49 protein-coding genes and 1 tRNA gene (2 of these 50 running past the window's edge) are annotated in these 57,671 nt (G+C 46.9%); 16 read left to right on the top strand and 34 right to left on the bottom strand.

Annotation, left to right across the window (positions count from 1 at the left end; genetic code table 11):
- The 4 genes from ACZ5KY_RS04030 to ACZ5KY_RS04015 form a co-directional block, all read right to left on the bottom strand.
- Positions 1-212, bottom strand: the beginning of a protein-coding gene (locus ACZ5KY_RS04030; RefSeq protein WP_464242618.1) for an aldehyde dehydrogenase family protein. 1,285 nt of this gene lie to the left of the window's left edge; 212 of the gene's 1,497 nt are visible here — the first part of the coding sequence; it begins with the start codon at positions 210-212; the stop codon falls past the left edge of the window.
- An 80-nt stretch (positions 213-292) separates the two neighbouring features.
- Positions 293-916, bottom strand: coding sequence for a BMC domain-containing protein (locus ACZ5KY_RS04025; RefSeq protein ID WP_464242617.1), 624 nt, complete (start codon positions 914-916; stop codon positions 293-295).
- Between the two features lie 452 nt (positions 917-1,368).
- Entirely contained in the window at positions 1,369-1,635 is a 267-nt protein-coding gene (locus ACZ5KY_RS04020) for a hypothetical protein (protein ID WP_464242616.1), read from the bottom strand.
- Between the two features lies 1 nt (position 1,636).
- A complete protein-coding gene (locus tag ACZ5KY_RS04015; RefSeq protein WP_464242615.1) occupies positions 1,637-2,725 on the bottom strand; it encodes a hypothetical protein in 1,089 nt (362 codons plus the stop codon).
- A gap of 676 nt (positions 2,726-3,401) precedes the next feature.
- On the opposite strand from ACZ5KY_RS04015, the gene ACZ5KY_RS04010 reads away from it, so the two are divergent.
- Entirely contained in the window at positions 3,402-4,247 is an 846-nt protein-coding gene (locus ACZ5KY_RS04010; protein WP_464242614.1) for a MerR family transcriptional regulator, read from the top strand.
- Between the two features lie 781 nt (positions 4,248-5,028).
- Here the strand turns inward: ACZ5KY_RS04010 and ACZ5KY_RS04005 are convergent.
- The 25 genes from ACZ5KY_RS04005 to ACZ5KY_RS03885 form a co-directional block, all read right to left on the bottom strand.
- Positions 5,029-5,616, bottom strand: a complete 588-nt coding sequence (locus ACZ5KY_RS04005) for a TetR/AcrR family transcriptional regulator (RefSeq protein WP_464242613.1) — start codon at positions 5,614-5,616, stop codon at positions 5,029-5,031.
- A 960-nt stretch (positions 5,617-6,576) separates the two neighbouring features.
- Positions 6,577-6,653: transfer RNA gene (locus tag ACZ5KY_RS04000), tRNA-Met, on the bottom strand.
- 91 nt (positions 6,654-6,744) lie between these two features.
- Positions 6,745-8,499: an RNA polymerase sigma factor RpoD gene (rpoD, locus tag ACZ5KY_RS03995; protein ID WP_464242612.1), complete on the bottom strand. Its 1,755-nt coding sequence runs from the start codon at positions 8,497-8,499 to the stop codon at positions 6,745-6,747.
- A 49-nt stretch (positions 8,500-8,548) separates the two neighbouring features.
- Positions 8,549-10,450: a DNA primase gene (gene dnaG, locus ACZ5KY_RS03990; protein ID WP_464242611.1), complete on the bottom strand. Its 1,902-nt coding sequence runs from the start codon at positions 10,448-10,450 to the stop codon at positions 8,549-8,551.
- Between the two features lie 36 nt (positions 10,451-10,486).
- On the bottom strand, positions 10,487-12,856 hold the full coding sequence (locus ACZ5KY_RS03985; protein ID WP_464242610.1) for an endonuclease MutS2: 2,370 nt from the start codon (positions 12,854-12,856) through the stop codon (positions 10,487-10,489).
- A gap of 33 nt (positions 12,857-12,889) precedes the next feature.
- A complete protein-coding gene (locus ACZ5KY_RS03980; protein WP_464242609.1) occupies positions 12,890-13,381 on the bottom strand; it encodes a CvpA family protein in 492 nt (163 codons plus the stop codon).
- A 23-nt stretch (positions 13,382-13,404) separates the two neighbouring features.
- On the bottom strand, positions 13,405-13,848 hold the full coding sequence (locus ACZ5KY_RS03975; RefSeq protein ID WP_464242608.1) for a GatB/YqeY domain-containing protein: 444 nt from the start codon (positions 13,846-13,848) through the stop codon (positions 13,405-13,407).
- Between the two features lie 54 nt (positions 13,849-13,902).
- A complete protein-coding gene (hisIE, locus tag ACZ5KY_RS03970) occupies positions 13,903-14,595 on the bottom strand; it encodes a bifunctional phosphoribosyl-AMP cyclohydrolase/phosphoribosyl-ATP diphosphatase HisIE (protein ID WP_464242607.1) in 693 nt (230 codons plus the stop codon).
- Between the two features lie 143 nt (positions 14,596-14,738).
- Positions 14,739-15,506: an imidazole glycerol phosphate synthase subunit HisF gene (gene hisF / locus ACZ5KY_RS03965; RefSeq protein ID WP_464242606.1), complete on the bottom strand. Its 768-nt coding sequence runs from the start codon at positions 15,504-15,506 to the stop codon at positions 14,739-14,741.
- Positions 15,507-15,508: 2 nt separating this feature from the next.
- The gene (gene hisA, locus ACZ5KY_RS03960) at positions 15,509-16,240 is read right to left on the bottom strand and encodes a 1-(5-phosphoribosyl)-5-[(5-phosphoribosylamino)methylideneamino]imidazole-4-carboxamide isomerase (protein ID WP_464242605.1); all 732 of its coding nucleotides are present in this window, start codon (positions 16,238-16,240) and stop codon (positions 15,509-15,511) included.
- Entirely contained in the window at positions 16,241-16,870 is a 630-nt protein-coding gene (gene hisH / locus ACZ5KY_RS03955) for an imidazole glycerol phosphate synthase subunit HisH (RefSeq protein ID WP_464242604.1), read from the bottom strand.
- Positions 16,871-16,873: 3 nt separating this feature from the next.
- Positions 16,874-17,464: an imidazoleglycerol-phosphate dehydratase HisB gene (gene hisB, locus ACZ5KY_RS03950; RefSeq protein WP_464242603.1), complete on the bottom strand. Its 591-nt coding sequence runs from the start codon at positions 17,462-17,464 to the stop codon at positions 16,874-16,876.
- Between the two features lie 45 nt (positions 17,465-17,509).
- Positions 17,510-18,802, bottom strand: a complete 1,293-nt coding sequence (hisD, locus tag ACZ5KY_RS03945) for a histidinol dehydrogenase (protein ID WP_464244626.1) — start codon at positions 18,800-18,802, stop codon at positions 17,510-17,512.
- A 14-nt stretch (positions 18,803-18,816) separates the two neighbouring features.
- A complete protein-coding gene (hisG, locus tag ACZ5KY_RS03940; RefSeq protein ID WP_464242602.1) occupies positions 18,817-19,479 on the bottom strand; it encodes an ATP phosphoribosyltransferase in 663 nt (220 codons plus the stop codon).
- 78 nt (positions 19,480-19,557) lie between these two features.
- The gene (gene murA, locus ACZ5KY_RS03935; RefSeq protein WP_464242601.1) at positions 19,558-20,811 is read right to left on the bottom strand and encodes a UDP-N-acetylglucosamine 1-carboxyvinyltransferase; all 1,254 of its coding nucleotides are present in this window, start codon (positions 20,809-20,811) and stop codon (positions 19,558-19,560) included.
- A gap of 11 nt (positions 20,812-20,822) precedes the next feature.
- Positions 20,823-21,728 (bottom strand): peptide chain release factor N(5)-glutamine methyltransferase, encoded by a 906-nt coding sequence (prmC, locus tag ACZ5KY_RS03930; RefSeq protein WP_464242600.1) that lies wholly within the window; start codon positions 21,726-21,728, stop codon positions 20,823-20,825.
- Complete coding sequence (prfA, locus tag ACZ5KY_RS03925) at positions 21,725-22,795, bottom strand: peptide chain release factor 1 (protein WP_464244625.1); 1,071 nt, start codon at positions 22,793-22,795, stop codon at positions 21,725-21,727. Before prfA ends, prmC begins: the two co-directional genes overlap by 4 nt.
- A gap of 124 nt (positions 22,796-22,919) precedes the next feature.
- Positions 22,920-23,603, bottom strand: coding sequence for an FAD-dependent thymidylate synthase (thyX, locus tag ACZ5KY_RS03920; protein WP_464244624.1), 684 nt, complete (start codon positions 23,601-23,603; stop codon positions 22,920-22,922).
- Between the two features lie 161 nt (positions 23,604-23,764).
- Positions 23,765-23,974, bottom strand: a complete 210-nt coding sequence (gene rpmE / locus ACZ5KY_RS03915; protein ID WP_464242599.1) for a 50S ribosomal protein L31 — start codon at positions 23,972-23,974, stop codon at positions 23,765-23,767.
- A gap of 129 nt (positions 23,975-24,103) precedes the next feature.
- The gene (rho, locus tag ACZ5KY_RS03910) at positions 24,104-25,351 is read right to left on the bottom strand and encodes a transcription termination factor Rho (RefSeq protein WP_464244623.1); all 1,248 of its coding nucleotides are present in this window, start codon (positions 25,349-25,351) and stop codon (positions 24,104-24,106) included.
- Between the two features lie 660 nt (positions 25,352-26,011).
- Positions 26,012-26,674, bottom strand: a complete 663-nt coding sequence (phoU, locus tag ACZ5KY_RS03905; protein WP_464242598.1) for a phosphate signaling complex protein PhoU — start codon at positions 26,672-26,674, stop codon at positions 26,012-26,014.
- 62 nt (positions 26,675-26,736) lie between these two features.
- Entirely contained in the window at positions 26,737-27,549 is an 813-nt protein-coding gene (gene pstB, locus ACZ5KY_RS03900) for a phosphate ABC transporter ATP-binding protein PstB (protein WP_464242597.1), read from the bottom strand.
- 21 nt (positions 27,550-27,570) lie between these two features.
- Positions 27,571-29,169, bottom strand: coding sequence for a phosphate ABC transporter permease PstA (gene pstA / locus ACZ5KY_RS03895; RefSeq protein WP_464242596.1), 1,599 nt, complete (start codon positions 29,167-29,169; stop codon positions 27,571-27,573).
- 84 nt (positions 29,170-29,253) lie between these two features.
- Positions 29,254-31,485: an ABC transporter permease subunit gene (locus tag ACZ5KY_RS03890; protein WP_464242595.1), complete on the bottom strand. Its 2,232-nt coding sequence runs from the start codon at positions 31,483-31,485 to the stop codon at positions 29,254-29,256.
- 124 nt (positions 31,486-31,609) lie between these two features.
- Positions 31,610-32,611 (bottom strand): PstS family phosphate ABC transporter substrate-binding protein, encoded by a 1,002-nt coding sequence (locus tag ACZ5KY_RS03885; RefSeq protein ID WP_464242594.1) that lies wholly within the window; start codon positions 32,609-32,611, stop codon positions 31,610-31,612.
- Between the two features lie 307 nt (positions 32,612-32,918).
- Between ACZ5KY_RS03885 and ACZ5KY_RS03880 the strand changes: the two genes are divergently transcribed.
- The 6 genes from ACZ5KY_RS03880 (at position 32,919) to ACZ5KY_RS03855 (ending at position 43,463) form a co-directional block, all read left to right on the top strand.
- Positions 32,919-33,482 carry an elongation factor P gene (locus ACZ5KY_RS03880; RefSeq protein ID WP_464242593.1) on the top strand — a complete coding sequence of 188 codons (564 nt, stop codon included), beginning with the start codon at positions 32,919-32,921 and terminating at the stop codon, positions 33,480-33,482.
- A 77-nt stretch (positions 33,483-33,559) separates the two neighbouring features.
- Complete coding sequence (locus tag ACZ5KY_RS03875) at positions 33,560-36,052, top strand: ATP-binding protein (protein ID WP_464242592.1); 2,493 nt, start codon at positions 33,560-33,562, stop codon at positions 36,050-36,052.
- Positions 36,053-36,064: 12 nt separating this feature from the next.
- Positions 36,065-37,456 (top strand): sigma-54-dependent transcriptional regulator, encoded by a 1,392-nt coding sequence (locus ACZ5KY_RS03870; protein WP_464242591.1) that lies wholly within the window; start codon positions 36,065-36,067, stop codon positions 37,454-37,456.
- Positions 37,457-37,802: 346 nt separating this feature from the next.
- Complete coding sequence (locus ACZ5KY_RS03865) at positions 37,803-39,557, top strand: SLC13 family permease (protein WP_464242590.1); 1,755 nt, start codon at positions 37,803-37,805, stop codon at positions 39,555-39,557.
- A gap of 311 nt (positions 39,558-39,868) precedes the next feature.
- Positions 39,869-41,932, top strand: a complete 2,064-nt coding sequence (locus tag ACZ5KY_RS03860) for a diguanylate cyclase domain-containing protein (protein WP_464242589.1) — start codon at positions 39,869-39,871, stop codon at positions 41,930-41,932.
- A 157-nt stretch (positions 41,933-42,089) separates the two neighbouring features.
- Positions 42,090-43,463 (top strand): MFS transporter, encoded by a 1,374-nt coding sequence (locus tag ACZ5KY_RS03855; protein WP_464242588.1) that lies wholly within the window; start codon positions 42,090-42,092, stop codon positions 43,461-43,463.
- Between the two features lie 64 nt (positions 43,464-43,527).
- On the opposite strand, the gene ACZ5KY_RS03850 is transcribed toward ACZ5KY_RS03855, so the two are convergent.
- The 5 genes from ACZ5KY_RS03850 to ACZ5KY_RS03830 all read right to left on the bottom strand — a co-directional run bounded on the left by ACZ5KY_RS03850 (position 43,528) and on the right by ACZ5KY_RS03830 (position 48,592).
- Positions 43,528-44,430, bottom strand: a complete 903-nt coding sequence (locus tag ACZ5KY_RS03850; RefSeq protein WP_464242587.1) for a TIGR01777 family oxidoreductase — start codon at positions 44,428-44,430, stop codon at positions 43,528-43,530.
- 57 nt (positions 44,431-44,487) lie between these two features.
- Positions 44,488-45,462, bottom strand: a complete 975-nt coding sequence (locus ACZ5KY_RS03845; protein ID WP_464242586.1) for a thiamine biosynthesis protein — start codon at positions 45,460-45,462, stop codon at positions 44,488-44,490.
- 113 nt (positions 45,463-45,575) lie between these two features.
- On the bottom strand, positions 45,576-45,899 hold the full coding sequence (locus ACZ5KY_RS03840; protein WP_464242585.1) for a c(7)-type cytochrome triheme domain-containing protein: 324 nt from the start codon (positions 45,897-45,899) through the stop codon (positions 45,576-45,578).
- A gap of 18 nt (positions 45,900-45,917) precedes the next feature.
- Positions 45,918-47,174 carry a (Fe-S)-binding protein gene (locus tag ACZ5KY_RS03835; RefSeq protein ID WP_464242584.1) on the bottom strand — a complete coding sequence of 419 codons (1,257 nt, stop codon included), beginning with the start codon at positions 47,172-47,174 and terminating at the stop codon, positions 45,918-45,920.
- An 8-nt stretch (positions 47,175-47,182) separates the two neighbouring features.
- The gene (locus ACZ5KY_RS03830; RefSeq protein ID WP_464242583.1) at positions 47,183-48,592 is read right to left on the bottom strand and encodes an FAD-binding oxidoreductase; all 1,410 of its coding nucleotides are present in this window, start codon (positions 48,590-48,592) and stop codon (positions 47,183-47,185) included.
- Positions 48,593-48,859: 267 nt separating this feature from the next.
- On the opposite strand from ACZ5KY_RS03830, the gene radA reads away from it, so the two are divergent.
- From radA to ACZ5KY_RS03785, 9 genes are all read left to right on the top strand, one after another.
- Complete coding sequence (radA, locus tag ACZ5KY_RS03825; protein ID WP_464242582.1) at positions 48,860-50,227, top strand: DNA repair protein RadA; 1,368 nt, start codon at positions 48,860-48,862, stop codon at positions 50,225-50,227.
- A 124-nt stretch (positions 50,228-50,351) separates the two neighbouring features.
- The gene (locus ACZ5KY_RS03820; protein WP_464242581.1) at positions 50,352-50,864 is read left to right on the top strand and encodes a hypothetical protein; all 513 of its coding nucleotides are present in this window, start codon (positions 50,352-50,354) and stop codon (positions 50,862-50,864) included.
- 37 nt (positions 50,865-50,901) lie between these two features.
- Positions 50,902-51,585, top strand: a complete 684-nt coding sequence (gene radC / locus ACZ5KY_RS03815; protein ID WP_464244622.1) for a RadC family protein — start codon at positions 50,902-50,904, stop codon at positions 51,583-51,585.
- Positions 51,586-51,590: 5 nt separating this feature from the next.
- On the top strand, positions 51,591-53,123 hold the full coding sequence (locus ACZ5KY_RS03810; protein WP_464242580.1) for a sensor histidine kinase: 1,533 nt from the start codon (positions 51,591-51,593) through the stop codon (positions 53,121-53,123).
- A complete protein-coding gene (locus tag ACZ5KY_RS03805) occupies positions 53,120-54,511 on the top strand; it encodes a sigma-54-dependent transcriptional regulator (RefSeq protein WP_464242579.1) in 1,392 nt (463 codons plus the stop codon). The genes ACZ5KY_RS03810 and ACZ5KY_RS03805 overlap by 4 nt, the downstream gene beginning before the upstream one ends.
- A gap of 805 nt (positions 54,512-55,316) precedes the next feature.
- Complete coding sequence (locus ACZ5KY_RS03800; RefSeq protein WP_464242578.1) at positions 55,317-55,853, top strand: GspH/FimT family pseudopilin; 537 nt, start codon at positions 55,317-55,319, stop codon at positions 55,851-55,853.
- A gap of 3 nt (positions 55,854-55,856) precedes the next feature.
- The gene (locus tag ACZ5KY_RS03795) at positions 55,857-56,624 is read left to right on the top strand and encodes a PilW family protein (RefSeq protein ID WP_464242577.1); all 768 of its coding nucleotides are present in this window, start codon (positions 55,857-55,859) and stop codon (positions 56,622-56,624) included.
- A 3-nt stretch (positions 56,625-56,627) separates the two neighbouring features.
- Positions 56,628-57,095: a prepilin-type N-terminal cleavage/methylation domain-containing protein gene (locus ACZ5KY_RS03790; RefSeq protein ID WP_464242576.1), complete on the top strand. Its 468-nt coding sequence runs from the start codon at positions 56,628-56,630 to the stop codon at positions 57,093-57,095.
- Positions 57,096-57,178: 83 nt separating this feature from the next.
- On the top strand, positions 57,179-57,671 hold the 5' portion of the coding sequence (locus ACZ5KY_RS03785) for a pilus assembly PilX family protein (RefSeq protein WP_464242575.1). It continues 122 nt past the right edge of the window; 493 of the gene's 615 nt are visible here — the first part of the coding sequence; the start codon lies at positions 57,179-57,181; its stop codon lies beyond the right edge, outside the window.

Below are 57,671 nucleotides of genomic sequence, written 5' to 3'. Positions count from 1 at the left end.
TATTTGTCCTGCCATTTGCCGTATTCCGTCTCTTCATGAGACATCACAGCAAGGGACTGGATATGCGTTTCAACAACATCCGCTACAGATTCGACAATTTCATCCAACTTTTCCTGCGCAAACGTTGCCAGTCGTTTCTGTGCTTCGAAAGCATTTTCAGCAAGAATTCGAGCTTCTTGGATGGAGAGCAAATCATTGTCAATAATCGTCATCTGTATCTCTCCTTGCCTTTGGAATGCGTTGCGTTGTCGTTACGTTTCCTAATTGCTCAGTCATCATGTCTACCAACCGGTTATGGCAGCAGATTATCGATGGCATAGATACTGGTTATTTTGGCGAGATCTGGATGAGGTGTCGGGATAACAACCGAGGCATGGACTTCAGCGCCCATCTCCTCAACAGCCCTAACACCGGACTCAACGGCTGCCTGAACAGCACCGACATCACCTTGAACCAATACGGAAATGTAGCCTGAAGCGGTATTCTCATAGCCGAGCAGTTCAACGTCCGCCGCTTTCATCATGGCGTCTGCACCTTCAAGGACAAATACGATGCCAAAGGTTTCGATCATACCCAGAGCTTTTGGTCTTCCTTGAGGCTCTTGGCACTCACCACCGCCAACAACATCAACGTCATGAACCGAAACAATGTCGCCAACGCCTTTGATAGGTCGGGGCATAACATTCTGCGCGGTCAGTGTTCCAACTTCCTGAGCTGCTGCGGCGCCCGCTTCTACTGCTGCCTCAACAGCGGCAACATCGCCTTTGACAAAAATCGTCACAAGAGTTGAGCCAATATTCTCGTAAGAAATCAAATCAACGTTTGCTGCTTTCAACATCTGATCTGCTCCGGTTATTGCCGGAATCATTCCCAATGTCTCAATAAGTCCTAGTGCCTCTTCTCCTTGATATCGCATCCAAATCCCTTCCCTACTCTGTCGTTAGTTTAAAGAATTCAACCTCTACTGAGTTCCAACCTAATGCTTACCCCAAAGGGGAGAGTCAATACTTTTCTGCACTCAGTACCCCACTTGGTCGCTCAATAAACAGATGACTACCCAACAACAGATAAGCAAACGATATCATTAAATAAAACAGATTCCATCCTTGGTCAAAAGGTGATTAAAAACCAAATTTTCCCCACTGAGTAAGATTATATTTAAGCAATGTTTGCTTAGTTGATCTCCTAAGAAGTAAAACTAAGTGACAGAATTAAAATCTGAAGAAGCGGGAGGAGCAGGGGAAGTAAACATGAACCTAAGTGAGAAGCTTAAAACAACAAAAAGGCCCTGTCTCATTATCTGAGACAGGGCCTTTTTAGGCAGATAGCCGGGTAGTGCAGTTCTGAGCGCAGTAACTTAAGGCTGCTTTAGCCCTTAATGTACTGGTTAATCGTTGCTGCACCTTCTTCGTGAGCGTGATAATAAACTCTCAATTCATTGTTGTCGTCCATATCAAACCTAGCTTCCTCAAGGAGACCATTTGCCTCAGCAGTCATGATCGCCGCAACAAGGTCATGCTTATTGAAAGCTTTGAAGTGACTGTACTCACCCTTTAGAGCGGCCATTACATCATCGGCGCAGGCTTCTTTTACGGTGGTGAAATATTTTAATACTGCATAATTAAGGGGTTTCATATTACACCGCCTCCTTTTTCTTCAACAGGTCCAATGGATTCAACGCGATAACAAAGATACCGACCACCATCACAACTGCGGCAACCCACGCGATTGGCGCAATAGCCCAGCCATCGATGCCGAATGCCACACCGAGGATGAGCCAGCAACAGAAGGGTCCCCAGAAGGAGAAGGTACCATTGCACGACATTCCAAGAGCAGCACCGCACATGCTGTTGCCTTTATACCAGAACATGAAGGCACCATAAGCAGAAATACCGGCTAAAACAAAGAAGATCAGTGAAGGGCCATCAGTAAAGGACTGAGTGATCAGGCCAAAGGTATCGACATCACCAGCAATCATGCCAAAGACAGGAACAAGAATAATCAGGTTAGAAAGACCAGAGGTCACCTGACGGATGGTAATGCCAACTTCTGAGTCAATCATGGATGTGCCGTAACCACAGACACACCCTTCAAAACCCCAGCCCAAAGCAGCGAGGAAACCAAAGCAAATCCCCATCAACATGCCTTCAGGAGCATCGCCACCAAGAGTCGGATAGGCAATCATGAAGCTGGCGCCAAAGCAGATGGCAATACCGAGCATCATGCGGGAATTAAGCTCCTGTTTAAACCAGATCCTGGCCAGAATCGCACCAATAGCAGGGCATAGGGCGGCGATAGGCACAACAATGGAACCCGCCTTCATAAGACCAACAACATAAGCGGTACTGGCAAGGGGACCGCCGATCAAGGCACCAACAACCATAACAAGGCCTGGCTTAGTTTTAATACACCTGAAAAAATCGCCCAGTTTGCCCCTGACGATAGCGAGCATCACGGCCCAAATGGCACTGAAGATGTCTGTTGTCGCTGCTCCGAGCGCGCCCAACAGAAAAGTGATAACAAATGGTGACAAGCCGGCGGTGTTTGCGCCATACCAGTCGGCCCAGACCCCTTTCGACATCCCTAAGGTCATAAATGCCGTGTAGAATCCATAACAAAGACCCGAGAACAAGGCGACAAGAATCCCTTTTCTCTTAAAGCTGGCAGCCAACTTATTTTTGGCAGCTATAGCTGCCAAACTTTCCGTACCCGATTCCTTCAACATAAATAAACTTTCCTCCCATGAACCTGCTATTCCTGTTAGAAAATGCCAAACGCCTATTGATCCACAGTGGCCACAGCATTTGACCTTAGGGAAAAGCTACATGTTACCCTTAAGGGGAAGGTCAATATAAATTTTCACCCACATCACAACAAGATGAAAGATCGTTCGATCTATTCTATTCTAATTAGCTAAAAACACTTAGTTTAATTGATTAACCTGCAACATACTGAAATATCGAAAAAAATTATGACAGCCAAAATAGCGTTTGATTCATGACGAGCAAACAAGTCCACTTCGGCTAAGACGCAATCGTTGACGAAAACATTGTCCTAACTAGCAGCCCCTCAGTTATTCGTTGGTGCACCAAATTGGTACCCCTGTCCCATTATGATCGTCTCCTGTCACCTCTTTTTGCAACCATATGGCTTCTATCAGTCTTTAAGTGGCTGATATTGTTTTGTCTTTCATGTGGATGGCGTTTTTTATCCAAATTGGCCGCAACATTGCAGCAACTACTAACGTGGCCGTATACGATTGAATTAGACTTTACCAAAGCGAATTTCATTATGTGTAAAAATATATATCGTAGCAATAGTGTTCGCCTGCGCTAAAATAACAAGAAGAGAAGTTAGCCAGACACCTGACAAGTCATCAGCATGATACGAACGGGACGTTTATGAAATACAAAAATCAATATTCAATCGGTGAAGTCAGCAAAATCTGCAATATATCGACAAAGGCACTTCGCTACTACGACAAGCTCGGCCTCATAACCTCCGAAAGAGACGATATCAACAACTATCGATATTACTCAAAGGAAGCGATTTTAGCCGTACCGGTAATTAAATACTACAAACAGATGGGATTTACCCTAGATGAAATGAGATGCTTCCTTGAGGGTAAAGTTGACGTTGAACGTTCCATTTATAATACCGTTAAGAGATCATTTAACTCAAAGATTGAACATCTACAAAAAATACAAGAAGAGACACAGCGGCAGTTGACCTCAGTCAGAGACTGGTTCGACCTCATCACCGAAGCAGAGATGGTCATCGACAACAACATTAATGAGGTGTCCGTTAAATTTATTGAACCATCAACCTATCTGTATCAGGAACAACAGTTCAAGAATGACATTAAAGCATCAGTTATCAATATTAAATTCACAAATTATGTTGAAGAGATAAACAATGAAATTACTGGACCAGTCATAATAAACTTTTCATCTTTTAAAGATCGGATGGAAAACAAAGATCAGCCCATAAAGGTTCTGCAGAGAACATTAAGAAAATGCAAAGAAAGTGAGACCATCGCGTTTGGTAAACACATCATGGTTTCGTGTTATCACATCGGCTCGCATGACAACATCAATGATACATACGAAAAAATATCTTATTGGACTTGCAAGCACGGGTATATTCTCGGTGAAGAATCATTCGAAAGGTATGTTACCGATTACTGGACGACAAGTAACAAGGCCCTGTATGTCACAGAGGTGCTGATGAATGCTTCAAGGAAATAACCTGCGGATGATTGTTACCATTAAACCAGCACCTCGATTGCCGTGACCCCAACCGCCGGAGTATTTGCACAGAACCCTTTGTAAGTTCAAACTTACATCACTAAAACAACAAAAGCCGATTCGCTAAGTAAGCGAATCGGCTTTTATTTTATTGGTTGCTCAGAATGTGTGATGGACCTTAAACATGACGAATTGCTGCAGTTAAGAAAAGAGTCAATCATGACTATCTCTAATTTAGCTTGAGGCCGTTTGTTGTTCCAAGATCTCTCTTTGTTTCTTGAAGGACATCTCCGTTATATAATCCTTATATCCTTGAACATTTGTCGTTTCTAGTGGTGGTGATGAATATGGTTACCTAATCACCATTTCCGAAAATACGAAACTCGAACTGATTTAAGCCGTTAAAATACTCTGCAATCACCTGTTTACCCCTAAGGCCCCAACCCTACTGATACTAGCCATGACATATAATGAATTTGGTCACTATAAAAAGTGATTGTTGCTTTATTGCAGCCAATAATTCTAGAGATCTCAGTTAGCGCATGATCTGCTGATTTTTGCGTAAATCTGCTATCTTTCTTCTCGGATAAGCTGCGTGCAGTAACTCATCATGCTCCTCTAACTTTGGCTTAAAGAGTTTGAGCTGCACTTGTGAGTTGAATTCAAGATTCTTGAATTTTATCTAAAGTACTTTTATCCATTAAACATTACCTAACATTTTCTAAACACAGCAATCAAAAATACTGGTTAGCATTCGAGCATTGCTATATCTAACGTTACGTTATTGATAAACCGTGTTCCACGCACACTGAACCACTTGCTCTTTTAGTTTCCTGTCATCATGTGAGCCAATGAGTCCGTTAAGAAAAGCTTGAATGGAATTGATGATTACGCCCAAATAGGCGACTGACTTGATTAATGGATCTCCAGGACAAAGATCCCCATCAATAATCCCTTCATCAACAATCTGATAGAGCAAACACTTGGAAGAATTTGCCAACACAGGACGATAGTCCTCGAAGAAGTCCTGATGGCGAGTTAGGAATAAAAATTCAACGAAAGTTGAATCTTCATCCGCCAAAGTCATCAACAGTTCTGTCACAGCTTTTAAGCGATTGTAGCTGCCAACCTGATACTCTAAGCGATCAGACAATAATTGATAAAGCTGATGTGATGACTCATCATATAAACTCTGAGCAAGGCCTACCTTACTACCATAATAGTTATAAATTGATCCTGTGCTGACCCCTGAATCGGCGACAATATCCGGTATTGTTACGCCATGAAAGCCACGGTCGACAAATAATCGGCGAGCTGAATAGGCGACTTTTGCTCTTTTCTTTGCAATATTTTCCCTTTGCTTTTTCATTGAATTCTCCCTAGAACTGCCCTAGTTGCCGTGAATAAGTCACCAGAACTCGATCCGAAAGGTCAACATCAGTTATATACATAAGTTTTATTCCTCAAAATTCAAAAAAATGAATATTTCTTCTTTATTTGCTGCTCTTTGAAATTTGATACCAACTATCTGTTTCAGTTTTGCTGTAATGAGTTTCGCAACCGTGGCCTGAAGGCGTTTGACCATCGCAATCGTAACAAGGCACCCATCTACCAGCCATGATCGACCCTTAATCACCACAAGATTCAGCTGACAACATCGCCCAGTTGGAGTTCCAGTGACAACTAACCAGAACAGAGACGATATTCAGAAACTACCCTATAGCCACAATTACTAGAAACTACCTACGATCGTGGATTACTTTGAATCGACAGCAGTTCATCCTAAAAATACGCTAAATAGTTGCCATACCCCTGACCAAATTGTCACCAGAGTACTTGATAGACAGCGGAGGAACTATCGGGGAAATCCTTAAATTTCGGGAGAAAACCCGCATAAATTTGAAAAATAACACGCTATGGAGGGAATACATGGTCGGTGAAAAAGAATAATCCTGAACAACAAGCACAACACACGCTTGTTGTTCAGGGTATGGTGATTTATCACAGTTGAACTACAATAAAGCTAAACTAAAAGCGTTTCATCCTTTATTGTCACTGGTTATACTATTGTTGCGGCAGCAACTATGGCAGTACTTAACCATGCACAGTATTCTTGATGGCATAAAAAAAAATTTGAACAAACTTTAAAAAAAAGAGGCTGATGGCAGTAAAATAGGATGAGTCCATCAAAGATCCTTTGCTTCTTTACAGACAGCTAGAATTCATACAATTTTTTATAAATTTGTCACACGTACGGCACAGGAAAAATTTAAGGGATTAAAACGACAAAAGCCGATTCGCTAAGTAAGCGAATCGGCTTTTATTTTATTGGTTGCGGGGGAAGGATTTGAACCTCCGACCTTCGGGTTATGAGCCCGACGAGCTACCAAACTGCTCCACCCCGCGTCATGTTGTAATGTGCGCTCTCTCAAGCGGCCCTATGTTTACCAAATAGGGGATCGCCTGTCAAGGACTCATATCAATAATTTCAACTTAATTACGGTGTGTCGACAAAACTCTTCAAACGCTTGGCGCGACTTGGATGACGAAGCTTGCGTAATGCCTTGGCTTCAATCTGACGAATCCGCTCACGGGTTACGCTGAAATCTTGACCAACCTCTTCGAGAGTATGATCCGATTTTTCACCGATACCAAAGCGCATGCGCAACACTTTCTCTTCGCGCTCGCTAAGTGTCGATAACACATCGGCAGTTTGATCGGAAAGATTGCTTTTAATCACCGCTTCAAGAGGTGAAACAGCTCCTTTATCTTCAATGAAATCACCGAGAGAAGAGTCTTCCTCTTCACCGATGGGGGTTTCAAGGCTGATGGGCTCTTTAGCGATCTTCAATACCCGACGCACTTTTTCTAGAGGAAGATCCATCCGATCAGCGATCTCTTCAGGGATCGGTTCACGGCCAAGCTCTTGTACCAACTGACGGCTGGTGCGGATCAACTTGTTAATGGTTTCGATCATGTGAACAGGAATACGGATGGTACGCGCCTGATCGGCAATCGCCCGAGTGATCGCCTGACGAATCCACCATGTTGCATAGGTGGAAAACTTATAGCCACGCTGGTACTCAAATTTATCGACCGCTTTCATCAGGCCAATGTTGCCTTCTTGAATGAGATCAAGAAATTGCAGCCCACGATTGGTGTATTTTTTAGCGATTGAAACAACCAGACGTAAGTTGGCTTCCACCAGTTCGGTTTTAGCCACTTTAGCGCGCCATTCACCACGGTGAACCTCTTTAAGAGAGTCAACCAGGTATTCGGTTGTGAAACCAGTCTCCTCTTCAACACGCTTGAATTTACGCTGCGCTCCCTTGAGACGTTTTTCGACCACCAACAGTTCATCAGCCGTTTTACCCAGCTCTTTACAAACAGCGGCAGCTTCGGTTTCCCCTTTATGAAATTTGCGCAGTTGACTGCGAATTTTCTTATGGGAGCAGCCCATCTCTTTTTCACAGGCGGCAACTTCGCTCATCCCTTTTTTAACTTGATCGGTCAGTTCTTTCAAACGTACCGCAAACTTAGAAACGATCTGATCTTTCAAGCGCAATTTACCCATTAGATCGCAGATCTCTGTTTTAAGCTCATCGACTCGAATCGTCGCTTGCTCTTTTTCTTTCGCACTACCTGATGTTTCGAGAGCGCCTTGCTCTTCTAACAGCACACTTTTTTCACGGATTTCAGTGATGATATCGAGAACGCGTCTGTACTGGCGTTCTTCCGCCGCAGCACCCTCTTCCTCATCGTAATCCTTGGTTAAATCAGTGATACCAATATTGCCTTCGCTCAACTCATCGCCAAGAGCAAGAACCTCTTCCAACGCGATAGGTGTACGCAGAACAACTTGATTGATGAGGCCCTCTCCCTCCTCAATCCGCTTGGCAATCTCGACTTCGCCTTCACGAGTTAACAGGGACACTTGGCCCATCTCACGCAAGTACATCCGTACAGGATCACTGGTTCGACCAATGACACCTGCTTCAAAACTTGGGCTATTCTCTTTGGTTGATCTTGAAGAAGGCTCTTTTGTCACCGGAGCCTGGTCATCATCTTTGTCGTTGCCATCAACAATCTCAATATCGAGATCACCGAACATGGTCATCACCTCTTCGAGTTGACTCGGTGACACCATATCTTCGGGAAGCGCATCACTTACCTCTTCGAAAGTCAGGGAACCTTTTTCTTTCCCTTTTTCGATGAGTTGTTGAAAATCTTCCTCTTTTGTTTTCTTTGCCATAAAAATGTTCTCCTGTAGGCTGCGTTAACAGCTGTACTTTTATGCGGTATTAGCCTATCCGGCTTTTAAGTTGGCGGTTAATTTGAGTCAGTTCCTGTAAGCAGACTGTTTGGCGGTCCGAATCACCACTGTGTTCGGCCTCACGCATCAGCGCATGCAGCTCTGCCCTACGTTGTTTTAGCTGACCCTTGGCCACTGCCAACTGGCAATCACCGAAAATCTCCTCTATATTTTCATTGGGTAACTCCTTACCCTGAATCAAAATCTGTGTCATTAGTGCTTGGTGTTCAGGCTGCTCACACTGGTCAAGCAACCATTCTCCGGGCTGTTTCCTCTGTTGCCATGCTTGTCTAATGAGATCGGCAAGGTAGCGACAAGAGGGATCATCAAAAAGTGTTTCAAGCCCTTTTTCTATAACGGTGAGGCTCACGTTCTCATCTACCATCATCAAACTTAGGAGCCATTTTTGTGTCTTGCTATCCGTCATTAACTGGGCCGCACGTTGACGCTGTGGTGCGTCGTCATACGCGTTCACTGCCGAATGAGGCGGTTGGTCCTGCCCCGCATAATCGTCATCCCCATGCGCGGGTGGCTGCTCCTGCTGTAAAGCAGGCGAAACCGGCACCGGTGCTTTACGCACAACCTCCTTCGGAATCACCGTACGCTCTAATTGTCGCCGGAGTAAGTCGGTTTGAACTCCGCTAGCGCTAGCCAGCGATGGCAAATGCACATCTTGCTCAATTTCACCGGGGACATGACGAATCATCACCAAAATTTCATTGACTGCTTTGGCCCGTGCTTCAGCGTTATCTCCTGCTTCGCTGAGTTTCACCTCCATATAGTAATCGACGGCTGAACGTGCTTTATCAAGTCGCTGATTAAACTGATCAGCCCCTTCGCGATTAACACAGGTATCAGGGTCATCGCCATCGGGCAGTTCCAATGTCAACACCTGCAACCCCGCCTGCAAAAGGATCGGCATCGCCCGAAAGCAAGCTTTCTGCCCTGCTTTATCTTGATCAAAGAGTAATACCACTTGTTCCACGTAACGTTTCAATACTCGACCGTGCTCTGTAGTGAGAGCCGTACCGCAGGTGGCAACGACATTCTCAATCCCCGCTTGCACCAAAGCTAAGTGATCAAAGTATCCTTCGACCACCACTACATTGCGTTGGCGGCGCATCTCGTCCTTTGCCTGAAACAGGCCGTATAAAACACGGCTTTTGTGGTACAACGCCGATTCCGACGAGTTGATATATTTGGGTAAACTGTCGTCGAGTACTCGGCCACCAAATGCCACCACATGACCAAACATATCGCCGATGGGAAACAGTAACCGCTGGCGGAACATATCGTAATCGGGTCGCCCCTCTTTACCGCTACGGATCAAACCAAGTTCTTTGGCCTGATCGGCATCAACACCTTGCTGTTTAAAATGCTTCGCCAGTGCATCCCATCCATCGGGCGCATAGCCTAAGCGAAAGCGACGGACCGCTTCACTATCAAAGCCACGCCGACGGATATAACCACGAGCATGCGCAGCGCGTGGATCATTGAGCAAAAGCTGATGATAAAAGTCGGTGGCAACCTCGTAAATTTTATTGAGGCGCTCCATCTCTTGGCGGCGCTGCACTTCAAACGCATTCGGCTCATCTTTGGGAATATCAATTCCCACTTGCTCTGCAAGTCGACGTACCGCCTGCGGAAAGGCAATGCCATCCATCCGCATTAAAAAGCTAAAAACATTGCCACCAACACCGCAGCCAAAACAGTGAAAAATTTGGCGGGTGCTATTAACATTGAATGATGGGGTCTTTTCGTTATGGAACGGGCACAATCCCAAGTGGTTTGCGCCAGAATGTTTCAACGACACATAACCTGTAACCAGATCGACGATGTCAACCTGCTCACGTACTTGCATGATAATGTCGTCCGGAATTCTTCCGGCCATCAGTTCCCCCCATGAATAATTTTATCTGCCCTCCAATTAATTGCCGAGCTCGATTTCTGTAATGGCGTTGCCACCTTGTGCATTGTCAGCGGCATGAAATGCCGTCACCGCACGATGTTGAGCCAGTAAATCACGAATCGCCTGACGCAATGCGCCCGTACCACGACCGTGCACCACACTAATATTTTTCCAACTGTGCAACAACGCGTCATCAATCAACTGTTCAACCAGTGGCAATGCATCTTCAACCCGCAAACCCACCACTTCGAGGCGTGGATTAAAGTGTGGCCGTTCGATGTGGCTGCTCGCGCCAGTGGTTTGCTTTTTCGCGACAGCAAAACGGCGCGGCTCATATGCTTCTAATGCCGACAACGAAACGCGCATCACCTTGCCTTTTAACGACAACTCAATGTTTGAACCTGAAATACGTTGAACGGCAGCCTCAGCATCGAGAGCGACCACCCGCACCAGTTCACCCACACTAAGCTGTGCTGGAGCCTGACTGCGGCGACGCTCTTGCATCGGCTGATGGTGCAACTGCTCTTTGGTTTCACGCACTTGACGCATCAGATCTGCTTGTTCGCGACCATCACCCACAGTTTGTTGCCGTGCTTGCTTCAACAATTGACGCATTTGACTCTGCGTTTCGCTAACAATCTGCTCAGCACGTCGACGTGACTTGTCTAATAATTGATCACGCTGAGTCTCAAACTCATTCAGTAGCTTTTTCCGTTTTTCTCGCTCTTTTTCGGCTTCTTCACGTAGCTGTTGTGCCTCACGCAAATCACGCTCTAACTCAGTACGCAACTGATTAAGCTGCTCCACCATCGCCAAGCCATCGCGCTGTTCACGACCGAGATAACTTTCGGCTTGAGCAACAACTTTCTCTGGCACGCCCATCATTTTAGCGATGGTAAACGCGCTACTGGCTCCCGGAACCCCGTAGTGGAGGCGATAGCTGGGTGCAAAGGTCTTGGGATCAAATTCAACCGCCGCATTCTCGACCCGATCATGCAGGTAAGCGTAACTTTTAATCATGTTCAGATGAGTCGTCACCACCGTTCGTGCGCCAACTGCGCGCAACCGATCCATCACCGCCAGAGCTAAGGCACCCCCTTCAGCAGGGTCAGTTCCCGTTCCAGCTTCGTCGAGCAACACCAATGAATTGCCATCGACCTGTTTTAAAATTCGCCGAATTCGCAACAAATGGCCCGAAAACGTCGATAAATTCTCTTCAATACTCTGTTCATCGCCAATATCGGCAAAAATTTTACTAAACAGATACAACCGACTTTTCGGATCACAGGGGATTGGTAGCCCCGCCGAAACCATCAAAAATAGTAAACCAACTGTTTTTAGCGCAACGGTTTTCCCGCCGGTGTTCGGCCCACTGATGATCAGCGTGTCGTGTTTTTTTCCTAAGCGTAAATCAATAGCCGTCACGGGTTGGTTACGCTCACAACCCTCTTGATCGACCAACAGCAAGGGATGACGTACTTGAAGCAGCTCCAGTTGACGCTTCGCTGTCAATTGTGGTGCGCGTGCTTCAGTGATCCGTGCAAAACGCGCCGCCGCCGAAAAGTAATCCAAGCGCGACAAAATCATTTGATTGCTTTGCAATGCTGTGCGCGATTCTCCCACTTGCGCCGCAAGCTGGAGTAAAATCAGTTCAATTTCGCGCTGCTCTTCACGTAACATTGATTGCAACGTGTTATTTCGTTCCAAAACCGAAGCAGGCTCGATAAATAATGTTTGTCCACTCGATGATTCATCGTGAACAAAGCCTTTTACTCGGCCGCGGTAATCTGCCTTAACAGGGACAACATACCGTCCACTGCGCTCAGTAATGATATGATCTTGAAACACGTTGTCGAAATGGCTATCACGCAACATCGATTCAAGCATTGATCGGATTCGCACCCGCAATACTTTACTCTGGCTACGCAGATCTGAAAGCTTCCACGATGCGCCATCAAGAACTTCACCACCATTACCAATACTGTGGCGAATTTGCTCACGTAACTCCGAGCACAATTGCAGTTGGCCAACCTCAGCGGTTAGACAAGGTGCCATCAACTCAGAACCAAAATAACTTTGGCAAAGCCGTGCCGCATCCAGACTACTGACCACTTCAAGGAGTGCCGTCGCCGACAGCCAAGCTCCTTCGGTTCGAACGCGCTCTAACGTCTTGCGCAGGTCAAAACTACCACCCAAAGGCGGTGAACCTTTATCATCCAGTAGTGCTTGTGCCTCAGAGATCCGAACAAGCGAAGCTGTAACCGACTCGACATCTTGCAATGGTTGCAATGCCAGTGCGCGCTCTTTACCGGGTTGCGTGACGGTAAACAACGCAATCAAGGCAACAACTTTATTGAATTCTAAAACATCTAACGTCGCTGTAAGCATTCAAGTTCCATGATTCAGTAAATTAAACCTTAGTCAGGAGAACTGATCCAACAATCGAACGCTATGTTTCACGATTGCTTCACCAAGCTGCACAAACGGCGGTTGTAACTCTGATTTAGTCATTAACGGTTTGACTGAGCTGGGCAAGCTTGCCAACGACAAACCATACAGCACCAATGCCAAAACTAAGATCCCTTGAACTAAGCTAAACAGTGCACCAAAAACACGATTTAACCCGCCCAGAAATAAAAGCTTAACAAATCGTGACAAAACCACACCCGATACTGAAAAAATAATCATGGTGCCGAGAAATAAAGCCACCATCGTAATCATCACGCACAACTGAGAAGGCAAGGAACTGGCCTGTTCAAGTTGTTGCGCTAAGGGAATATAGAATCGAAACGATACGGCTGACGCCACAACAAGACCAACAAGGGTACTCACCTCTTTAATCAACCCCAATATCGCACCCTTGGCGATAAACAGAGTCAGAATTACCAATATGCCAATATCGAGTGCATTCATAGCAGGTCCTTGTTATCGCAACGTTAGCCTAAACAGCTTTTAACCAATTCACTGACGACGCGACCATCAGCACGGCCAACGGTTTGTGCGGTGACTTTTTTCATCACCATCCCCATCTCTTTCATGGAGGTCGCACCCACTTCAGCAATCACACCCTCGACCAACGCTTTTATTTCATCGGCCGTAAGTTGTTGTGGCAGAAACTCTTGTAACACAACGATCTCTTGTTCCTCTTTTTCAGCTAAATCAATGCGATCATTCTCACGGTAGATTTGCGCTGATTCACGGCGTTGCTTAAGCAGTGTCGACATCACGCTGATGATTTGCTCATCATCCATCACAATTTTCTTATCGATTTCAGCATTTTTTATCGAGCTACGAATCTGACGAATGACCCCTAAACGGAGAGGTTGTTTTGCCTTCATAGCTTCTTTCATCGAATCCATCAATTGTTGTGCGATGCTCATAAGTGCTCCTGTTACGTTATATTTATGATTTAAACCAATAATTTTATTTGGTGACTACTTGGTGCGCGACTCTTTTTCTTCAATTCCAGACAAACCAAAACGACGACGCAGCTCGGCGTAAATACGCTCGGGTGGTAGATCGTAATAACCCAACAGTATGAGGGTATGGAAAAACAGATCGGCAACTTCGTAGATAATCTCTTCTCGATCACCACCCTTACCTGCTACAGCGGCCTCGGTTGCCTCTTCGCCAACCTTGCTTAAAATCTTATCTAACCCTTTAGTAAACAACGAGTTAACATACGATTTTTCATTGGGATTACGACGACGATCTTGAATGACATGGTAAACGGCATCAAGAATATCTTTCTCGGCATAGATCGCAGTGGTATCGCTCTCTGGCTCGGCATCGATACGAACCTCATTGCCATCGGCAACGGTATAAAAGCAAGAACGACGACCGGTATGACAGGCCGCACCTTCCTGATCGATCTTGATCAACAGGGTGTCACCATCGCAATCGTAGCGAATTTCGCGTACGATTTGCACATGACCTGATGATTCCCCTTTCATCCATTGCTTGCCGCGTGAACGGCTGTAGTAATGAACTTTACCTGTTTTAAGGGTATTCTCAACGGCTTCGGCATTCATATAGGCAAGCATCAGCACTTCGCCATTTTCGGCATCTTGAGTGATGCAAGGCAGGAGGCCGTCTTTATCAAACTTTAACTGATCAAGTAAACTCATTCATAACTCCAAGGGAACAATCTAAAACATATGAACAATTCAAACCACTCACCCAATATGTCCATCCGCTAGTCACTGCAGGAAGTCAAGTGATCAACGTTGGATGCAGGGGCTAGCGGATGGACATCGCCAAGCCAACCAAATTAAATTCGTACTGGTACGTTATTCTCGAGCAAAAACTCTTTACACTCATTGATAGTATATTCACGAAAGTGAAAAATACTCGCCGCCAATGCCGCACTCGCGCCACCGGTGGTTAAGCCCTCTTTGATGTGCTCCAAGTTACCGACACCACCCGAAGCGATGACGGGGATATGCACCGCATCGCTGACTGAGCGCGTTAAAGCTAAATCGTAGCCATCTTTCGTGCCATCGCAATCCATCGAAGTGAGGAGAATCTCCCCTGCGCCGTACTGCTCCATCTTTTGCGCCCACTCGATAACATCAATCCCTGTCGCATTACGGCCACCGTGGGTATAAACCTCCCACCGTTGCGGCTCACTATCTGGAACGCGGCGAGCATCGATAGCAACAACAATACACTGAGTACCAAAACGTTGTGACGCTTCACGGACAAATTCAGGCCGAGTGACAGCGGCAGTGTTGATACTTACTTTATCGGCACCGGCATTGAGTAAGTTGCGAATGTCTTCAACCTCGCGTACACCACCACCAACCGTTAGCGGCATAAACACCTGCTCGGCAGTACGGCGGACAACATCGAGAATAATGCCACGCTTGTCACTTGAAGCGGTGATGTCGAGAAACGTCAGTTCGTCAGCGCCCTGAGCATCGTAAGCAATCGCTGCTTCAACAGGATCTCCCGCGTCGATCAAATCAACAAACTGAACACCCTTCACCACTCGGCCATCTTTAACATCAAGACAAGGGATAATTCGTCGTGTCAGCATGTCTACCTCTTCTGGCGTGTAAGAGCGACGGCTTGCCGTAGATCAAGAGCACCGGTGTAGATCGCCTTACCTGTAATGACACCTGAAACACCTTTATCCTCAATGGTGAGGAGGTTTTTGATATCTTGTAAACTTGAAACACCGCCCGAAGCAATGACAGGAATACTGATGGCAGCAGCCAGATCACCGGTCTCTTGCAGGTTAGGCCCTTGCATCATGCCATCACGAGCAATATCGGTATAAATAATGGCTTCAACGCCAAAATCTTCCAACTCGCGAGCGAGATCAATGGCCTTCTTTTCGGTGACATCAGCCCATCCACGAACAGCAACCAAACCTTGGTTGGCATCAATACCGACAACAATTTGGCCGGGGAATGCTTGACATGCCTCTTTAACAAATTGTGGATTTTCTTTGGCAATGGTACCGAGAATGACGCGACCCACACCGAGCTTTAAGTAGGCTTCAATGGTCGCCATGTCACGAATACCGCCACCAAGTTCAGTTGGGATATCCAATGCCTTAACAATCGCTTCAATGGCCGCATGATTTTTCGGCTCACCAGCGAAGGCTCCGTCAAGATCGACAATGTGAAGCAGTTCGCCACCTTGATCTTGCCAGATTCGCGCTTGAGCGCCAGGATCATCTGAATAAACTGTATCGCGATCCATCAATCCTTGTTCGAGTCGAACACAGGCACCATCTTTTAGGTCAATTGCAGGGATGACAATCATCTATATCTCTCCAAAGTTCTTTAACATTTTCAGACCAACTTGCTGACTCTTTTCAGGGTGAAACTGAGTCGCCATTACATTGTCACGACAGATAGCACTACAGAATTCAATGCCATAATCGGTGGTCGCAGCGACAACACTCTGATCCGTCGGTTGCACATAATAGGAGTGAACAAAATAGACATAGCTGCCCTGCTCTACCCCTTTAAACAACGGAATATCGGTGTGTTGAATTCGATTCCAACCCATGTGTGGTACTTTTAGAATCTCTGGCCCATTAACGCCAGCGATCTGCATATCTTCAGCAAAACGGGGTACACGACCGGGGATGATATTCAACCCTTGGTGCTGGCCGAATTCATCGCTTTCAGTCAGCAGCATTTGCAAACCAAGGCAGATGCCAAGAAAAGGACGCTCGGAGGCAACAAATTGTTGAATCGGCTCGATAAAACCGCCATCACGTAAATTGGCCATACAGTCGCGAAAAGCACCAACTCCGGGTAATACCAGGCGATCGGCTTGCGCCACGACACGCGGATCATCCGTTACTTGGGCATGGTAGCCCACCTTTTCAAAGCCCTTCTGCACACTGCGCAGATTGCCCATTCCGTAATCGATAATTGTAATCATCGTTTATTCCAATTTTCCTTTGGTCGACATCACACCAGTAATACGTGGATCACTGGAGCTCGCCTCATCAAGAGCGCGACCAAAACCTTTAAAAATCGCTTCAATGATATGGTGCAAATTACTGCCATAAGCGAGATTAATATGTAGATTAACGCCAGCATGATTACAAAAGGCGACAAAAAATTCTTCAACGAGCTCGGTATCAAACGTTCCCACTTTAGCCTTGGGAAGATCTACATTAAACACCAGAAATGGCCGTCCTGAAAAATCAAGAATTATCGACGCCAACGCCTCATGCATAGGCATGGTGCAACGACCATAACGACGCAACCCTTTTTTATCTCCAAGAGCTTTTTTAAAGGCTTCGCCGAGGCAAATACCAATATCTTCGACGGTGTGATGGTCGTCAATCTCAACATCACCCTGTGCTTTTAAGCTGAGGTCAAAAAAACCATGGCCCTTGAGCAACATCAACATATGGTCAAGAAACGGTACCGAAGTGGAGATCTCGCCTTCCCCTTTACCGTCAAGATTTAAAGTCAGATCAATACTTGTTTCTGCAGTGCGACGTTCTATATGGGCGGTTCGTGACATACACTCTCTCCCCTCATTCTTGATCTCTGATAAACGTTTCGACTATTACAGATCTTCTAAACGATGGCTCACCGAACGTGCGTGAGCATCCAACCCTTCAAGCTGAGCAATTTGCACTGTTGGTGGCCCTAAACGCTGTAAACCGGCCTTTGAACAACAGATCAAACTCGACTTCTTAACAAAATCATCGAGAGACAGTGGCGAGTAAAACCGCGCCGTACCACCTGTTGGCAAGGTATGGTTTGGCCCTGCAACGTAATCACCCAGCGCTTCGGGGGTGTAGTGACCCATGAAGATCGCTCCAGCATGACGTACCTGCGGCAACAGATCGAACGGGTTATCCACCGCTAACTCTAAATGCTCAGTAGCAATGCGGTTGCACAGTTCAAGAGCTTGATCGATGTGGTCGGCAACAATAATGGCACCATAGTTTTCGATGGAGCTACGGGCGATAGCGTTACGTGGCAATAGCTCGAGTTGCTTTTCCACTTCCGCTTGCACGGCAATGGCCATCTCTTCACTGGTGGTGACCAACACCGATGACGCTAACTCATCGTGCTCTGCTTGTGACAGCAGGTCGGCAGCTAAGTGCCGTGGGTTGCCACTGCCATCGTTAACCACCAAAATTTCACTCGGCCCGGCAATCATGTCGATATCAACGTGGCCGTAAACCATCTTCTTAGCCGTAGCAACATAAATATTGCCTGGCCCAGTAACCTTGTCGACGCGCGGGATGGTGTCAGTTCCATAGGCTAATGCACCAACGGCTTGCGCGCCGCCAACACGGAACATACGATGAACTCCAGCAATGTGCGCCGCGGCCAAAACATGATCATTGGCTTCGCCACCCGGCATAGGAACCACCATGATAATCTCTTTAACCCCTGCGACTTGAGCAGGAATGGCATTCATCAACACCGATGACGGATAGGCCGCTTTGCCCCCCGGTACATAGATACCGACACGATCTAACGGTCGAACAAGTTGACCGAGCATGATGTCATTCTCATCCGTCGACAGCCATGTTTCCTGCTTTTGGCGACTATGGTAATCTCTAATACGCTGAGCAGCAAACTCAAGGGCGGCATAATCGTCCTGTTCAACGCGCTCAACGGCTTGGAGAATTTCTTCAACGCTCACCTCTAAACCCGCGGCGTCAATGTCCATACGATCAAATTTGTTGGTATACTCACACACTGCAGCATCACCACGTTGACGTACTGCCGCCAAAATCTCACGCACGGTATCATCAATCCCCGCAGGAATCTCTTCGGCGCGATGTTCAATATGGGCAAAAGCCGCAGCAAAATCGGCATCATCAAAACGGAGTAATTTGATCATTGTTCGCCTCCCTATTCAGAGATCTTCGGGGTATCACCAATCACTTTTTCGAGGTCGTTAATAATCTTGCTGATGCGCTCATGCTTTGTTTTCAAACTAGCGCGGTTAACGATCAAGCGCGTTGTCACCTCAGCAATGGTTTCTACTTCCACCATGCCGTTATCACGAAGTGTTGCCCCTGTTGAAACGAGATCGACGATCCGCTCAGAGAGGTTGACCAACGGTGCTAACTCGATGGAGCCGTAAAGCTTAATTAGTTCAACCTGAATCCCTTTACTGGCGAAATATTTTTCAGTAACGTTTGGATACTTTGTCGCCACCCGAATATTCGACCACGTTGATGGATCATCCTGTTCACGCAACTCTTTCGGCTCAGCAACCACCAAACGGCAATAACCAAAATTAAGATCGAGAGGTTCATAAAGATCCTTCATTTGCTCTAACAGGGTGTCCTTACCGACGACACCAATATCAGCACAGCCATATTCAACATAAGTGGGAACGTCTGTGGCACGAACGGCCATAAAACGGAATTTATCTTTTTTGTTCTCAAAAACCAGTTTACGGTTTTTCTCCTCCATTTCGGGGCAGGTGATACCGATTTTGGCGAACAGTTCCATTGAATCTTGCAAAATACGCCCCTTAGGGAGGGCAAATGTGATGTAATCACTCATAGTATCATCCTCATTTTATTCAATAGCGTGGAATAAATATCGTTCTTATCGTCAACAAACGGGTAAAATATAATGTTTTTATATCGCTACGCGTTGGATATCGGCACCAAGTGCTAACAGTTTCTCTTCCAAACGTTCGTAACCGCGATCAAGGTGATAGATCCGCGACACCTCAGTGGTATTATCTGCGGCAAGACCAGCTAAAACCAGTGATGCACTGGCGCGTAAGTCCGTTGCCATTACTGGAGCGCCAAGGAGCATATCAACGCCCTCAACCAGTGCTTGCTTACCATCAATTCGAATATTTGAACCGAGGCGCTGCAACTCGCAAACGTGCATAAAACGGTTCTCAAACACGTTTTCGGCAATCACACTGGTGCCGTTGGCGAGGGTCAACATCGCCATAAACTGTGCCTGCATATCAGTGGGGAAACCTGGGTGGGGGCTGGTTTTAATCTGAATCGGTAAAATCTCTTCAGCCCCCTTGACACGAATTCCGTCTTCACACAGATCAACCTGCGCTCCGGATTCGCGTAACTTACTAATCACCGCTTCGAGGCAAACAGGGTCGGCATCCTTCACCAGTACATTGCCCCGAGTCATCGCAGCAGCAACCATAAAAGTTCCAGCTTCAATGCGGTCAGCCATAACGCGATGGTTCATCGGTTGCAAAGCCTCGACACCCTCAATGGTGATGGTATCGGTACCAGCGCCACGAATCAGTGCGCCCATGCCATTGAGTGCAGTAGCAAGATCTATAATCTCAGGCTCACATGCGGCATTTTCGAGGATGGTTGTCCCTTCGGCAAGGGTCGCTGCCATCATCAGATTTTCAGTACCACCAACGGTGGGCATATCAAAGTAAATCGTGGCCCCTTTGAGGCGATCAACACGTGCTTCAACATAACCATGATCGAGGGAGATTTCAGCACCCATGGCAGCCAGACCTTTGAGGTGCAGATCGATTGGCCGCGCACCAATAGCGCAACCACCAGGTAAACTCACCCGAGCATGACCATAGCGCGCCAACAATGGGCCTAACACCAACACCGAGGCGCGCATGGTTTTCACCAAATCATAAGGCGCTTCGATACTCTCAACCCGATCAGAATTGATCACTGCACTATCGCCAGCAAAATCAACCTCGGCGCCGAGCGTCTTCAATAATTCAAAGACGGTATGAATGTCTCGCAACTGCGGTATATTACTTAAGCGGTGGTTACCACCCGTTAGCAAGGTCGCACAGAGTAACGGCAACGCTGAATTCTTAGCACCACTAACTTGAACGGTTCCATTCAATGGATTGCCGCCATGAATAACAATTTTATTCACACTTATCCTCGCTATAACATCGACGCCGCGGCAGGTGAACGTCCACCAACCACCCGCGCAATACCACTATAATCTTGGCGTTGAAACGTTTGTTCCAACCCAGCTTGTTCCATCATCGTTTGCACTTCTACAGCTTGCGTTGCACCGACTTCAACCACCAACCAACCGCTTGGCTGCAATGCCGATAACGCCTGTGCACACAACAACCGATAACATTGCAAACCATCGTCTCCCGCCTCTAGGGCGAGATGAGGTTCATGATCCAACACCTCAGGCATCAATTCTGCCATCTCAGCCGTGGTAATATACGGCGGATTTGACATAATCATGCGATAGGGCTTCGCACCACTCAGCTGATTGAGATCGGCCATATCACATTGACGGAAACGGATCTGATCATCCACCTGATTCTGTTCGGCATTGTGTCGTGCCAGTGTCAGGGCTTCGTCACTGATATCAATCGCATCCACCTGCATTGTCGGACAGCGCTCTTTAAAGGTGTGGGCAATCGCAACGGCAATGGCGCCACTACCGGTACCAACATCAAGAATTAAATCATCTGCCTCGGGCAACGACTCTTCGAGCAACCGCTCGACCTCTTCCACCAAAATTTCAGTGTCACCACGGGGAATTAACACTCCCGGAGCCACCTTAAATGGCAAGGACCAAAACTCAGTATGACCTAAGATATACTGTAACGGCTCGCGGTTCGCCCGCCGGGTCACCAATTGACGAATCTGCGTTAACTCCGTCGGCTCAAGCGGTTGGTCGTAACACAAATAAAGGCCAACTCGATCTTTATCCAATGCCGAACCGATCAGCAATTCAGAATCGAGGCGTGGACTGGAAATCCCTTTTCCGGCAAGGTAGTCGGTGGTCCATCGTAAAACCTTGAGGACATTCCAACTCTCGGTCACTCGTCATCCTGACCAGACATCATTTCAGCCTGATAGTAAGTGGTCAAAGCATCAAAAATCTCATCTAAATCACCCTGCATAATGCCATCTAGCTTGTACAAAGTGAGTCCAATTCGGTGATCCGTACAACGGCCTTGAGGAAAATTGTAAGTACGAATTCTCTCACTTCGATCACCGCTACCAACTTGGCTTTTACGGTCTGCGGCCATCTGAGCATGTTGTTCAGCCTGCATGGCATCGAGAATACGAGAACGCAACACCTTCATGGCGCGGGCTTTATTTTTATGCTGTGATTTTTCATCCTGACAGGCAACAACAACCCCTGTCGGAATGTGAGTAATCCTCACTGCTGATTCCGTTTTGTTAACGTGCTGCCCACCCGCTCCCGAAGCGCGATACACATCAACCCGCAAGTCGGTTGGATCAATATCAAGATCGACATCTTCAGCTTCAGGTAACACCGCTACGGTACAGGCTGAGGTGTGAATTCTTCCCTGCGTTTCGGTGTCAGGTACACGTTGAACGCGGTGGGTACCGCTTTCATACTTAAGTCGAGAGTAAACATTTTGTCCCGTGATCATGGCGATCACTTCTTTAAAGCCACCAACACCAGACTCCGACGAGCTCATAATCTCGACCTTCCAGCGATGACGCTCAGCATAACGGCTATAGGCACGAAACAGATCAGAAGCAAACAGCGCCGCTTCATCGCCACCGGTTCCAGCTCGAATTTCGAGGACAATATTTTTGCCGTCGTTGGGGTCTTTCGGCAACATGAGCAGTGTTAGGCGTTGGCCAAGCTCTTCACTCTCTTTTTCCAACACAGGAAGCTCTTCACGAGCCATTTCGCGCATGTCGGGATCATCATCGCGCAAAAACTCTCGATTATCTTCGATCTCTTGCTTGACCACTTTATAGCGTCGGTACACCTCAACAGGCTCCGAAAGTTCAGAGTGCTCGCGCGTTAAATCACGAAACCGGTTTTGATCCGATAATACCGTCGGATCAGACAACAAACCTTCCACTTCCATAAAACGGTCAATAACGCCTTCAAGCTTATCAAAAATAGCCACGATCATTTATCCTATCGGGAACACAAGGTGTCCCACATATCAAAACAGCACCATTACTGATGCGATTTCATTTTCCATTATCACTTCAGCTACAGAATTAGCTGAACTGACGGATTGCCTAATTGGCGTATTCCTCACGGACTTCAGTAGCGTGACCACAGCACATTTTACCTTCTGGACACGCACCACGCAGACAACCGGGTCCAGAATCGGCAAACAATAACGGTGCAGCATCGCGGCACAGCAACAACATCTCTTTAGCCATGTCACGAATTTCCCATTGCGCACGACGACAACAGCGCAGACTGAAAAAATGGTGCAACTCGCGCGCATTCATGGTCATAACTAACTTGGTTTCGGCGGCATTGGGTAAGACAAAGCGTGCATCTTCAGCGGGGACCCCTGCGTCAAGCATCTCTCGATACAATTGGTACACCTGACCAAACAGTTCATGGTAACGCTGCTGTAGTTCGGGATGTTGGTGCAAAGTGGGCGGTTCAACGGCTGGAAATGGCGCATCACTGGCCACATAGCGTTGGCTCTGCTGTGAATACGATGCCAGTCGATGGCGCACTAATTGGTGCGAACACGCCCGACTAACGCCCTCAATTCCAAAGCTAAAACTGACATGCTCAAGAACTGAAAAATGGCCAAGGGAAAGAATTTTTTCAATGAGCCGTGCATGTTGCTCAGCAGATGCCGACAAAAGATCATCAATACCTGAATCGGAATAGCATAGACGAGCTGCCGCAGCGACAATTTTCTCTGGCTCAGGGGTATGGGTCAGCAACTGAACGAGCATGGATGCAGCCTCTGAATCGGTGAGTTTACAAGGGGTAATCATGGTGCCCCGTGCAATGAGTTGAGGTATCGAAACGAACTACCAGTCAACGTGAAACAGCCGCAAGGGACAAATATCCCTGCGGCTGATCCAAAGTGTCGAAGAAAACAATGGTGCAAAGTTTACTTCTGTGAGTACCGCTTGCGGAAACGCTCGATACGACCAGCGGTATCCATCAACTTCTGTGTACCTGTGTAGAAGGGGTGGCACTCTGAGCAAATTTCAGTGGATAGCTCACCTTTTTTAGAAACAGTTGAACGGGTTTGGAATGTGCTACCACAGTGACATTTAACGGTAACTTCTTCGTACTTAGGGTGGATACCTTGCTTCATGGTGTTTCTCCTTGGTAGCGCCTGGCTTTGTACAGGCAGAATATTCTTAAACGATCAATAGCGTTACATACACTGTTTACTGACACCATGCAAGAATTTTATCGCTACAGTGTTGAACCTAAACGCTCATTATTTATTCATTGAATCTAAAAATTCTTGATTATCTTTGGTTTCCACTAGCTTTTCGCGAACAAACTCCATGCTGTCAACCACATTCATGGTGGTCAACACTTTACGTAATAGCCACATCCGTTGCAAGGTAGTGCTATCTTGAAGAAGTTCTTCACGACGGGTACCCGATTTATTGACATCAATGGCCGGGAAGCTCCGCTTATCGACCAAGCGACGATCGAGAACCAGCTCCATATTACCGGTACCTTTAAACTCTTCGAAAATCACTTCATCCATCTTGCTGCCAGTATCAATTAAAGCGGTCGCGATAATAGTTAAGCTACCACCCTCTTCAACATTTCGTGCGGCACCGAAAAAGCGCTTCGGTTTATGTAGGGCATTTGAATCAACACCACCCGATAAAATTTTTCCGCTCGAAGGGACAACCGTATTGTAAGCACGAGCTAAACGGGTAATTGAATCAAGAAGAATGACTACGTCGCGCTTATGTTCCACCAAGCGACGTGCCTTCTGAATCACCATCTCAGCAACTTGGACGTGACGAGTCGCCGGCTCATCAAATGTCGATGAAACCACTTCGCCCCTTACCGACCGCTGCATCTCTGTAACTTCCTCAGGTCGCTCATCGATCAATAAAACAATCAAATAGCAGTCAGGATGATTAGTGGTAATAGAGTTGGCAAGATTTTGCAACAGAACCGTCTTACCTGTACGTGGTGGCGCAACAATTAGGCCACGCTGCCCCTTACCGATCGGTGACACCAGATCGACCACGCGCATAGGGATGTTATCGCTGGTGGTTTCAAGAGTTAATCGTTGATCAGGGTGCAAAGGGGTGAGATTGTCGAACAAGATTTTCTTACGTGCGACAGCAGGGTCTTCGAAGTTGATCTCCGAAACTTTCAGCAGAGCAAAGTAACGCTCGCCCTCTTTCGGAGGTCGAATTTGACCCGAGACCGTATCACCCGTGCGCAAACTAAAACGGCGAATTTGCGATGGCGAAACATAAATATCATCGGGGCCAGGAAGATAATTGGCATCGATAGCACGTAAAAAGCCAAAACCATCAGGCAGGATCTCTAACACTCCTTCGCCAAAGATAGCTCCCTTTTTAGCCGCTGTTGAACTCAGAATCGCAAAAATCACATCCTGCTTACGCATTCCCGCTACCCCTTCAATACGAAGGTCGTTGGCCATGGTAGTCAGGTCGGTGATCTTTTTAGCCTTGAGATCTTTTAAATGAATGGCTGAACCTTCAGGCTCAACAACATCTTGCGCAGGACGAGGCCTAGCAGCAGGCGTCCTTGTCTCAGCAGGCTTCCTTGTTTCAACAGGCTTCCTTGTCTCAGCAGGCTTCCTTGTTTCAACAGGCTTCCTTGTCTCAACAGGCTTCCTTGTCTCAGCAGGCTTCCTTGTTTCAACAGGCTTCCTTGTTTCAACAGGCTTCCTTGTCTCAGCAGACTTCCTTGTCACAACAGGCTTCTTTGCCTCAGCTGATTTCTTTGTTTCAGTCGGCTTCTTTGTCTCAGCTGGCTTCCTAATTTCGATCGTTTGCTTTGGTTCGGTCGTTTGACTGTCAGTTTTTTTCATTAGTGTGCTGATGCGCGACAACGATCACTGAAGTACCGTTGAGAACAACAGGCCCCTCGGATTTAGAGTGAAAGGAATGTGCAGGATTAATTATTTTGGGGGAAATACAGAAAAGCATAGTTAAACGCTGCATTGGCAACCGTGTAACTATCTTTTTATCTACAACCTTTCTCCGCAGTTGTCAATCAGTTAAATGATTCATCAACCAACAAAAATAGTTAGCCAGCACCCATTTTCCATGGAATCACCCCAGCAACCATCGACTAAACCGAACATTGATATTTTTTCCAGCAGATATGGTCAGCAATAAAAATATCAGCTATCAGTATTATGGCGAACAATGGTGCCATCGATCATATAGACCACATCTTCAGCAATATGAGCCGCTAAGTCGGCAACACGCTCTAAATGACGCGACACAGCTAACCATAACAACATCCCTTCTAGGCAATGGGGTGTGGTGCGAATTTGCTCTTTAACATGGATATAGGTCTGACGGTGCATATCGTCGATCTCATCATCCTCTGCAATCACCTCGCCCGCAGCATCGGCATCGAGGGTGACTAACGAATCAAGCGCTTTTTTAAACATCGCCAATACCCGCGATACCATCAGGGTGTAATCGAAAGGTGGCTCACTATTATTGACATCATCCAGAGCCAGAGTACGTTTTGATATATTGACCGCCACATCGGCGATACGCTCTAAATCGCTGTTGATTTTAATTACCGAAACAATAAAGCGTAGATCTGTGGCCACCGGCTGATGCAGAGCTAAGATCTTTAAGCACTCCTCCTCCAGCTCGACCTCACGTCGATTGATCAACTGATCGACGCGAATCACTTCACTCGCCAAAGTGGTATCTCCACGCTCTAGCGCTTGAACCGATTTAAGCACACTGCCCTCAACAAGACTACTCTGTGCCAGCACCAGCCTCTTTAAACCGTTCATCTCTTCTTGTAAATGGATTGCCATCATTTCGTACCCTTTCTAAATATTCTTGTAACAACACGTTTCACAACATGACAGTAAAATTTCCGCTAACCAAAACGACCAGTAATGTAATCTTCCGTCTGTTTATGGGCGGGCTTAACAAACAACTTGTCTGTTTTGTCATATTCGACCAACACCCCTTCAAAAAGAAAGGCGGTATAATCGGAAACGCGCGCGGCTTGCTGCATATTATGGGTGACAATTATAATGGTAAAATCATCGCGAAGCTCCTTAATCAACTCCTCAACTCGCGCTGTCGATTTCGGATCAAGAGCTGAGCAGGGTTCATCCATCAAGATCACTTCAGGGTTCACAGCAATGGCGCGGGCGATGCACAACCGTTGCATCTGCCCACCTGACATCCCCAGGGCTGATTCGTGCAGACGATCTTTCACTTCAGCCCATAACCCTGCGCCAATCAAGCTTTTCTCAACCACTTCATCAAGGCTATTTTTGTCGTTAATGCCGGCAATACGTAGCCCATAGATCACATTTTCGTAGATCGACTTCGGAAACGGGTTCGATTTTTGGAACACCATGCCAACACGGCGACGCAGCTCAATGACATCGAGATCACCGGAATTGATTTCGGTCCCATCAATAGAAATACTACCCACCATACGCGAGACATCAACTAAGTCGTTCATGCGATTAATGCAGCGTAAAAAGGTCGATTTACCGCAACCAGAAGGGCCAATGAGCGCGGTGACTTGGCGGCGCGGAAAAATCATGTTGAGGTTGAACAAGGCTTGCGAAGAGCCGTAATAAAAATCTAAATTTTCAACTTCGATCACCGGATCAGTCAACGGATTTGCCGGTATCACAGTATTTTTTTCCATGCTTATTTCTGTCCTTTTCATAATGTCTCCTATTCGCAACCGTTAAAAGGTTCCGAAGGTATATTTCTTTTTCATCTGATTGCGTAATCGAATTGCGACACCACTCATCACAATGACAATCAGCACCAGTAATAATGTTGTCACAAACACCATCGGCCGCGCGGCTTCAACGTTAGGCGATTGAAAACCGATGTCGTAGATATGAAAACCAAGGTGCATAAATTTGCGTTCAAGGTGGAAGAACGGGAACGTCCCATCAAGCGGTAGTGCAGGAGCAAGCTTCACCACACCGGTGATCATCAAGGGAGCAACTTCTCCTGCCGCCCGCGCCATCGACAGAATTAGCCCCGTCATAATTCCCGGTGACGCCATAGGGATTAATATCCGAACCAATGTCTGAAAACGGGTGGAACCTAACGCCAACGATCCTTCACGAATGCCACCCGGGATCGCCCCCAGCGCCTCTTCGGTAGTAACAATCACCACTGGAACGGTTAGCAAAGCCAAAGTCAAACTGGCCCACAGCAAACCACCGGTACCAAAGGTTGGCGTTGGCAGGCGGTCAGCAAAAAACAATTCGTCAATCCCGCTACCAATGCCATACACGAAAAAACCTAAGCCAAAAATGCCGTAAACAATCGAGGGGATACCCGCTAAGTTATTCACCGCAATCCGTACCAAGCGCACCATGATGCCATCCCCCGCATACTCACTAAGGTAAATGGCAGCGATCACACCAAGAGGGAAGGAGAAGATGCTCATGACAAAGATAAGGACAACCGTACCGAAAATAGCCGGAAACAGTCCGCCTTCCGTATTCGATTCACGCGGTTCGCCGATAAACAGTTCCAATAATTTATCGGCGTAGATGACAACCGAGTCAAAAACAGATAATTGATTGGGTCGGTAACTCCGCACAATATTAGCTAATTCAACATGAACCGCACGACCATTGACATCTTCAAACTCGGCGTAATATCCATCAAGAACGCCACTCTGTTGGCGCTGTTTGGCCAACTGTGCACCAAACTCAACTTGAAGCAACTCGATCTGTTGTTTTAAATTTAATCGTTCAGCGGAGTTCTCAGCCACCTCATCATAAGCGAAGCGATGGTCTGTGATCTGCCGTGCTTCAATGCGGCTGCTGATATCACTCACTTCATCGACCAAATCATCGAGAATTTCCTGCTGATCTGCGACCTGATCGCGCCCCTGCTCCAATTGTTGCCACAGAGATTCAGATTCACCCTGCACTGGATTTGGCACCACCACGGCAACCAAATTGCCATAAAAGTTGCCGTACTCCATCCGCTCGATGCACACAACATTCTCTGGTTGTGTTTGTTGGCTAAAATCGGCAACGCTGATCCAGCGAAAATCGATCCCGTACAGATCACGGTTACCCACCTTGAGTTGAATCCGGTCGCCGCTGCCATCGGGCAACGGCTCCTGTTGCAGCACTTCACCCAACACCTGTTGACCATTATGCATGGAAAATTGACTGAGTTGTGCTGGCCAAAAAGTCCCTAAGCCATTGACCAACACCACTATTATGAGAGCTAAGCCCATCAATAATGTTGCGCTAAGAGCTGCTGCGGTTAACCACACCTGCGGCTCACCGCGAGTCACAAACTGTTTCATAGATTCCTCGACTGTAAAGATATCTGCGCGACACTTACGTGCAACGCTACGGTTTTCAAATTTGCCGCTATCATCTGAACAAACCTAAAAGCGACCATACTTGCGCCTTAACCGTTCGCGAACCACTTCGGCGACCGTATTCAAAACAAAGGTCAGCACAAACAGCAGAACCGCCGATAAGAACAGCAATCGATACAGAGTGTCACCATGAGGTGCTTCAGGGATTTCAACGGCAATATTGGCGGAGAGAGGCCGCATGCCGTTAAAGATACTCATCTCCAGGATTGGCGTATTGCCCGTGGCCATCAACACAATCATCGTTTCACCAACAGCACGACCGAGACCGATCATCACCGCAGCAAAAATTCCCGGACTGGCTGAAGGGAGAACCACCCGCCAGACGGTTTGCCACCGACTGGCTCCCAACGCTAACGAGGCTGCCTTGAGACTGCCCGGCACGTTGGATAGCGCATCTTCGGTAATGGTAAAAATAATGGGGATTACGGCAAAGCCTAGGGCAAAGGCGATAACGATACTGTTGCGCGAATCGTAGCGTAAGCCGGTTGCGCCAAAGAGCCATAATTTAAAGTTACCGCCAAAAAACAGCTGTTCGAACCACGGGCCACACTCAACACCAATAGCAATGGCAAACACCAGCAACGGTGCCATGACTAAAAATTCATGGCCACTCTCAATCCGTTTAGCCCAAGAATGACCCCGTATTGGCTGCCAGAGAATCAACAGCATGATAAACACCAACGGCACAATAAGGATGCTAAGTAAAAAACCAGGAAAGTGTTTCTCTAACAGGGGCGCAAACCACAATGCGGCCAAGAAACCGATAATAACCGAAGGGACAGCCGCCATAATTTCGACTGCTGGCTTTATGACATTACGTAAGCGACGGCTACCAAATTGGCTGGTGTAGATCGCCCCAAACAGCGCCAACGGGATGGCGAAAATCATGGCATAAAATGTCCCCTTGAGCGTGCCGTAGACCAACGGCATCAAACTCAACTTGGCTTCAAAGTCATCACTTGCCGATGAGGATTGCCACACCCATTCTGGCTGCTGATAACTTTCGTACCACACCTTGCCAAATAGCGAGCTGAAACTGATTTCAGGATGGGGGTTGGAGATCGCCCACAGCGTTAATTTCACCGTTGACGATGAGTTCTGCACACCAATCACCGCATCGCCACGAACAGAAAGAGCTGCTAGCTTCACCGCTTCAGTTTCAACAATCGACAGCAGGTGGCGTTCACTAGTCGAATAGTCAAGATGGATTGCGCCATTGTCGTCTAAACTGAGTAAGGTGCGATTTCTCGGTGACGGGATCAACAGGTCGACAGCCGAATCATGTTGTGACAAGGCGTGGATCAACTGGAGACGCTTGGTGCCGTCGCTCTCTTCTGTCGGTGCGGGAAACCACACCGTGACCTCACCATGACTGTCACCGACCGCCAACGACAACTCGCCAATCAACATCCGCAAGGCACTGATCTCACGGCCATCACGAAAGGCCTGCACTTTATCGAGCAACATTGCTGAACCTGGTGTCGAGAGATCCCAACGCAACAAAGCACCACCGTGCGTTCCGGCATAGAGCGTTTGGCCGCTACCATCAAGAGTCAGAGCGGTTAAATCATCGGGATGCACATTGCTCAGGCGATAGGAAACCTGTGTGGTTTCTACATTACCAAACAGATCTTCCTCTTCAAGCCACTGAACAATGTCCAATTGATTGTTGTGGTTCTGACGAACCATCGTCAGTCCCTGCTCACTTTGACGAACCACACACCGAACTACCAGCTCAGAGCTGGCATCAAAGTGGGCTACGTTTTTCAATGATATTTCAGCGAACCGTTGCCCCGTTTGATCGTAATCTTGGCGAAACACCACCCGCTCAAGCGAGATTTGTCCATCGCTCCAGCGTAACGAAAACGTTTTTTCATCAACACTCTCAACCGCAACAATTCGATTACCATGGTGGGCCAATTCAGCGCTTAACATTTTGACCTGCGCGCCCGTTGCCACATCGACAAAAACAAAAAGACCTTCAGCAGTGATCACATAGGCTGTTTCCAAGTATTCATCGATACCAACAGCCATCAGCTGTTGATGAGCCAAATGAACCGGCAACGCTAAGCGTTTCACCACATTGGCCTCAGGTGAGGAGAACAATGGCAACGCCTCGCGACCAATCAACAGCAGAATCAGAATGACGCTGGCGATCACCAACATTCCACCTGCGCGTATAGCTAATGCTGCAAGAGAATCGTTGCGTTTAATTTTTCGTAGTATTTTCTTATCCATGACTCACCGTTACGGGAGAGAGGGGGGGGAAACCAGCCAAACAAACTGGCACCACAGGATACAACAACACAACCTGCAAAAAGCCCACTCCTCCCGCAGCCGAAAACTGCGGGAGGAGATGAAATTATTGAATAACAGCCAACTGCTGCGCAGCAATCGGTGCAGGCAGAGGTAGATAACCATCTTTAACAACGATCTCTTGGCCCTCTTTTGACAGAACAAAAGCGATAAACTCAGAGATTAGAGCGGGAAGGGGCTCGTTTGGCTTCTTAGCAACGTTGAGATACAGCATCCGACCGAGTGGGTATTTGCCATTTAGCACGTTGGCATAGGTTGGCTCGTACGCAACACCCCCCTGCTTTTTAGCCAAAGCAAGAGCTTTAACACCTGAAGTGCGGTAGCCAATACCGGAGTAACCGATGCCGCCAAGGTCTTCTGTTGCCGCAAGAACAACCGATGCTGAACCGGGTTGCTCCTTTACGGTATCTTTATAATCACCCTTGAACAGAGCGTGCTTTTTGAAGTAACCATAGGTCCCAGATGCGGAGTTACGACCATACATGCTGACAGGGAGTTGAGCGAAATCACCCGTAAGACCTAGCTGACCCCAAGTAACGATACTTTCAGCAACGCCACCCTTGCGGTTTTTAGAGAAGATGGCATCGAGCTCAGGAAGAGAGAGGGAATTGACCGGGTTATCCTTATTAACGAAAACGCCTAATGAATCAAGGGCAACACCGATAGTTGTTGGCTTAAATCCGTAACGCCTTTCAAATTTTTCGATTTCACTTTTCTTCATTTTGCGTGACATCGGACCAATTTGAGCTGTGCGCTCGATCAGCGCAGGAGGAGCAGTACTTGACCCTTTGCCTTCGACCTGTATGTTGACATTTGGATATTTAGCCCGAAACGCTTCTGCCCAAAATGTCATGAGGTTGTTCAGGGTATCGGATCCAACACTGCTCAGGTTGCCACCAACACCTTGGACGAGGACATAATCCGACAGGTTCACATCAACCCTTGGCGCACCAGCATGACTAATCCCTGCTGACAAAAATGTTGCAACCAAGACAACAAGACCAGCAGTGGCCCTCTTAACAAAATATCCTACTGCGTTTCTTCCCATTTTAACTCTCCTTAGATTTCATCATCATGTACTCTGAGCTGAGCAATGTATTCCGCCCACCAAGAACCGCGTCTTGTTCCTGTGCAAAGTGCCGTTCAATCGTTAGGATTGTGTTAGCGCTATGTGAGAAGAGCGCTAAATCGAGCACTGAGGGCACCTCATCGCACTTGCCAAAACAGGAGATTCAGCAGTATTTCGCTGATAATGGTGGAGAAAAATAGACAAAGCACCAGCCGCAGGTTTACAGTTCGGTAGTGATACGGTAAAACAAACCACCTTTTTTATATTAACCACTGGAGTATGACGTATGATTCTCGCATCTGATTTAAAACGAGGGGTAGTGTTCCAACTCGACAACGCCCCCTGTGCTGTAATCGACATTAATCAGCAATCGCCAACAGCTCGTGGCGGCAACACCATAATCAAGACGAAATACCGCAACCTACTCACCTCTCAGGTACTAACCAAGAGTTTCAAATCGGGTGATAAGCTCGATGAGGCCGACTTCGCCCGCCGTAAAGGTCAATTTCTTTACGCCACTGGTGATGAAGGGGTGTTTATGGATATGGAGAGCTATGAGCAGTTTGAACTTAGCGGCGATCTCTATGAGGATGTCCGTGGCTATCTGACCGATGGTTTAGATCTCGTTCTCGGTGTATTCAATGAGATGGTGATCACCATTGAATTACCACTGACCGTTGAATTAATGGTGACTGAAACCGCCCCAGCCATTAAAAATGCCACAGCCACGGCACAAACCAAAGAGGCCACCCTTGAGACAGGGATGATTATTCAGGTACCGGGCTATTTAGAAAGTGATGAGCGAATCAAAGTTGATACGCGCGAGGGTCGCTTTATCTCCCGCGCTTAGTCGATATCAAGCACACTTCCCGCTTAAATGCGCGGGGAGTATGCCTGTATTGATAACGACAACAAGAGGAGTAACGGATGAAAAGGCTCAAGCTACACCGTAAAGTTCAGCTGGCTCTAGTGTTCCTCTCTCTCATCCCTCTTGTTATCCTAGCGGTCAACTCGATCCTCACTTTGCGTAAAAGTGAAACCTTCCTACTTCACAAATCAACCGAAACCATCGATCGACAAGTCAAAAACAATCTTGAACTACGTGCGACCATGGTATCACGCAATGTGAGTGATTTTCTCAATTCGGTCGTCGGTGATCTACATGATTTAGCCAGTCTCCCTGCAACAGTCGATCACTACCGCAGTTTTCACCAGCGCCATCAACGCACGACCCTCTCCTGTCAGAAACCGAAACAAACCCCAGCCCTCACCCGTGAAGCGGCAGCCCTTTATTCTGAGTTAACCTTTATTGACCAGGGCGGACAGGAGCAAGTTCGCATTGTTTCAGGTATCGCCAGTTCAGAACTGCGTAATATCTCGATCCGCGCCAATACCACGTATAAACAGGAAGATTATTTTACTCGTACACAGTCATTACCGAAGGGGGAGATTTACGTTTCCCACCTTACCGGCTGGCATACCAGCACCCATTCACCGGAACAGAACTACCTTGGGGTCATCCGCTTTGCTACCAATGTATTTGATCGTAACGGGGCGAAATTGGGGATGGTGGTACTGTCTCTCGACCATTGTCATCTGATGGAGTTTACCCAGCACATCAACCCGACGACCATTGACGGTGAAAGCTTCCCGTCGTATGACAGCGGCAACTACGCCTTTATGTTTGATGACCAGGGGTGGATGATCACTCACCCGAAACAGTGGGACATTCGCGGTGTTGATGAGCAGGGAAACTGGGTTGCCCCCTATTCAGAGATCTCTACGGCTGAACAGGTCCAGCAAAAACGCATTCCATTTAACCTCAACTCTGCTGGTTTTATTCACCCCAACTATCCCGTAGTAGCCAAAGCGGTTCGCAATCTTGATCATGGGGTGGTTGATGTCACTAATATCGGTGGTTCTCATAAAATCATGGCTTATGCCCCCATCGAATTTAATTACGGTGCCTACCGCCACAGCGGTATTTTTGGTGGCATTACCATCGGTGCTGAACTGAATGACTTTCACCAACCGGCCCTCGATGCTTCTCAGGCAATACGCTTTCAGTTTAGTCAGTATATTGCCACGAACTGGCTGATCATTCTCCTTACCGCAATACTGGTGCTTTTTTCCGCTTGGGTGCTGTCGATCAATATGACCCAACCTATTCTTGACCTCATTGAGGGAACCAAACGGATGGCCGATGGCGAACAGGATGTGCGGGTCATGGTCTCATCCAGCGATGAGATTGGCGATCTCGCTATTGCCTTTAACACCATGGTGGCCCAACTCGGCAAACGTAGCGACAAACTAATTCACACCTTAGATGATTTGCGCCGCTCGCAACACGATATCCTCCAAGCACGTAATTTCAATAACGCCATTATTGAGAGCATGGAAACAGGCTTAATGACCCTCAACGAAAATGCCGAGGTGTTAAGCATCAACAGTGCCGCCCGCCGTATTTTAGCTATTCAACCCGCACAACGAGGTAGTGAACTCAAACAGGTTCTCGATCTTTGGCCGGAAATATATGACGCTATTATTTCAGCCATTACACATGAACTTCAAGACTCAGTACAGCCGTGGAACCGCTATCTTGAGGTGGACCGTCAAGGGGTGCACCGCACCATCCGTTTGGCGATTTTCCCTCTCAATCAACAGTCGCAACGTGGCCATATTGTCACCATCGAAGATTTAACCAAGCGCGTCAACCAACGTAAACACTTGGCCCGTATGGAACGCCTCGCTGCGTTAGGTAAATTTTCGGCTGGAATCGCTCATGAGGTACGCAACCCGCTAACAGGGATCAGCCTGTTACTTGATGAGTTACATGACCGCTTGCTGTCGTCGCCGAAGGATCAAAACCTTATTCGCAAAGCTCTTGACGAAATTGAACGCCTCGACAACTTGGTCAACGAACTGCTGCACTACACCACCTCATCGGTCAACCGCACCGAGCGCAGTTCTTTACTGCCAATTGTGCAACAATCCCTTGCCACCATTGCCAGACAATGTGATCAAGCTGGAATCAAAGTCAGTCAGCATAACGTCGGCAAGCAGGTGGAACTACTACTTGATCCGTATAAGATCCATCAGGCCTTGTTAAATCTTTATACCAATGCGCTACATGCTATGCCTGATGGTGGAGAACTGACCGTCACCCTTGAGCAGAGCAACGAAGGCGTACTTTTGACCATCCGCGACACAGGTGCTGGTATTTCAGCCGAGCGCTTGCCGATGATCTTCGAGCCTTTCCACACCAGCCGTGGCGAAGGTACTGGACTCGGGCTGTCCATCACCTATAATATTATCATCGAGCACGATGGCACCATTGAGGTCTCAAGTATTGAGCATCAAGGGACAACCTTTACACTATTTTTACCTACTCAACCTGCTCCGGCACGGTTTCCTGTGTAGGAAGGGGCAACTGTGGAACGAATCTTAATTGTTGACGATGAAGCCTTTATTCGCGAGAACTTAGAACGTATTCTCACCGATGACGGCTACCGCACTTACTCGGCAACGGGTGGTGACGAAGCCGCTACGTTGTTGCAAGAGGAGGAGATTGACCTCGTCTTACTTGACCTCAATCTCGGCCCAGAGAGCGGTATTGATGTCTTGGAGCGACTCAAAAAGATTGATCCCAAAGTGTTGGTGATTATTATCACTGGTTATGCAACGGTTGAGAGTGCTGTCAACGCCTTAAAGCTCGGGGCCTACGATTACATAAAAAAACCGTTTAAGGCCGATGCTATCCACCTCATCGTCCGTTTAGCCCTTGAAACTCAGAGCTTGCGTCGCGATCTACGGCGACTCAAACGTCGCGGCGGATCCGCCCCCCTTTCGCGCAGCGAGATGATTGGGGCCAGTGCCGAGATCAATGAGGTGTTTCATCGCTGCCGCGAAGTCGCGCAACACGATTCAGCGACGGTACTCATCACTGGTGAAAGTGGCACGGGTAAGGAGCTCGTTGCGCGAGCGATCCACACCCTTTCTGCGCGCAGCCAACAACCGTTTATCGAAATAAATTGTGCCTCACTCCCCTACAATCTGCTTGAATCGGAGTTGTTTGGCCACGAACAGGGCGCGTTCACCGATGCAAAATCAAAGAAAATAGGCTTATTGGAAGAGGGCAACGGCGGTACAGTTTTTCTCGATGAAATTGGTGAGATGGAGATCAACCTTCAGGTTAAAATACTGCGGGTACTCGAAGAGCGTAAAATTCGTCGTTTAGGTGGAGTTCGTAACATCGATATCGATATCCGCATTATCTCCTCGACCAATCGTGATCTGAAGCAGGCGATTCAAGAGAAGCTTTTTCGCGAAGACCTTTATTATCGCCTCAACGTTTTCCCGATCACCGTGCCGCCATTACGTGAACGTAAAGATGATATTCCACGTCTCATGCAACACTTCTTACTCCATTTCAATGGCGAATTTAATAAAAAAATTCAAGATGTCTCCAAAGAGACCCTTGAACTGCTGTGCCATTACCATTGGCCAGGAAATGTGCGCGAGTTGCGCAATGTGGTAGAACGAATCTGTATTATGCACCGTGGTGATACGATTTTACCCGAACACCTGCCCCAAGAGATTTGGGGCCAAAATCATGAGATCGCTTCGTCACTTAACCTCGACCTTCCCCCCAGTGGCATCGATTTCGACAACGTAATTCTCGACATTGAGCGCCAATTGATACTCAAGGCGATGGAACGCACGGCGGGAAATGTTGCCAAAGCGGCGCGACTGCTAAATATGGCGCGCGGGACATTACGCTATAAGCTAGAAAAGTATGCCATCGAGAGCGATCCTTCACTTTAGCTGGCTGTCGGACTTAACATGAACAATCTGCTAGATAGCTGCACTAAACTTAAGTGGCCGACATTGGCCACTTAAGGCGATAGTCCTCCACAATTGTATACGCATTCCCCTCGACCACAGACTCCGATCCGTCTACCATAAAATCTTCAAACAAAACAACTTCCCCATAATTACCTGTTATTAAACAACTTTATTTCTAATAGGCAAACAAAACGCTTTCCCATCCAGTCTCAACTCGTCATTGGCACTGCCATTGCTATATAGAAGATATGAAGACAGCACATCTCTGCCACACCACAATCGCAGTTTTCAACAACTAAACATATATGAAGATGGGAGTCTGACAATGATTCATTCGGCATGGAATCGTATGTGGGAGATGCACGATGACGTAAAAGCGTTAGTGCTGTTCTCACCCGTAGCTCTACTGAAGCGGGTTAAAGGGCAAATAGACCAACCTTACCACCTCAGTGAAGGACGGCATGAGGACGATGTTGACCTCGCCGATGAGATTGATGAGGCCCCAGCAGAGCACACAGGTCGACTCAGCAGTGGCCCAGACGGTGTTAACGAAGGGGAACCACGCGAATATACCACGCGTCAGAAAATTGGCCTGGTGTTAGGCCCTTTATTGTTTATTCTCATGCTAGTGATCCCCACTCCGAACCAGATGGAACCTGCGGCGCAGAACATGGCAGCGATTGCGCTGCTCATGGCCACATGGTGGATGTGCGAATCGATGCCGATCCCTGCAACCAGCTTATTACCCATCGCGTTGTATCCCATTATGGGGATCATGCACACCAAAGCTGCTACGGCTCCCTATGCGAGTCATTTGATTTTCTTATTCATGGGTGGATTTATTATAGCCCTGTCAATGCAACGTTGGAACCTTCATCGTCGCATTGCAATGAATATCATCAAAGCGGTTGGTTTCTCTCCGGGACGATTGATCTTTGGTTTTATGGTGGCAACTGCCACCCTATCAGCGTTTGTATCCAATACGGCAACCACCGTAATGATGATGCCGATCGGGCTAGCAATTATTGCCCACGTTGCTGAAGAGGGCCGTAAAGAGGGCCTCGATAAAGAGATCGACTTCTCGCAAGGCAACTTCAACTTTGGTCTCAACCTGATGCTCGGTATCGCCTATTCCGCATCGATCGGCGGTATTGCTACCCTTATCGGTACCCCTCCAAACACCATTCTTGCAGGTTATTTACAAAAAACATATGGCTACGAGATCACCTTTGCATCGTGGATGAAGGTTGGAGTTCCTTTGGTGTGTATCATGTTGCCACTGTGCTGGTTTTGGTTGATCAAAATTGCCAATCCACTCAAACTTAAAAAAGTACCGGGTGGCCGTGCTCTGATCACCAAAGAACTCGAAACAATGGGCAAAATGAGTGTTGGTGAGCGCTGGACATCCGTTGTTTTTGCTTTGACAGCCCTGGGTTGGATTTTCCGTAAAGACCTAAGTTTTATCCTACCGAATCCATCTCTTGTCACCGATGCCACAATTGCCATGGCGGGTGCACTGGTTCTGTTTATTATCCCTGTTAATTTTAAGCGGAATCAATTTGTAATGGATTGGCACTGGGCCTCTAAAATGCCATGGGGTGTTCTTATCCTGTTTGGTGGGGGTCTTTCGATGGCTGCAGGTTTTAAAACAACCAAACTAGCAAACTGGATCGGAAGCCAAGTTAGTTTGCTCGCCGATGCACCAATCTTATTATTGATTATCGCAGTCGTTACACTGATCATCTTCCTTACCGAGTTAACCAGCAACACCGCAACCTCAGCGATGGTGATGCCTATTCTTTCCGCCGTTGCCATCGGCCTTGGCCAAAACCCACTGCTGTTGGTTATACCTGCAGCGATTGCGGCATCCTGCGCCTTTATGCTTCCGGTCGCCACACCACCTAACGCGGTGGTATTTGGCTCGGGATATGTCACCATTCCGCAGATGGCTCGCAGCGGTTTAGGCCTCAACATTTCTGGCATCATTATTACCGTTGTGATTACCTACCTTTTTGTCATGCCTAACTTTGGTATTGTCATCGACCAGATCCCCGCGTGGGTCGAGGCAGTCCCTAAATAAATATTCATCCACTACGCCGCTGCCATCTAGTAGCGGCGTAGCCAATTAGTTCAATCGTTCCACCCATTCTCCACCCATTCTCCACCCATTCTCCACCCATTCTCCACCCATTCTCCACCCATTCTCCACCCACTTCATCGTCCCCCAGTTCGTTCTCAAAAAAAACACCTCTATTAATAGATCCAACCTAAAATTAATTGTGTTGAAACTCTAACTTTATTTGTCTACTCTTAGAATAACAGTGTTCTACTCTTCCGGTCAGCCCTTTTGAACGCTCACACAATTGTTTGGTCATGAATTTGGGGAACGATTTGAGACTATTTTCAAAAAAAATTGAACAACCGGGTGATGAGCAGCGTTATTTTCATCGTATAGCGTGCCTCGCTCAATGTCTTTGGGCTGGTCTGCTTTGTGCCGCCTTAGTCATTCAACACCACCAAGGCGATCAAGAGGTTCTAGCGTTAGCTCACCAATCAGCAACCCTCTCATTCGCTTACAACGACAGTGTTAGGCGTTGGAATCTACACACTGACGGCGTCTATCTACCAACAAACGAAGCAGGACCTCTTCAGGTGATAACTCACGATGGATTGCGTTTACAACGAACCGTTCCTGCACAAATGTTAAGCCAAATACAACAATTTTCATCTCAGAATGGCGTACAAGGTAAAATTACCAGCCTCAATCCCATCAATTCCATCAATGCACCCGACCAATGGGAACGGGTTCAATTAGAAAAAGAACACCCTACATTTTTTTCACAAGTAACCCGCTATAACGGTCAGGAATACTATCGAACCTTTCACCCGATCCCTTCAGATGATCAATGTTTTACCTGTCACGACCAGCACCCCAACTCACGCAATTCCATTGATGGTGCCTTGAGTATTCGGGTACCACTGCAACCGCTTAAGATGATGTTACGTAATAAAGTGATCGGAACCACTGTTAGCCTGTTTATGCTTTGGCTATTGGGGTGTATCGGAATTACGACCATGACACGGAGCTTAATTAAGCGCATTTGCGCCCGTGACAAAGCTCAACAACAGATGTCACATAGTAAAAACCTATATAGCGCCCTGTGCGCAACAAACCAATCAATTGCCAAGCAGTTACCACAAGCTGAACTGTTTCAGGAAGTATGCGACATCGCAATTAAATTTGCGGGGTTTAAATTAGCCTGGGTTGGCATTGTAGATCAAGAAACACAGCACGTAATACCTGTTGCGCGTGCAGGCAGCATGTGCGATTACATCGACGAAATTAACGTATCGACCAACCCTCTCCTGCCCGAGGGAAAAGGACCAACAAGTATCGCTATTCGGGAAAACAAATCGGTCATCATCTCTAATTTTTTACAAGAACTTCGCGGAACGACATGGCACGACCCAGCTCAACGTAACGGAATCCGTTCTTCTGCAGCCTATCCCATTTGCTCTAATGGTGTCGCCATCGGAGCACTGAAGGTTTATGCAGACCAGACGGACTTTTTTAATGATGAACTAAATGACTTGATGCAACAAATGGCAAATGATCTATCGTTTGCCATCGACCACCTTGAACAACAAAGTCAACTTGAACATTCGCAAACACTTAACCAAACACTTATCGATGCTCTCCCTTATCCGGCGGTTTTAGCGCGCTATTCAAACCAACGCGTTATCACTGCAAATCGGAAAGCACTTGAAATGGGCATTGTGATTGGTGAAGTGAACCACTGTTGCCAACTGCCTGAACTGCACGATAACGATCAAATCAATGTGAAAGAGAAACAACGCGAAGATGGGCGCTGGGATATGATTTGCTGGTGTCCCGTCGATGAATCAAATGATGGCGATATCTATCTACATTTTGCTGTCGATATTACCGATCGAAAAAAACAAGAGTCACACGTTATTGATATGGCCCACCATGACACCTTAACGGGACTGTTCAATCGTCGCTATTTAAACACCCAACTTGAGCAATCATTACAACAAAATAAAAGGGCACCGTTCACCCTCATTCTTCTTGATTTAAACGATTTTAAACAGGTAAATGATCAATATGGTCATTTAACAGGTGATAAACTTCTGATTCAAGTATCTCGACGCTTACGTGGCGTACTGCGCGATTGCGATATTCTCAGTCGATGGGGCGGTGATGAATTTGTCATTATGATCCCAAACCGTTCGCTTACCATTGATGATGATCTGGTGCATAGAATCTTGCACATTTTTGATCAGCCTTTCCAATTTGAAAATCACCTCATCCGTTCTTCGTCCAGCATGGGTCTGGCAATCCACCCCGAAGATGGTTCGGCAGCCGAGGACTTACTAAAAACGGCCGATCGCAACATGTACCAGAATAAGCAGTCGACAAAAGTTAACCCGTAGCACACAATGATTAGCCATACAGACTAAAGGTGTAGTGCTCCAGAAGAGCTTCACCCTCCTCAATATTATTGCTTACAACTTAAGTCTATTATATTGACAACTCAAGATTAACAACCAATCGTCAGCTACCATTTCATCAAACAAGGCCGTCTAATTCATGCGCCAATTATTCCAAAAAACGGGACGACATTTTTATGCCATCCTCTTTGGTGAAGATGCTCTGGAACGATCCTGTCGTGAAATCTCCGATTCTGACTGTCACGAACAACGCTACAATCGTAGTTTGAATGTTGCCAATGGTGCGGCAACAAAGCTTGCTGAACAGCTCGCAGGACCTAACTTGGTTCTTATTTGGCTCCTACAAGTGCTTGGGAGCCCTGTTTGGATGCTCGGTTGTCTGGTTCCCATCAAGCAGACGTTCTCACTACTGCCACAGATGGTCGCTGCAGGGCAAATTCGCCGCTTAGCCATAAGAAAATGGGTATGGGTGTTTGCAGCACTCATTCAAACACTCTGCTTACTCCTCATTACATTCATGTCAACCACTCCGTCACCACTAATCGCTGGTCTGGCGATATTAATCCTTTTTTCAGTCTTCAGCATAGCCAGCGGCACCGCGTCTGTCGCCTTTCAGGATGTCATTGGCAAAACAGTAACGAAGGGCCACCGGGGTAAATTACTGGCCACGCGTTCGCTGATCGGCGGTGTTCTCACCCTCATTGCTGGCACGCTACTCACTCAATTAAGAGAGTGCCAAGATCCGTTATGGACCATTCAAATACTGCTGGTCAGTGCCGCTACGCTTTGGGCCATAGGCGGGCTGTTCTTTGCTGGAATTCGCGAAGATGCTGGAGCAACCAGTGGTGCCAGAAACCCCGTCAACGAAGTGAAACACGGGCTGATATTTTTCCGCCAGCATCTCGGTTTTCGCCACTTCATCACTGTACGCGCCCTATTACTAAGTGTTGAACTTGCGACCCCTTTTTATTTTATTCATGCGCGCTCCATTGGCTCAATCGATAGTTCTGATATCGGACTTTTGGTTGCGGCAATTGGTTTATCACAACTCCTCAGTAGCCCTTTTTGGGGACGCTTAGCAGATAAGACCAGTCGTAAGGTGATGCAATACAGTGCCCTCATCGCCGCAGGTGCGGCGCTGCTTGCTCTGAGTTTAATGTTGGTGCCGAGTGTTGATATTCAGAAATGGTTATATGTTGGGGTGTTTATCTTAATTGGTTTGGCAGAATCTGGAATTCGCCTTGGTAGAAAAACCTATCTTGTTGATGCTGTACCCAGCGAGGAGCGAGCGACCTTTGCCGCCCTCAGCAACTGCATGATTGGTGCTTTGGCCTTGGCCATGAGCGTACTCGGTCTAGTGGCTCAATTTTATGGTATCTCACTTTTGATTGCCCTACTCGGTGGCCTGTCCCTAATTGCCACCATCGCTTGCCAACGACTTCCTGAAGCCGACCACATGCTAAGTCATCGTCTCAGCAGGCTGTCGGACTTGACGGGTCGTAGGGAGAAATAGACTGCTTGAGAGCAGATAGTTCGCCTATTTGTCGAGAATTATCGAGAATATGGGCCAAATCAGGCTATTTCGCAGTAGATCCATGTTTAGTCTGGCAGCCTGCTAAAGCACTCTCTAACGTCGCATGCTGAAAGCGATAGCCCGACTCGATGAGTTTAATGGGTACGATACGGCTACTGGATAACAACAGCGCTTCAGCCATCTCACCAAGGATAATTTTAGCGATCCAGCTTGGTAACGGGAGGAATGTTGGACGATGCAAGCAACAACCGAGTGTTTTGGTAAACTGCCGATTGGTAACAGGTTGAGGTGAACACAGATTGATCGGCCCCGACAAACTCTCATCTTCGACGATATGTGCGACAGCACCGACCACATCAGCCAGGGCGATCCAACTCATATATTGTTGACCGTTACCGAAAACGCAGCCTAAGCCCATTTTGAATGGCACGAGCATTTTTGCTAACGCACCACCCTGAGCATCAAGAACCATCCCTAAACGGATATTCACCACCCGAACACCCGCATCGACAACGGGAGCAAGGGCTTCTTCCCACTGTTTGCACACCTGCGCTAGAAACCCTGTACCTTGCGCACTGGCTTCAGTGAGCTGTTCGTCGGCTCGGTCACCATAAATGCCCACTGCTGAGCTACAGATCAGCAGTTTGGGGCGATTCTCAGCTTGCGAAAAATATTCGGCAATACATTGTGTCCCTTGAACTCGACTCGATAAAATTCGTTCTTTTTTCTTTTTTGTCCAACGGCCACTGGCAATATTTTCACCAGCCAGATGAATCACCACATCGAAACGTTGATCACCAAGATCGATCACCCCTTGGTCTGGTTGCCAATATGGCGGCGTGGTCGAGCCGCGCCGTAAAGACACCACACTATGGCCTTGATGAGTAAAGTAGGCGGTTAGTGCCCGCCCTATAAATCCTGAGCCACCCGTAATCAAAAGTTTCATTATCACCTCAGTGTCATGTTTTGATCGTTAACAACTGAAGTAAGTTTAGCAGATTCTTTACAGTTGGATAGCGCGGGCCAATTCACGATCCATTGGCGCAACGGTGCGAATAGATTCTTGCCCGTTTTCGACCACCAAGACCTCAACCAATTTCTCTTTCGCGCCCTTACCGAATGAGGCGACAATCCCAGCAGCACGGTCTAAATCATCTTCGCTCGGCACACCACTTACCACGCCAAGCGGCCCAGAAAAGTCACAACTCCGTAGCAAAAATCCAACATCGCCGGCAACTCGCTTCAACGAATCGTTATTTGATTTATTACGCCCCAAAGTTAACTTTGCCTCCGGCGACAACCGAAATGGGCGACCATATTTAAGCAACTCAACATCGGTAACATTACACTGGGGTTGGTGATCAAAGAGATCTCTGAGTCGGCCTGAAAACGAGTTTTCAGTTAACATGCAACCACCGCCCGAGGATGGGTAGTCGGTCAAACCGAGATCGTGGGCAAGTTGTTCTTGCGGTTTACGTGAGCGACCTTGAATATCCATCAGCTGTTCACGGTCGACCAGGCCTTCCTCTTCCATCGCCGTAATAGGAAGTAGTTTGGCACTTAACGGCCGTAAAATTTTCGCCGCACATCCTGATGCTTTATTGACCGACATTAATGCTGTATGCACCTGACTTTTAGGTCGCTGACCAAGCACTTCACCTGAAAAGAGAAAATCGTAACCTTGCTCTTCCATCACCTTGCTAGCAAACTCAAACATTTGTGCATGACAGTCAATGCAGGGGTTCATATTGCGGCCATAGCCATAACGTGGATTTTTCAACATCTCCAAATGTTCCGCACCAATATCCATCACTTGCAATGGCAAATTGAGCACCTTTGCCGATTCGATGGCTTTTTCAGCATCAAAAAATGGGGTAACAAAACAGATACAATGGACTTCAATCCCCTGCTTGCGTAACAGTAATGATGCAAGAATACTATCTAACCCACCTGAAAAAATCCCTAATGCTTTAACCATGAACCAAGTTCCCTTTGACAAAAGAAGCAGGTCACCATGAGTGGTAACCTGCTTCAGCTTTATTTATGTTATCGATATGCCATCACTCAAGTGTGATGTACTTTCAACATTGATTAACGTTTATGACACCGCTTGCAATTTCCCTTGGCAGCAAAAGCTCGGCCACCATTATGACAAAAACCACATTGCTCGCCAGCATAAATATTTGCCATGGTAATTGCAACAGTACCTTGCTTCATTTTAGGAAATAAATCTGGATTATGACACTCGCGGCAACCTTTGGTAGCAATCTCATTGTGACGGGCGCCATCAAATGTAACCGCACCCATTCTCGCCTTTTCAAAGGACAACGTTTTCCCTTTTGATACTGCCATAACATTTGTTGCTGCCATCATGCACAACAGTGCACAACCAAGTAAAATCAAACGTTTCATCATCTCATCTCCTTTAAGAGTCTATTCGGGTAGGCAATCTGCCACCAACTGTAATACATGCGTTACCTTTTGAGGTAATTTGGCATGATTAATTGAATCCTGCAATTGCATCATACAACCAGGACAAGCGGATGCAACAATTTCAGCATGACTCGCTTCAATACCATCGGCCTTACGTGAACCAATCTTGCGACTGGTGTCATAATGATAAACTGAAAAGGTGCCACCGAGACCACAACACTTATCGGCCCCCTCCATCTCGACAAAATCAACACTTGGTAGGGCTTTGAGAATAGCACGGGGTTCAGCGGTGATCCCTTGAGTACGTAAGTGACACGGATCATGATACGTCACCCGTTTTTTCACATCACAGGCAGGCAATTGTGCCAACTTTTCAAGCAAACCGTTATCGACGAGATACTTCAGCGCATCGACAACTTTATCGCCCATCTGCTCATAGTCACCGCCCAATTCTCGATAATGTTTTCCTGCACCGGCAAAACACGATGCGCAGGCGGTCATAATCACTTCGGGAACGTTAGCAAAAGCAGCCACATTGGCATCGGCAAGTTGATCAACCGTATCACCATCACCCGCCGCAAGGGCAGGCAGTCCGCAGCAGCCTTGAGTCTGAGGCACAACGATTGGATAACCCATAAAACGCAGCACCTTAATCAGTGCTTCACCCACCTCTGGATAGGTAAAATTGATCATACAGCCGGTGAAAAACGAGATCAGTGGTTTATCACTGTCGCCAGCGATAGGGTCAGGGTAACGGTCGCGAAAAGGGGTGGTGGCGAACTCTGGAATACTGCGCTCCTGAGCGATGTAGGGCACAGGAAAACGCAGTCGTAAGCCACTGTGATCGGGGATCTTTTTAAACAACAACCCGCCCAATTTGTTACCACTCTTAACGAGGGTATTCATTAACTTTGGTCGTTTTATCACCGCAGTCAATGCCTTACCGAAGGTGGTCATCCCTTTACGATCAGATATCTCACGCCGTGCTGCCATGACAATTTCTGCCGTTGGCACTAAGTTGGGGCACTTATCATAACAAGAACCACACAGTAAGCACTGCGACATATCGAGAACGAATCGATCATTGAGGGGCAGCTCTTTATCGAGTAGCGCCTCAGCGATAGCAATTTTGCCACGGGCGACAGTTGACTCCCGCTTTAAGGTCTTGTACACCGCACACTGGGCCTGACAGGCACCGCACTTGACACATTTATCGATATCGTCACGGAAATCTTCTAATTTTTTATGATTACTCATCCGCTTTATTATCCTACCTGACCTGCAGTTGTGGGCAGGTCTTCAAGCAAAATCTTACCCGGATTCAACACATTTTTTGGATCAAGCGCCTGCTTAATTGTTTTCATATAGGCCACGGCTGCGGGATCAAGCTCCATGGGGATATAGGCCGCTTTAGTGTTACCGACTCCGTGTTCACCACTCATGGTTCCACCAAGTTCTAATGCTCCAGCAAACACCTCTTCAATGGCTTTTTCTGCCTTTTCAGACTGCCCTTCAATTTTACTATCGATCATCACATTGACATGAATATTACCATCACCAGCATGACCGAAATTGACGATGGGTATTTCATATTTCTCAGAGATGGCATTGACCTTGCGAATCATCTCAGGAACCTTACTACGTGGCACACAAATATCTTCGTTAAACTTATCAGGATTCACATTGCGTAAACTCGCTGATACCGAACGGCGCACTTTCCAAATATCTTCACTCTCCGCTGCAGTAGTGGCAATACGCGTGTTCACCACTCCAAGCGGCTGCACAATTTCAAGAATGCGCGTTGCTTGTTTTTCGATCATATCCTTATCACCATCAACCTCAACGATTAACACCGCTTGAGCTTCGACGGGCAAATCTAAGTCTGTTGATTGACGCAAACAGTCGAGGGTTGCGGCATCCATAAATTCCAACGTTGTCGGAATAATTTTACCGCGAATAATGGCGGAAACGGCCTGCGCTGCACCATCGATTGAATCAAACATAATCAACATGGTTTTTTTGGCTTCGGGAAGTGGCAACAACTTGATAATCAACTGAGTAATGATCCCAAGCGTCCCTTCACAACCGACCATCAGCTTAGTCAGATCGTAACCAACAACACCTTTCATCGTCGCGCCACCAGTGCGGATCACATCACCTTGCGGGGTTACCACTTCAAGGCCAAGGATGTAATCTTTCGTCACCCCGTACTTAACACAACGGGGGCCACCAGCGCACTCGGCGGCATTGCCACCTAAGGTGCTGAACTTGAGGGAGGCCGGATCAGGAGGATAAAACAAACCCACCTTCTCAACTGCCTGCTGAAACTGCTCCGTCACCACCCCTGGCTCAACGGTTGCAACGAGATTATCTTCATCAATCTGGATAATGCGATCCATACGACTGGTCACCAGAACAATGCCACCCTTGGTCGGCAAGCTACCACCGGTAAAGCCACTGCCGGCACCACGTGGAAAAACGGGAATATTCTCAACATTGGCCATCTTCATAACTAAGCCAACTTGTTGCGCATTTTCTGGAAAAATAACGGCATCAGGTAAAAATGTCTGTTGGGTTGCATCATACGAATAACACAACATATCCGTTGACTCGGTGGTGACATTTTCTGAACCAACAATATCTTCAAGTAAGAGAATCACTCGTGGAGCTAGCATGGTTTTTATCCCTTTTTGTCGTAATAGTTGTTCAAACTCAAACAAACTAAGTCTGAGGGCGTTAGCGATTGTTTAAAATTAAGACCATAACGGTAATCTTTTGCCATACTAAGCCATAACTATCTAACGTGCAAGCGTTAAATCATACGCTCTTTGATCCAAACAATAAACCTTATACTCTTAAAAAACACAGGACAACCGCAGCAGAATAGTGTCTAATCACAGCACTGATTAACTATGAACTATCACCCTATTAAGTAGCGATTTATGGCCCAGAAAAAAACAAAAAGTATCTTCACCTGCTCACAGTGTGGCTACCAAAGCCCTAAATGGATGGGAAAGTGCCCCGATTGCCAACAGTGGAATAGTTTTCTTGAAGAGTCGGTACCGACGGGTCGTTCCCATGCGCACCGCTCAGTTACTGGGCCAACCCCACAAATTCTACGCCTTGACGAGATATCCTCATGCACTGAAAAACGGCAACAGTGTGGGATTACAGAACTAGACCGGGTTCTCGGTGGAGGCATTGTACCGGGTTCATTCACCTTAATTGGCGGAGATCCAGGCATTGGCAAATCGACCCTGCTGTTACAAGCTGTTGCCCAGTTAGGCAAGGTCGGCAAAGCCCTCTATGTCACGGCGGAGGAATCCTGCTTGCAAGTTAAGCTGCGAGCAGAACGCCTCGATGTTCAGCCGCAGGAACTTTACTTGTTAGCTGAAACATCCCTTGATTCAATCTTAAAAAAAGTCGATGAACTTAAGCCTGACTATCTGGTTATTGACTCCATTCAAACCATCTTTACATCACAAATTGAATCGGCACCAGGAAGCGTTAGCCAAGTGCGCGAATGCGCCAGTCAATTGATGCAACGCGCTAAACAAAGTGAACTGCCTACTTTTATCGTCGGCCACGTTACCAAGGATGGAAGCATTGCTGGACCACGTGTATTAGAACACCTCGTTGACACTGTGCTCTATTTTGAGGGTGATCCCGGCCATCCATATCGCATTCTACGTGCGGTGAAAAATCGCTTTGGCTCCACCAATGAGATTGGTGTCTTTGAAATGAGTGACTGCGGCTTACGTGAAGTAAAAAATCCGTCGGAGATTTTCCTTGCCGAGCGTGCCGAAGATGCTGCAGGGAGCGTTGTCATCACCTCATTGGAGGGAAGTCGCCCGATACTCGTGGAGCTTCAAGCGCTCGTTTCCAGCGCTCCGTACGGCACAGCACGGCGTACCGCTATGGGTATTGACCATAACCGCGTATCACTATTGGTGGCCGTGCTGGAGAAAAAAGCGGGAATGTCACTCCTGAGCCACGATATTTTTATCAATGTTGCTGGCGGAGTCAAAATTGATGAGCCTGCTGCCGATCTTGGCATTCTGGCAGCGCTAGCTTCGAGCCATCTCAATAAAGTAGTGCCGCGACGCACCATTATTTTTGGCGAAGTGGGACTCGCGGGTGAGATTCGTGCGGTATCAAGGCCTGAGTTGCGCGTACAAGAAGCTGCTCGGCTCGGATTTGAGCGCTGCATTTTACCCGCAGGAAACCTTAAAAACCTTGAAGCGCCAGCAGGATTAACATTGCAAGCGGTTAAAAACGTTCAAGATGCCCTTGACCTTCTTTTTGATTAGCCACGAGCTAATAACAAGATATGTAAAATTGACAGAACAACAAAACGGGTTTACTTTATGAACAGATTCACATTCGCACAACGATAAACTCTCTTAAATATCACCATCGGCAATGGAGCACACGATGAATTTCCGTATCCGCAAAGCATTTCTTTTTCCACTAGGCATACTCGCTATTGAGATCGTTGCTCTACTCGCTAGCTGCATTGTATTTAAGCAACCCATCGCGAAGTCGATCATTCTCGGCGTCATGATCCTACCTGTGCTTATTTTGTTTGTTGAATGCCTTTTTCGAAGCACAACCATAGATAGCGAAACGATCATGACGCGTAAGTTTTTGCGCAGTAAATCGATAAAGTTGTCTGACATCTCGGAGGTAGAGACCATTCAGGTTAAAAAACGCGCCTTTGTCACCCTGTGCGCTGGCGATGATTTTCTTATTTTCTCCAATGCATACTCAAAGTTTCCAATCATGGTCAACACCCTGCTCTCACACTTGCCAGAAGAGGTGATCACTGAAGAGACTGCCGCTATGGCAAGCGAACCACCGCGCAAAAGTACGGACATTGTCTCGTGTTGGCTTGCGGCCGCACTAATGGGCTTTATCCTCTACGCTCAACTCAAAATGTTTTTGTAATCACAACAAATCGAGGCAGGGCGACTCTATGGACAGAATGCATCGCATTAAAGATTGGCCTGAAGGGGATCGCCCACGCGAAAAACTGTTGCAGCGTGGAGCAGAGGCACTCAGCGATGCGGAGCTATTAGCACTCATTCTGCGCACGGGGGATGCAGGTTCTAAAACCAGCGCTGTCGACCAAGGTCGTTTGCTTCTCCATCAGTTCAATAACCTGCCACAACTTGCCCGTGCCACCACCACTGAACTGTGCACCATCAGTGGTATCGGCCCAGCAAAATCGGCAGAACTTCACGCTGTTTTTGAACTGGCACGCCGTCTCAGTGACCATTCGTTGCAACCCGGCAGCGTGTTCACCAGCGCCGATGCAGTTTTTCAACGCTATCGCAATCGCTTTCTTAATCACAATAAAGAGGTCTTTCTCGCCCTACTTCTTGATGCAAAAAATCGCCTCATAAAGGACATTCGCATATCCGAAGGCAGCTTAACAGCGAGTATCGTTCATCCACGCGAGGTTTTTAGTGCGGTGGTACGCGAATCAGCCGCTTCAGTTCTTTTTGTCCACAACCATCCATCGGGAGACCCATCCCCTAGCCCTGAGGACATTGCCATCACCAAGCGCCTTCACGAAGCGGGAACGATTCTCGGCGTGAGAGTACTCGATCACATTATCATTGGTCGCGACAGTTATATCAGCTTGGCCGATAAGGGCCATTTATAATGGTTATGAAGCGTTCATTTGGATTACGCAGTGAAATCGTGGTTTCGACAAGCTTGCTTGTCGGAGCAGCCCTACTCTTTGTGGCCCTGCTGCTGTTGCGCCTTAGCGAAAATCGATTACTCGAACAAACGATTACTCTGCAATCACGTCATGCTCAGTCAATTGGTAGCCTCCTTGACAACAAGCCGCAACAGGAATTAGCAGGTCATATATCAAGCTATGCCAAAGCCAACCACCTAGGGGGCTGGTGCCTCAGAGATTCAAGCAATCAACCGCTGGCCGGAGACACCAAACTCTTCCCGGCCAAAACGACTTTTAAAATACAACAATCGTTATTATTTCAACCTTTGGTTGCCACGCTACATTATCCATCCAGCTTAACGGGATTCTTCAAATCAGACGATGTACAACGCTACCTAGATCTGAGTATTGCGATCCGTCAACCATCTAAACGGCCACTGATGCTTCAAATGCGTCACTCCCTTAATGGTATTTATCATCAAATACGTGAGCTACAAAAACTAGCCCTCGCATGTTGCCTCGGTTACGGTCTTGTTCTAGTCGTCACGGCAGTCTACCTGCTAAACCGGTCAGTTATTTCACCGATAATCCAGCTGACGAAATCCACACAGCAAATTAGCCAAGGAGACCTAGAGCAGCGAGTTACCCTATTGGGCCCACGTGAGATCACCACTCTTGGGCAATCATTTAATCACATGGCACAAAACCTCCAGTACAGCGTTGCTGAACAAAGCCGCCAACTTGAAACGCTACAGCACACCTACGAAGAGCTACAACGGACTCAACAACACCTTGTTCAATCAGATCGAATAGCCTCAATCGGGAATTTAACTTCTGGAATAGCGCACGAGCTGGGAAATCCACTCAGTGCTGTCATCGGCTATTTAGAACTGCTTAAAAGACAACAATTCGACCCAAGCCAGCTCGACCTTGTTAATCGAGCCCTGATTGAAAGTGGGCGAATGGACCAACTGTTAAAAGATATGCTCGACTTTGCCGCACCAAGTCCACTACATTCCAATGCAAACTGTTATCCTGAACATGTTATCGCTCAAACCTGTGAGATGCTCACGCTGCAAGGAGTACTTACTCATCACAGTTTGGAGATATTGGTATCCAGTGATTTGCCTCTCGTTACAATTGACTCGCATAAGCTGCAACAAGTGTTAGTTAATCTCATCCTTAATGCTCGTGATGCTACACAGTTCGATAACATGGATACAGTTGGAAAAAAGGGCATGATCACTGTTCGAGGCAGCCAAAGTGATGAGATAGTGTCGATCAACATTGAGGACAATGGACATGGGATGGATGAAAAACAGCAACTCGCTATATTTGATCCATTCTATACAACAAAAGACCAAGGAAAAGGTCGCGGACTTGGACTGTACGTATGCTATCAACTCATTGCGGATTGCGGTGGACAGATAGAGGTACATTCAGTAATAAATAAAGGAAGTTGCTTTACCATCACCCTTCCCATCACCCCTTGCACAATAAAGGATATCTCTTCATGAATTCCGTTGAGCGGTTGCTGATCATCGACGATGAACCAGCATTGCGTCACCTGTTACGCACAATTTTAGAAGAGGAAGGCTATCAGGTCGAAGAAGCAGAAAATGGCCAGCGCGGACTCGAACTTGTCGCCACAACAACATTTGATCTAATCCTTTGCGATATTCGCATGCCAGAACTTGATGGTATGGGTTTCATCAAAAAAGCCCTGACAAAAAACCCAACACTTACGATCATTATGATGAGTGCTTATGGCTCACTTGAAACAGCACTGCAATGCATGAAGCACGGTGCATATGACTATATCTCCAAGCCGTTTCGCCCCGACGAGGTGATCCTTACCCTCAAAAAAGCCCTGGAACGCCTTAAGCTTCAAAATGAAAACAAACAACTACGGCACGAGTTACATCGCAGTCGGCCCACATCAAAGACCATCGGCAACAGTCAGGTCATACGGGAAATTTTGGATAAAGTTGGCACCCTCGCCCAAGTTAAATCACCCGTATTAATTTGTGGCGAAACAGGAACAGGTAAAGAGCTCATCGCCCGTGCATTGCATGAAAACAGCCCGCGAGCCAAAAAGCCATTTATAGCAATAAATTGCAGTGCGATTTCCGCTCACTTGATTGAAAGCGAACTGTTTGGCCACCGCAAAGGATCATTCACTGGTGCGGATAAATCACACACAGGCTTGTTTGCAGCGGCAAATGGTGGCACCTTGTTTTTAGATGAGATCGGTGAGCTACCGCTTGATGTTCAGCCGAAACTGTTGCGCGTATTACAAGAGGGGGAAGTGCGGCCCGTTGGTGAGACAAAACCGAATAAAATTGATGTCCGCATCGTGACCGCAACCGCTTGCAACCTTAAAGATGGGGTGCAAAGTGGTTCATTCCGTGAAGATCTCTATTATCGCTTAGCTGTTGTTGAACTAAACTTACCAGCACTTCGTTCGCGGCCTGATGATATTCCTATTCTATCCAACCACTTTCTGCAACTCATCGCCCAACGCGAACAACGCCCGATCCCTTTTTTAACACCTGAAGCCATTACCACTCTGCAACGCTATCAATGGCCAGGAAATATTCGAGAACTTGAAAATATGATGGAAAAAATCATGATTTTTCATCATGGTGAGCAAATTAGTGCTGAACACCTGCCGCTAGAATTAACCTCCGACTTTCAATCAAACCAACAATCACAGACCGGCAGCCTTTCACTTAAAATCTCAATCGCAGATCTTGAAAAACATCACATTACTGAAGCATTAAAGATAACAGTTGGAAATCGTGTCCAAGCCTCCAAAATTTTAGAGATAAGCCTGAGATCGTTGCATTATAAAATTAAGGAATATAATCTGAATTCAGCTTATAAGCATCCTGGAAGCAGCTAGGTTTCTTTCATGAAGAGCACCATGAGTACCTAAATGCATCTCCCACAAGAAGAACGACACAAGATCTACGCTCTAAAATCAGCAGACTATCCGCCAGTTAAGATCTCCAGAATTCACTGTAACCATAATGCCAAAATCAACCACAAGTTGTGGCACCATGATGTGCTTAGAGGTTATCGGAACACAGGTTAGGATCGTGACTATTCCCTTGATTCCCCGTAGGACATGGCATTGCTAAAGCCATATCTAAGTGGCCCAGCGGGTCAAAACTGCAATCCTATACTCCCTACATTCGTTCGTCTTCTTGGTAAAGTCGACAACCTATGACAATAAAAAATTTCTCTCTCACCAACAGGTAAAACAGGAACTTGGTACCAAAAAAGTTTGCTTTATCCTGATCATTCCTACGAGAGGGAACAAACGAAAAAACCTGTGCATTAATTAAAACAGGATATTACAAAGAGAAGAACATCGAAGTATTAACGACATTCAAATCCGAATCATCAAAGACAAAATCAACCTTTCCCAGAAAACACCCTGGGTACAAAGCACCCAATAAGGACGACTAGGTATCAGATCACAGATTTCACTTTTGGGTGAAATCCAGAAATTGATTCGTGTCAAGACAGTGTAAGTGTTTGTATTACATCTCCTAATGGACAAAAACTAGTGCACAAATTGCACTGCAGTGCAATTTGTGCACTCGGAATGACTAGTAACTGACTGTAATAACACAACATATCTTCTGGCACAAAAACTGTAATATGTCTTTAGTAAATACAATTTACAATAAAAAGGATTTTTTATGCGGAAATTAACTCGCAACGGTTTCACACTCATGGAGGTAATAATTGTAGTGGCTATTTTGGCTATTACAGCAGCTATTGCCATCCCTAGTATTATGTCGTGGATGCCCAATTATAGATTAAAGGGGGCTGCGAGGGAGTTGTATTCCAATATGCAAAGAGTTCGCTTTGAGGCCGTCAGGAGAAACACATCCGTTGCAATTGCATTTGTACCGGTTGTATTTCCTGCTACTGGCGGTAATTACAGGGTTTTCGTCGACGACGGCGCCGGAGCTGGCGGAACTCAAGGTAACGCCATTCAGGATGGAACTGAAGTGACGCTATTTACTGTAACCATGCCCCAATCTTGTACGCTCACCAACGCTAACTTTTCAGCACAGACCACCGCGGGTTACACCTATCAAGGTCTACCACTTAACAACCGGTTTGGATCTGCAACAATCCGCAATAATCTATCACGATGGTATCGTATAACATTGTCTATTGCTGGCCAAGTGCGGATACAAGTAAGTAGCGATGGGATAAACTGGAGTTAAACTATGACAAAACATAAAAATGAATCTATCAATAGTATAAAGAATAGCGGGTTCACGCTGATAGAATTACTTATTGCTCTGGCAATATCTGGAATATTAATGGTTGCAGTGTATTCTATGTTTCAAACACAGCAGGATAGCTATCTTGCCCAAGATCAAGTTGTGGCAACACAGCAGAATATCAGGGCAGCCAGTTTCATGCTCATCAATGAAATCCGTATGGCAGCATACGACCCCACCGGGAGAGCTGACTCCAGGATAAGTAGCGCGACAGTAAGCAGCTTGTCATTTACCAAAGACGATAATGCCAATATGGTCACAACCGATGCTAATGAAAACATAACCTTCGGCTTTGCTGTAGCCGACGACGCGAATAGCGATGGAATAATTGACGATCTAAATGGCGACGGTATTATCAACGACATGGCATCTTTGCGCCGGGATACTGGTGGTGGTCTTCAACCCCTTGCCGAGAATATTGAATCAGTAGAGTTTAACTATATCATGGATGATGGCACCACCTCCACCGCTGTAGCTGAACCTACAACCACTGCTGGCACTGCTGCAACTGCTGCCATAACTGTTAAAACTCTGGATGATATTCGTGCTGTCCAAATTTCAATTTTATCCAGAGCAGAGAACCCTGACCCTAAATTCACTAACAACAGAACGTACACAACAGGTTCAGGCGCTATTTGGGGGCCATTTAATGATAACTTTCGCCGCAGGTTTCAAATAAGTACAGTTAAATTGCGCAATATGGGGAGGTAGCCGATGAAAAAAATTCTTATCCATAATCAGTCAGCGTTCACCCTCATAGAAGTTTTAATTGCTATGTTAGTTTTTTCAATTGGCATCCTTGGCGTTAGTGCCATGCAAATCACTGCTATTCGTGGCAATAGCAACGCTAACGACGTTAGCCATGCAAGCAATTTCACTTCAGATCAGATTGAGACACTGATGATTGTAGATTATTCCGACCCTCAATTGGCGGATGATGACAACGATGGCACCGGTCAAGATGCTGATGCTGACGGCATCGATGACGATGGAGGCAATTTTGGCCTTGACGATCTAGTAAACCCAGATGGTCAAGTTGTATCAGCAGATGGCGCTTATGATATCTACTGGAACGTGGCTAACAACCATCCCGTATTAGACTCAAAAACGATAAAGGTTACCGTGCGCAGAACGGGAAGAACGAACACAATGTCAATAGAAATTATCAAAGATAATGGGTGAACGAGTATCTATCCCAATCAATTTAAAACAATGCACTATTTTTCAGCTGGTACGTCTATTCACCCTAGCCCTGGGGGCTTGCAATGAAACTTAAACTTATTTCAAACGTAACTAACAACCAAAATGGATTTGTGTTGGCAACGTCTATGTTGGTCCTAATGGTACTTACTCTTATCGGTATTTCTGCGACAACCACTACAATAACCGAGTTGCAGATTGCTGGAAATGATCGTTTTTCCAAAGAGGATTTTTATAATCAAGAAGCAAGTTTGGTCAACGGCAAGGTCAGAAGTGATGACTGGTTACCCACTTTACTTGCCGGTGGTGTTAATGCATCTTTTCCACCTGCACCAACCACAGCACCAAATACCGACCTTAACGGTAATGGTATGGATGATCGTAGTGATTATATAGATTCCAATGGGAACGTTGTTGGCTCGTATAAAGTTAGAAGAATCGAAAACCCGGGCGTTACAATCGCCGCGTGGGATGATGTCGCTAATTATAACAATGCTGCGAGTCATCCTGCGAACCAAGTGCCCATTTTGGACCATACCGACAAACCCCCAGTGGGCA

It is taken from the genome of Desulfuromonas svalbardensis (assembly GCF_055389415.1).
This window is presented reverse-complemented; position numbering and strand designations above follow the sequence as displayed.

Bases quoted from the DNA above. Each gene is read 5' to 3' on its own strand.
- ACZ5KY_RS04020 (WP_464242616.1), bottom strand. From the start codon at position 1,635: ATGAAACCCCTTAATTATGCAGTATTAAAATATTTCACCACCGTAAAA.
- ACZ5KY_RS03850 (WP_464242587.1), bottom strand. From the start codon at position 44,430: ATGAAACTTTTGATTACGGGTGGCTCAGGATTTATAGGGCGGGCACTA.
- ACZ5KY_RS03820 (WP_464242581.1), top strand. From the start codon at position 50,352: ATGAATTTCCGTATCCGCAAAGCATTTCTTTTTCCACTAGGCATACTC.
- ACZ5KY_RS04005 (WP_464242613.1), bottom strand. From the start codon at position 5,616: ATGAAAAAGCAAAGGGAAAATATTGCAAAGAAAAGAGCAAAAGTCGCC.
- ACZ5KY_RS03810 (WP_464242580.1), top strand. From the start codon at position 51,591: ATGAAGCGTTCATTTGGATTACGCAGTGAAATCGTGGTTTCGACAAGC.
- rpmE (WP_464242599.1), bottom strand. From the start codon at position 23,974: ATGAAGCAAGGTATCCACCCTAAGTACGAAGAAGTTACCGTTAAATGT.
- ACZ5KY_RS03800 (WP_464242578.1), top strand. From the start codon at position 55,317: ATGCGGAAATTAACTCGCAACGGTTTCACACTCATGGAGGTAATAATT.
- ACZ5KY_RS04010 (WP_464242614.1), top strand. From the start codon at position 3,402: ATGAAATACAAAAATCAATATTCAATCGGTGAAGTCAGCAAAATCTGC.
- ACZ5KY_RS03790 (WP_464242576.1), top strand. From the start codon at position 56,628: ATGAAAAAAATTCTTATCCATAATCAGTCAGCGTTCACCCTCATAGAA.
- hisF (WP_464242606.1), bottom strand. From the start codon at position 15,506: ATGCTGACACGACGAATTATCCCTTGTCTTGATGTTAAAGATGGCCGA.
- ACZ5KY_RS03855 (WP_464242588.1), top strand. From the start codon at position 42,090: ATGCGCCAATTATTCCAAAAAACGGGACGACATTTTTATGCCATCCTC.
- ACZ5KY_RS04025 (WP_464242617.1), bottom strand. From the start codon at position 916: ATGCGATATCAAGGAGAAGAGGCACTAGGACTTATTGAGACATTGGGA.
- ACZ5KY_RS03980 (WP_464242609.1), bottom strand. From the start codon at position 13,381: ATGAATGCACTCGATATTGGCATATTGGTAATTCTGACTCTGTTTATC.
- pstA (WP_464242596.1), bottom strand. From the start codon at position 29,169: ATGAAACAGTTTGTGACTCGCGGTGAGCCGCAGGTGTGGTTAACCGCA.
- ACZ5KY_RS03885 (WP_464242594.1), bottom strand. From the start codon at position 32,611: ATGGGAAGAAACGCAGTAGGATATTTTGTTAAGAGGGCCACTGCTGGT.
- ACZ5KY_RS03845 (WP_464242586.1), bottom strand. From the start codon at position 45,462: ATGGTTAAAGCATTAGGGATTTTTTCAGGTGGGTTAGATAGTATTCTT.
- ACZ5KY_RS03880 (WP_464242593.1), top strand. From the start codon at position 32,919: ATGATTCTCGCATCTGATTTAAAACGAGGGGTAGTGTTCCAACTCGAC.
- ACZ5KY_RS03805 (WP_464242579.1), top strand. From the start codon at position 53,120: ATGAATTCCGTTGAGCGGTTGCTGATCATCGACGATGAACCAGCATTG.
- ACZ5KY_RS03830 (WP_464242583.1), bottom strand. From the start codon at position 48,592: ATGCTAGCTCCACGAGTGATTCTCTTACTTGAAGATATTGTTGGTTCA.
- hisB (WP_464242603.1), bottom strand. From the start codon at position 17,464: ATGTCACGAACCGCCCATATAGAACGTCGCACTGCAGAAACAAGTATT.
- radC (WP_464244622.1), top strand. From the start codon at position 50,902: ATGCATCGCATTAAAGATTGGCCTGAAGGGGATCGCCCACGCGAAAAA.
- ACZ5KY_RS03835 (WP_464242584.1), bottom strand. From the start codon at position 47,174: ATGAGTAATCATAAAAAATTAGAAGATTTCCGTGACGATATCGATAAA.
- ACZ5KY_RS04015 (WP_464242615.1), bottom strand. From the start codon at position 2,725: ATGTTGAAGGAATCGGGTACGGAAAGTTTGGCAGCTATAGCTGCCAAA.
- thyX (WP_464244624.1), bottom strand. From the start codon at position 23,603: ATGCTCGTTCAGTTGCTGACCCATACCCCTGAGCCAGAGAAAATTGTC.
- ACZ5KY_RS03875 (WP_464242592.1), top strand. From the start codon at position 33,560: ATGAAAAGGCTCAAGCTACACCGTAAAGTTCAGCTGGCTCTAGTGTTC.
- rpoD (WP_464242612.1), bottom strand. From the start codon at position 8,499: ATGGCAAAGAAAACAAAAGAGGAAGATTTTCAACAACTCATCGAAAAA.
- radA (WP_464242582.1), top strand. From the start codon at position 48,860: ATGGCCCAGAAAAAAACAAAAAGTATCTTCACCTGCTCACAGTGTGGC.
- hisG (WP_464242602.1), bottom strand. From the start codon at position 19,479: ATGAGTGATTACATCACATTTGCCCTCCCTAAGGGGCGTATTTTGCAA.
- ACZ5KY_RS03985 (WP_464242610.1), bottom strand. From the start codon at position 12,856: ATGCTTACAGCGACGTTAGATGTTTTAGAATTCAATAAAGTTGTTGCC.
- phoU (WP_464242598.1), bottom strand. From the start codon at position 26,674: ATGATGGCAATCCATTTACAAGAAGAGATGAACGGTTTAAAGAGGCTG.
- dnaG (WP_464242611.1), bottom strand. From the start codon at position 10,450: ATGGCCGGAAGAATTCCGGACGACATTATCATGCAAGTACGTGAGCAG.
- ACZ5KY_RS03975 (WP_464242608.1), bottom strand. From the start codon at position 13,848: ATGAGCATCGCACAACAATTGATGGATTCGATGAAAGAAGCTATGAAG.
- ACZ5KY_RS03890 (WP_464242595.1), bottom strand. From the start codon at position 31,485: ATGGATAAGAAAATACTACGAAAAATTAAACGCAACGATTCTCTTGCA.
- ACZ5KY_RS03840 (WP_464242585.1), bottom strand. From the start codon at position 45,899: ATGATGAAACGTTTGATTTTACTTGGTTGTGCACTGTTGTGCATGATG.
- hisA (WP_464242605.1), bottom strand. From the start codon at position 16,240: ATGATTGTCATCCCTGCAATTGACCTAAAAGATGGTGCCTGTGTTCGA.
- hisH (WP_464242604.1), bottom strand. From the start codon at position 16,870: ATGATTACAATTATCGATTACGGAATGGGCAATCTGCGCAGTGTGCAG.
- hisIE (WP_464242607.1), bottom strand. From the start codon at position 14,595: ATGAGTTTACTTGATCAGTTAAAGTTTGATAAAGACGGCCTCCTGCCT.
- ACZ5KY_RS03865 (WP_464242590.1), top strand. From the start codon at position 37,803: ATGATTCATTCGGCATGGAATCGTATGTGGGAGATGCACGATGACGTA.
- ACZ5KY_RS03795 (WP_464242577.1), top strand. From the start codon at position 55,857: ATGACAAAACATAAAAATGAATCTATCAATAGTATAAAGAATAGCGGG.
- pstB (WP_464242597.1), bottom strand. From the start codon at position 27,549: ATGAAAAGGACAGAAATAAGCATGGAAAAAAATACTGTGATACCGGCA.